This is a genomic window from Ruegeria sp. ABM4_193, from assembly GCF_056158705.1.
On record NZ_JBSWTT010000003.1, the window covers coordinates 346,028 to 403,192 of the forward strand.

Here is a 57,165-nt window from a genome sequence, read left to right on the forward strand (position 1 = left end):
CTTACGACGGGGTCATGCGATCTTACGAGGCCAGCCGCGACAGGATTGGCGTGGCCAACTCTGACATTCTTCTGGTCCATGATGTCTGTGTCTTCAGTCAAGGCAGTCAGGAAGTGTCTGATGCCAAGGTGCGCGAGCTTTTTGATGGCGGCGGTTATAAGGCTTTGACCGAGTTGCGCGATGCAGGTGAAATCGCTGCAATTGGGGCGGGCGTAAACGAATGGCAGGTTTGCGAAAAACTGCTTGGACTCGGGGATTTCGACGGCTTCCTGCTGGCCGGGCGCTACACACTGCTGGAACAGGAAGCCCTCGACAGTTTCCTGCCACTTTGTGAGCAGCGCGATGTCGGCATTATCCTTGGGGGACCTTACAATTCGGGCATTCTCGCGACCGGAGCTGTACCAGGTGCCAAATACAACTACGCCGACGCGCCCGAGGATATACTCGAGCGGGTACGCAAGATCGAGGCCGTTTGCGCGGCGCACGATACTCCGCTGATCGCCGCGGCGTTGCAATTTGTTCTGGGTCATCCTTGCGTCAAAACCGTGGTGCCGGGGGCCGTCAACGCATCCGAAGTCCAATCCAACGTCGCATTGATGGAGCGCGACATTCCCCCCGGACTGTGGTCGGATCTGCGGTCCGAGGGCCTGATCCGTTCGGACGCGCCCCTGCCAAGCGAGGGTGCAAATGCTGCGTAACATCGACCCGATCCTTTCACCTGAACTTCTGTATACCCTCAGGGCCATGGGCCACGGGGACGAGATCGTTATTGCAGATGCGAATTTCCCCGGCTCCAGCAGCGGGCCGGACTGCATCCGGGCCGATGGGTCTTCGGCCAGTGAAGTGCTGCAAGCTGTTTTGTCCGTGATGCCGTTGGATACTTTCGTACCTGATCCGGCGTTGAGCATGCAGGTTGTGGGCGACCCAAAGGCAATTCCTGACGCAGTCGCAGACTTTCAGCGCATCATAGACGCAACCGCCGACAACCCAACCAAATTACAGGGGCTGGAACGGTTTGCTTTCTACGCGCGGGCGGCAAACGCTTTTGCCATTGTTCAGACAGGCGAACGCAGGCTTTACGGCAACATCATCCTGAAAAAGGGTGTGATCGGATGAGGATCGATGCGCATCAGCATTTCTGGGCTTTGGCGCGTGGCGACTATGGCTGGTTGACGCCTGATCTGGGCGCGATCCACCGGGATTTTACGCCGGACGACCTAATGCCGCTGCTAAAAGCTGCCGAGATTGATGGCACGGTCCTTGTCCAGGCGGCAGCCACAGTGGCCGAGACCGAATATATGCTCGCTCTGGCCGACCAGCATGCGTTCATCAAAGGTGTTGTGGGCTGGGTCGATTTTGAAGCCGCTGATGTTGACGCGCAGATTGCTGCCCTGGCCACTCACCCGGCTCTGGTTGGTCTTCGTCCGATGATACAAGACATTGCTGACCCTTTGTGGATGCTCGGTGACGCGTTAATGCCCGCTTTTGAAGCAGTTCAGCAGCACGACCTGACATTCGATGCACTGACCTTACCTCAACATCTGGGCCCACTCAGGCAACTTCTGGAACGTCAGCCCGATTTGCGTGTGGTCATCGACCATGGATCGAAACCGCTGATCAAAGACGCGATCTTGGACGGCTGGTCCGACAACATGGCGGTCTTGGCCCGCGATACAAATGCATGGTGCAAGCTGTCCGGCCTCGTGACTGAGGCTTCTGCAGACTGGACTAATGAAGATCTGCGTCCCTACGTGGATCACCTGCTGGACACTTTCGGCCCGTCGCGTCTGATTTGGGGCAGCGACTGGCCGGTTTGCACATTGGCCAGCAGTTACGAGCGCTGGTGTGAGACAACCGACACGTTGCTGAACCAGCTAAACAGCACAGAACGCCAGGCGATCATGGGTGGCAATGCCGCCCGCGCCTATAACCTCAGGGATTGAAATGACCATATCCACATTGGATTCCAACGGGCTGTGGCTCGGCCGTATTGAGCGTGCCGGGGTCGGCCCCAGCGTGGTAACACTGCGCAATGGTCGGGTTGTCGATATCACATCGAAAACGGCTCCAACCGTCCGGGACATTCTGGAACGCGAAGACGCAGCGGATTACGTGCGCAACGCCCAAGGTGAAGATATCGGCCCATTAGACGCCGACCACCAATGGCTTGCACCGTGTGATCTACAAGCGGTTAAAGCCTGCGGAGTTACATTTGCCGGATCCATGGTCGAACGTGTGATTGAAGAACAGGCTGCAGGCGATCCCGCCAAAGCCGACGCGATCCGGGCGCGCATCGGGGGCCGGATTGGGGACAGCCTCTCGAACATTGTTCCGGGATCGGACGCAGCCGCAGAGGTCAAAGAAGCACTGATCACCGAAGGTCTCTGGAGTCAGTACCTTGAAGTCGGGATCGGCCCCGATGCCGAGGTTTTTTCCAAGGCGCAGGTCCTTTCATCAGTCGGGTTCGGTGCGGAAATCGGGCTTCACCCGATCTCGACATGGAACAACCCCGAACCCGAAATTGTTCTGGCCGTTACCTCACGGGGCGAGATCAAAGGCGCAACACTGGGCAACGATGTGAACCTGCGCGACGTCGAAGGGCGTTCGGCTCTGTTGCTGAGCAAAGCTAAGGACAACAATGCCTCTTGCGTGATCGGGCCGATGATCCGATTGTTCGATGATGGGTTCACACTGGACGATGTACGGCAAGCCGAACTGACGCTGACCGTCACCGGACCGGATGGGTTTGTCCTGAACGGCAGCTCATCCATGTCCCAGATCAGCCGCGATCCTGCCGATCTTGTGGAGCAGACAATCGGACGTCACCACCAATATCCTGATGGGTTGATGCTGTTTCTCGGCACGCTCTTTGCTCCGACCCAGGACAGGGATACTCCGGGCGGTGGATTCACACACAAACTTGGCGACGTCGTAACCATCGCCAATGCACAACTTGGGGCGCTGACAAACACTGTGCGCCTGTCGACCGAATGCCCCAAATGGACCTTTGGGGCATCTCACCTGATGCGAAACCTCGCCCATCGCGGCCTGCTGTAAGTGAGAACGAACATGTTGACTGGAAAACACCTGATCGCCGGGGAATGGATCGGCGCAGACACGACTTTTGCATCCGAACCCGCGCATGGACCAAGCCACGACTTTTCTGTCGGGACAGCGGCATTGGTCGATAGCGCAGTAGAAGCGGCCGAGGCGGCGTTTGCCACGTTCGGGTGGTCCTCGCGTACCGAGCGCGCCGCGCTGCTGCGCAAGATCGCAGATGAAGTCGACGCGCGCGGGGATGCGATCACCGAGATTGGCACTCTGGAAACTGGCCTGCCCGAGGCGCGCCTACAAGGGGAACGTGGCCGTACCGTCGGCCAGCTGCGTCTCTTTGCCGATCACATCGAAGCGGGTGACTATCTGGACATACGCCACGACCCGGCCATGCCGGATCGCGCGCCCCTGCCCCGCCCCGACCTGCGCATGATCCAGCGCCCGCTGGGTCCTGTTGCGGTGTTCGGCGCGTCGAATTTCCCGTTGGCTTTCTCGGTTGCCGGGGGCGATACCGCCGCGGCAATAGCCGCCGGATGCCCCGTTGTCGTCAAAGGCCATTCGGCCCATCCCGGCACGGGCGAGATCGTGGCTCAGGCCATTGACGCCGCCATCAAAGCGATAGGGGTTCATCCCGGAGTGTTTTCCCTTGTTCAAGGCGGCAAACGCGATGTGGGCACGCGTCTGGTGCAGCATCCTCTGATCCGGGCAGTAGGTTTCACTGGCAGCCTTGGAGGTGGACGCGCGTTGTTCGATTTGTGCGCGCAGCGGGAGGAACCCATTCCATTCTTTGGCGAACTGGGTTCGGTCAATCCAATGTTCATCTTGCCACAAGCCGCAGCTGCGCGTGGGGCTGAAATTGGCACGGGCTGGGCAGCTTCGCTGACGATGGGTGCCGGTCAGTTCTGCACCAATCCCGGTATCGCCGTGATCATTGAAGGCCCGGATGCCGACGCGTTTCAGTCGGCAGCCCAGACCGGGCTGTCTTCGGTCGCTGACCAGACAATGCTGACCGATGGTATTGCCTCAGCCTATCGGGACGGCGTTTCGCGTGTTGCCGCCGGAACAGGTGTTTCAAAAGTTATGGGCACCAGTTGCGCGACACGCGATGCGGCCCCTTACCTGTTTACTGTTGCCGGCGATAACTGGCTGGCCGACAAAAAACTGCAGGAAGAGGTTTTTGGCCCATTGGGCATCATCGTGCGCGTAAAAGACGTCTCGCAAATGCATCAGATCGCGCGGGCCATCGAAGGGCAACTGACCTGCACACTGCATCTGGACGCGGGTGACAAACCCGAGGCTCAGGCGCTGCTTCCGCTGCTGGAACGCAAGGCGGGGCGTCTGCTGGCCAACAGCTTCCCGACCGGCGTCGAAGTGTGCGACAGCATGGTTCACGGCGGCCCCTACCCTGCTTCAACCAACTTTGGCGCGACGTCTGTAGGAACTCTGTCGATCCGCCGTTTCCTTCGGCCGGTTTGTTATCAGGACATCCCAGCTGACCTGCTGCCCGAAAAACTGTGAGGCACCAATGACAACTTTCAACCCATCCAACCGACTTGCAGGTAAGACCGCCCTGATTACAGCTGCAGGACAAGGCATCGGCCGTGCAACTGCCGAACTGTTCGCAATGGAAGGCGCACATGTGATTGCCAGCGACATCAACGATATTTCGCTTGCCGAACTGGGCAGTATTGCGGGTATCGAGCCGCTGAAGCTGGACGTCACTGACAATGAAGCGGTGACAGCCGCCGTCGCCGACCTGCCGCACCTCGACGTTCTGTTTAACTGCGCGGGCTACGTCGCAGCAGGGTCAATTCTTGAGTGCCCAGAGAAGGATTGGGATTTCAGTTTCGACCTCAACGTCAAGGCCATGTTCAGACTGATCAGACTAACCCTGCCAGGGATGTTGGAAAATGGTGGCGGATCGATCATCAATATGTCCTCGGTCGCATCGTCCATCAAAGGCGTTCCAAACCGGTTTGCCTATTGCGCGTCAAAAGCTGCGGTCATTGGCCTGACAAAATCCGTGGCAGCCGATTACGTCACGCAAGGCATTCGGTGCAACGCGATTTGCCCCGGCACCGTCGACAGCCCCAGCCTGCAAGACAGGCTGCGCGCAACCGGAGATTATGAACAGGCAATGACCGATTTCATCGCCCGTCAACCGATGGGCCGAATTGGCACAGCGGACGAGATCGCAGAACTGGCACTGTACCTGGCCAGTGACGCCAGTAAATACACCTCGGGTCAGCCCTTTGCCATTGATGGCGGCTGGACGATCTAAACGGAAGGACCTTGCAATGAGACTGCTACGCTACGGCCCAACGGGGGCCGAGAAACCCGGTATTTTAGCGTCGGACGGCTCTGTTCGCGATCTATCCGGTGTGGTCGATGACATTTCGGGCGACGCTCTTGGCGATGCCGTTCTTGACAAATTGCGTGCACTCGATGTGGACAGCCTGCCAGCGGTGAATGGCGATACGCGCGTCGGTCCCTGCGTGGGCAATGTCGGCAAATTTGTTTGCATAGGTCTGAACTATGCGGATCACGCGGCAGAAAGCGGCATGGAATTACCAGCTGAGCCGGTGATTTTCTTCAAGGCCACCTCTGCCATCATTGGACCCAACGACACGGTCGAAATCCCGCGCGGGTCGGTCAAAACCGACTGGGAGGTGGAACTGGGCGTCGTCATCGGCAAAGAGGCCAAATACGTCTCCGAGGCCGAAGCCATGAGCCACGTCGCCGGATACTGCGTGGTCAACGATTTGTCCGAGCGGGACTTTCAGCTTCATCGCTCGGGCCAGTGGGTCAAAGGAAAATCCGCAGACACGTTCGGCCCGATTGGCCCTTGGCTTGTGACACGTGACGAAGTGCCTGATCCTCAAAACCTGGCGATGTATCTTGAGGTGAACGGGCACCGCTATCAGGACGGGTCGACCAAAACGATGCATTTTGGCGTTGCAACGGTGGTCTCACACCTGTCGCAGTTCATGTCGCTGCAGCCCGGGGACGTGATCTCAACAGGAACGCCTCCGGGTGTTGGTATGGGCCAGAACCCTCAGACCTATTTGAAACCCGGTGACAAGATGGAACTTGGCATCGAAGGTTTGGGCGTACAGCGACAGGACGTTGTGGCCGGGTAATCCAAAAGCGTCCAGCGGCACCCAAAACATTCGTTCAAGTAAACCCCGGACCACGCGTTCGGGGTTTTGTCTTTTCATAATCAAATTCGATTGCTTGCCTCGGCGAACTGGGCGGGCCCGGCATATCCCGACTGAAGCGAGACAGACCTTAATGCTTAATTTTTAGACTACATGCTGCGGGTGCGTTCAAAAATTGAGCTTCCCGGACGAGCTTTGATCAAAAAACAGCCCATGCGGATAGAGTTTCGACACCCAAGCGGTGAAAAACGCCTGATGTTCACGACGTGAAAGCCGCAGCCATCAATCAGTTCGCCCCCATACCGCCTGCGTCACATGCGACGCCGCCGCGCGCCGAAGGGCGGGTTACACTGTCCGCCAAGCTGTTTCGGGGGCGCAGCGTAATCGATCGTCTGCGGCAGGCGGGTTCGTTCAAATGCCTGTTTCCACGGGGACACGACCCCCTTCTGAATGCGGTGCTTTTGAACACGGCCGGAGGAGTAACCGGCGGCGACGCGTTCCACTTTTCGGGCCACGCCGGTGAGGGCACGGGCCTGACACTAACAACTCAGGCCTGTGAACGGGCGTATAAAGCAAAACCCGGTCAGACGGCGCGGATCGTCAACACCCTGAGCGTCGGGCCGCAGGCGCGACTGAACTGGCTGCCGCAAGAGACGATCCTGTATAATGGCAGCGCGTTGACACGGCGCTTGCAGATTGACCTGGCCAAGGACGCCTCGGCGCTAATAGTCGAGCCTTTGATCTTTGGCCGCGCAGCGATGGGCGAGACACTGACCGACATCCGCCTGAGCGATCGGATCGAGATTAGGCGCGACGGGGTCATGGAGTTTCTGGACGCCACCCGTTTCACCGGCGACCTGGCCGCCCATCTGGCCAGACCCCATATCGCCAATGGCGCGGGTGCCATGGCACTGGTCGCGCTTGCCTCCCCCACCGCCGAGAGCCAACTGGTCCCGATCCGCAAGATGTTGCCCGAAACAGCCGGGGCCACCCTGGTCCGGCCCGACCTGCTGGTGATCCGGCTGCTGGCCGAAAACGGTTTCACCCTCCGCAATAGCTTGTTGCCCCTGCTGCGGCGACTGAACACCGACAAATTACCCCGATGCTGGATGCTCTGACATGAACCTGACACCGCGTGAGAAAGACAAACTGCTGGTCGCCATGGCCGCCGAGGTCGCCCGCAAACGGCTGGCTCGCGGCGTCAAACTGAACCACCCCGAGGCCATCGCCCTGATCACCGACGCCGTGGTCGAAGGCGCGCGCGATGGCCGGTCTGTCGCTGACATGATGCAAGCCGGGGCCGAAGTAATCACCCGAGACCAATGCATGGAGGGCGTGCCCGAAATGATCCACGAGGTGCAGGTCGAGGCCACTTTCCCCGATGGCACCAAACTTGTGACCGTCCACAATCCCATTCGCTAAGAAAGGACCACAGATATGACACGTATGCTTTTCCCCGCCCTGATCCTTGCTGGCCCCGCTGCGGCTCATACGGACACACATATCCACGCCCATGCCACAGACTACGCCGCGTTGGGCGTTGGCCTTGCTGTTATCGCGCTGGCCGCACTGGTCGTGGTCACGAAGCTTCCGAAATGATTCCTGGCGAGATCATACCTGCCAAAGGTTCACTGACGCTCAACGCAGGGCGCAGCAGTCGTCTTGTTGTTGTCGCCAATACGGGTGATCGACCGGTGCAGGTCGGCAGCCACTACCATTTTGCCGAAGCGAACTCTGCCTTGGATTTTGATCGTTATGTGGCCTTGGGGATGCGATTGGACATCCCGGCAGGCACTGCTGTGCGATTTGAACCGGGTCAAACGCGCGAAGTTATGCTGGTACCCTACGACGGGCGCCGCCACATCTATGGTTTCAATGCACATATTATGGGGGCTCTGAAAGATGCCGGGCAAGATCAGCCGGAGTGACTATGCCTCCATGTTCGGCCCAACGGTCGGCGACAAAGTTCGATTGGCAGATACCGATCTGATTATCGAGGTCGAGAAAGACCTGATCGTCGAGCGCGCAACAGCTGCGCGTTTCAGCGAAACCGGCCACCGCGAAGACGTCTATGGCGAAGAGGTCAAATTCGGTGGAGGCAAGGTCATTCGAGACGGGATGGGGCAGTCTCAGGTCACACGCGCCGAAGGGGCGGTGGATACGGTGATCACCAACGCGCTGATCGTCGATCATTCCGGCATCTACAAAGCGGATGTTGGGCTGAAAGACGGGCGCATCGCCAAGATCGGCAAAGCCGGAAATCCCGATACGCAACCCGGCGTCGACATCATCATCGGCCCCGGCACCGAGATCATCGCGGGCGAGGGTCGCATTCTGACCGCAGGCGGGTTCGACAGTCACATCCATTTTATCTGCCCACAACAGATCGAAGACGCGCTGCATTCCGGCCTGACCACGATGCTGGGCGGCGGCACCGGACCGGCGCATGGGACACTGGCGACCACCTGCACACCCGGCCCCTGGCATATCGGGCGGATGTTGCAGGCAGCGGATGCGTTTCCGATGAATCTGGCCTTCGCGGGCAAAGGCAACGCCTCCTTGCCCGCGGCACTTGAAGAACAGGTCAAATCCGGTGCTTGTGCCCTGAAACTGCACGAAGACTGGGGTACGACCCCCGCCGCCATCGATTGCTGTCTGTCGGTCGCTGATGCAATGGACGTGCAAGTGATGATCCACACCGATACGCTCAATGAATCGGGCTTTGTTGAGAACACTGTGGCCGCCATGAATGGCCGCACAATCCATGCGTTCCACACCGAAGGCGCAGGCGGCGGCCACGCCCCGGACATCATCAAGATCTGCGGTGAAAATCACGTTCTGCCGTCCTCGACCAATCCCACGCGGCCCTTCACCGTGAACACGGTCGAGGAGCATCTGGATATGCTGATGGTCTGTCACCATCTCGACAAATCCATCCCCGAGGACGTGGCCTTTGCCGAAAGCCGCATCCGGCGCGAGACTATAGCGGCCGAGGATATCCTGCACGACATGGGGGCTTTCTCGATCATCGCGTCTGACAGTCAGGCCATGGGCCGCGTGGGAGAGGTCTTGATCCGCACGTGGCAAACTGCGGACAAGATGAAGAAACAGCGTGGGCGTCTACCCGAGGAAACCGGTGAGAACGACAACTTTCGCGTCCGTCGTTACATCGCGAAATACACCATCAACCCAGCCATTGCCCATGGCCTGAGCCACGAAATCGGAAGCATCGAGGAAGGTAAACGCGCTGATCTTGTTCTTTGGAATCCTGCTTTCTTCGGGGTGAAACCAGAGATGGTTTTGCTGGGTGGCACAATTGCCTGCGCGCAGATGGGGGATCCGAACGCATCGATCCCTACGCCGCAGCCAGTTTACAGTCGCCCTATGTTCGGCGCGTACGGGCGATCGGTAGAAAACTCGGCGATCACTTTTGTCTCGCAAGCAGCCTATTCAGAGGGGCTTGGTGATACACTGGGATTGGCAAAAAAGACCGTCGCCGTCCAAAACACGCGAGAGATTGGCAAACAGGATCTTTTGCTGAACGACACGACGCCTCATGTCGAAGTCGACCCTGAAACCTACGAGGTCCGGGCAGATGGCGAATTGCTGACCTGCCAACCCGCCGAAACGCTGCCAATGGCGCAACGATACTTTTTATTCTGACCAAAAATTGTGCTGCGTTGCGGCACGCGCAAGGCGGAAATGACCAAACACTATCTACTGAGTGAGGCCGATATGACAAATATTAAACCCCATGGGAGGACCAACGTTTACGAGGGTCCAAATGGCACATTCAACAACACATACGACCGCGCGCTTTTCGCTGCCCGGTTTGATCGCATCCGTCGGGTCGTCGATTTTCTCGGCTCTGACCAGGCTAGCCGAAGCCCAATCACGCGTCCGGCAAGTCGAATTCCTGCAATCGCTCAGCGACGAGGAATTGAAAAAACGCGGTCTGACACGCGAACGGATCGTGCACCGGGTCTTTGCGGATTCAATCTGGCTCTGACCAACACTTCTACAGAGGAGGTACTGGTATGACCGCCCTGCTCTGTACTGCACATCGTTATTCGGATCACACACATGGCGATCCGGCAGATTGCTTGTCTTTGACTTACGATGACCGGTTTTTGCGCCGCAAGGTTCTGACCTGTGAAAGCGGTGAACAGATCCTCATCGATCTGGCACAAACGACGTCGTTGAACCACGGCGGCGCATTGGTTCTGGATGACGGTCGCGAAGTGGAGATACAGGCCGCACCCGAAGCGTTGCTTGAAGTAAATGCCCCGGATCTGACGCGTATCGCATGGCATATCGGCAATCGCCACACGCCCTGCCAGATCGAAAAGGATCGACTTTTGATTCAGGTCGATCACGTTATCCGGGACATGCTGTTGAAAATTGGCGCATCGGTAAAAGAAGTGCATGAACCGTTCACCCCCGAAGGCGGAGCTTATGGCCACGGCAGGACCCATGGCCACACCCACTGACGCGGACATTCTGACGCTGACCCAATGGTTGTCTCCTGCCTATCCTGTCGGGGGATTCGCCTATTCGCACGGGCTGGAGGCGGCGATTGACGCGGGAACTGTCGCGAATTCCCGGGATACCGAAGCCTGGATTTCAGATGTGCTTGAACATGGCTCTGGGTGGAATGACGCGTTGTTTCTGGTGGCTGCGTACAATGCGCAGGACCAAGATGAGCTCATCAATACCGATAGCATCGCGCGGGCTTTTTGCGCGACATCCGAAAGGCTTATGGAAACCGATCTACTGGGTCAGGCATTCGGAAATGTCACGAAGGGCGTTTGGGAACTGGACCTTGGACAGTTCACATATCCGGTCTCTGTCGGTCAGGCTGCAAGACTACAAAACCTTCCTGTTGAGCTAACAACCAAGATGTTTCTGCAAGCATTCGCAAGTAACCTTGTCGCCTGTGCAACTCGTCTCGTGCCGCTGGGGCAGACTGATGCTCAAAGCGTGATCCGCCAGTTGACGCCGCTGTGCGCTCAGGTTGCTGCAAGGGCACAAAAGGCGAGTCTTGACGAATTGGGCTCTACCGCGTTCCTGGCAGATCTGGCGTCTATGAAACACGAAACACAGTATTCGAGGATCTTTCGCACATGACCAGTATGAACGGCCCACTTCGCGTCGGTATCGGAGGCCCGGTCGGAGCCGGAAAAACCACTTTGACCGCTGCTTTGTCCGAAGCGCTGCGCGATGTTTGTTCTGTGGGTGTTATCACCAATGATATTTACACGCAGGAAGACGCCGAGGCGCTGATGCGCATGCAGGTTCTGCCGCGGGACAGGATCATCGGCGTTGAAACCGGCGGTTGCCCTCATACTGCAATTCGTGAAGATGCCTCGATCAATTTGGCGGCCGTTGCTGAAATGCAGACACGGCACCCCGATCTCGACGTGGTGTTGATTGAAAGCGGTGGCGACAATCTGTCGGCCACATTCAGCCCGGAACTGGCGGATTTAACCATCTACGTCATCGATGTCGCGGCGGGCGAGGAAATCCCCAGAAAAGGCGGACCGGCAATCACGAAATCGGACATCCTGATCATCAACAAAACCGATCTGGCGCCGCATGTTGGCGCTTCGCTGGAGGTTATGGAACGTGATGCCAAGAAAATGCGCAAAGGACGACCTTTCGTGTTCTCGTCGCTTCGCCAAAGAAATGGGGTCGACACAATCGTGGATCTGCTGGCGAAAGGAGGGGGGCTGGGGATTTCGAGGCGAACTGATCCCGATGACAAACTGTCCACACACAATTCCGGTTAGAAAGACCTAAGGAAAAATCACAGTGGCATTTTTTCGGATTTCAAATACGCGTCTGAAATCTATGCAGGCACGGGACACCTTAGAGGTTCTACAATGCGCCTCAATTTCAAGTGGGCTTGAAGGCTGTGTCGCAAACTTTGAACTGAGATTGACGAGCACTCAGGTTTCGCAGTCTGTTCCCGTCGAATAGTTTTCGAACAGGTTTTAAGTATGATCTCTCTGAAAGGCTGCCACTTTCCCAAGGATGCAGTTCTTTACGCTGTGTATTTCTATTTGCGGTACACAGTGTCGTATCGTGATTTGGAAGAGATCATGGCCGAACGCGGCGTGCAGGTGGACCACGCCACTCTCAACAGGTGGGTCGTTAAGTATTCGTCGATGATCGCCGCGAGCGCGCAATCGAAGAAGCGACCAACGCTGAGTTCCTGGCGCATGGACGAAACCTATCTCCGTGTGCGCGGCAAGTGGATGTATCTTTATCGAGCAGTCGACAAAGCGGGAAACACCCTAGATTTCATGCTGTCTGAGCGACGAAATCGTCCAGCAGCAACCAGGTTCTTTGCCAAAGCACTGTCGTCAAACGGGATCCCAAACAAAATCGTCATCGACAAAAGTGGAGCAAATGCAGCTGGCATTCGAGAAGTGAACAGGATCCTGAAGCGGTTCGGCTGCCCAGCCAAAGTACAGACGATCAGGTCCAAATTTTTGAATAACATGATCGAACAAGATCATCGGTTCATAAAGCGGCGTGTTCGGCACATGTGTGGGTTTAAGTCGTTCGAATCCGCTTCCGCCACTTTGGACGGCATCGAGGTCGCCAACATGATCCGGAAGCGGCAATTCTCTAGTGATACGACTTCCGGCTTTCGGATGTTTGCTGAGATCGCAGGATAACTGCGTCCAGCATATCGCTGGCTTTGGTCGTCCCAAAAGTTTGCGACACTACCGCGTAGACGGATATCATCCCGACAAGAACCCCGCAGGCTGACAGGGCCAGAACCGGCGAGAAGTAAAACAGCAAAATTACTGATACGACAAATTGCACGACCCCTGCGATTGCCGACGGTAGAATTTCCTCCAGAAAGTCGGCCAGTTCACGCCCCATTCCGATCCGGGCGTTCAGAGACGAAATCGGCAGGTTCGAAAACCGCGCGGCAAGTGCCTTGCCCAGTTCGACGCGGATCGTTCCGTAAACACGCGTATCGTAAACCCGCCGGATCACGCCGATCAGTGTGAGGGCGATCATAAGAGCGCCCAAATGCACAAAGGACTGAAACTCTCCGCTCAGCAAACCATCTATGGCGAAACCGATGAACAACGGGATCAACACAGTTAAGGCCGTCTCGGACAGGATCAGTAACCACGTGAGGATGACGCGCCAGCGAAATACACTCAGAAGTGTTCCGATTTTCAGGTTTTGATCCCTCAACATAGGGCGCTACTGATCATAGTGGATACGAACGCGAACATCGCCCGGCCAGACCGAGGCAGCCTTGAAATCAGGCTCATCTTCTGGGTTTGGGGCACCTGTTGAACCCACCCCCTCCAACAGTTTCGTTGCAGTCATGTTCAGATCTTCATCTTTGTTTTCATCATGAAACAACAGCACCGCGTAGGGGCCTGCGTTCAGGTTAGAAAATTCATGGCTGACACTACCTTTGCGTGATGGAACCTGGGCGTAGTCAACGGCGCCCCAGACATCCAAACTGTCAAAGGCGCGGGCATTATCAAACACTAGGATCACGACGTTTCCCTTGGCGTTACGGATGCCATCCACGGTCACATTCAATCCATCAGCGGCAGCTGGTGTTGCCAACGTCATAATAGCGAATGCGAGTGCTAAAAGAGAACGTGTCATGGCTTTGTCCTTTCTTCAGACGGCCGCAGAAGGTGTGGGTTGACAACCGCAAGGACATCCTCGGCGATGGCGATCAACACCGGCACCAGCAGCAGCATCAGCGCGGTGCCGAACAGTTCCCCAAAGGCCAGAGAGATTGCCGCCGGGATCAGATACTGCGCCTGCTCAGAGGTTTCGGTCAGCAAAGGCAGTAGGCCAATCACCGTCGTTGCGGTGGTGAGAAAGATCGCCTTGAAACGTCCGGTGCCTGCGCTTTTTAGTGCCAGAGTCACAGGCTGACTTTCTTCGCGCGCCTGATTGTAACGGGTGATCATGACCAGACTGTCATTCACGATCACACCAGTCAGCGCCAGCATGCCGAAGAACGAAAACAGCGACAGCGAGACATCCATGATCAGGTGCCCGACGGCGGCTGCGATAAAGCCAAAGGGCACGATGGCCAGGATAACAAAAGGCTGCCAATAGCTTTTTAGCGGAACGGCCATCAGCACATAGATCAGCACAGCCGCCAGCAACAGCGCGCGTTTCAGACCATCGCTGATATCAGCCATCTCTTCCAGTTCACCGGCAGGCAGGACAGTGACACTGGGATACTTGGTGCGGAGTTTCGGGACCAGCTGCTCAAACACCGCCTGACCCACCTCTTCGGGGGCAACTCGATCGCGGTCGATGGACGCGGCCACGATGTTCATGCGTTTGCCGTCGCGGCGATCAACGATGCCAGAGGTATATGCGCCTTCGATTTCGGCAACCGTCTCAAGCGGCACCCAAGCACCGGAGGCGCTGCGCAACTGGGTCTGCATCAGATCGGCGAGCGTATCGCGGTTTTCCTTCGCATTCTGTACGACCACGCGGACTTCGGATCCGTCTCGCCTGACCTTGGTTACCTCGGCCCCGCCGAAGCCATAGCCAATCTGTCTTGCCAAGGCCTCGGCGTTGAACCCAAGATGCCGCGCGTCCGGACGCAGGCGAAGTTTCAGTTCGGGTTGGCCGCCCGCCAACCCATCCCGCACATTCGCCACGCCTTCGATATTCGACAAAAAATCTTTCATCTCAGCGCTGGCTTGTCGCAGCAAGTCTTCATCCTTTGATGCCAACCGGATGCGGAAACCTCCGGCGAGCGTTTCCGTTCCGGTGAATTCCAGCTCGGTTGCGCCTTCAACGGTACCAACCCGGTCACGCCATTCGCGGACCACGGAAAGGATCGGAACGTCCGAGCGTTCGGCTGCCGGGATCATCTCGGCGTAAATTTGCGCGCTGCCAGCGCTGTTGATGATGCTGAACACCGTCTGCACAGGCGGCGTGCCCACGCCCACCTTTTCGGCAAGTTCAGCGTTCAGGCCGTTCAACTCGGCTTCGATCCGATCCACATTCGCGCGGGTCAGCGCAAAGGGCGCGCGGGCGTCCATTTCCAGATTCATCGTGATGATCTGGCCGGGCACCTCAGGGAAGAACACCGTCTTGACTTTGCCCTTGTACATCAGGCCCAGCCCCAGCGTTGCGGCGGCAATGAACAGGATCAACACGGCGTAACGCTGACGCACCGCCGCAACGAGCAGCGGCTGATAGATGCGGTCCCGCACCCAGTTCAGGCCACCCTGCGCAGTATCCTGTACCCGGCCCCAGAGGCGGGTTAGCAGGTACCGGCGTTCTTGGCCCATCGAAACTTGCGCCAAATGGGCGGGTAGGATGAACTTGCTTTCGATGAGTGAGAAGATCAGTGTCAGGATCACCATCCCCGCGAACCCCGCCAGCACTTTGCCTAGCGGATTGTCGATTAACAGCATCGGGAAAAAGGCCGCGATTGTGGTCAGCACGCCAAATACAGTGGCAACGGCCACGCGGCGTACGCCGCGTTCAGTGTCTTTGATCGGGTCTCTGCCCTTGCGGCGCTCTTCGAAAACGCTTTCACCGACCACAACGGCGTCATCGACCAGTATCCCCAAGGCAATAATCAGGCCAAACGTCGTGACATCATTCAGCGAATAATCCACCCATTTCGAACCCGAGACCGCGATCGCCCCCATGACCGAAACGGGAATGCCCATTGCAACCCAAAAAGCCAAACGAACGTTCAGGAAAATCGACAGCATCAAAGTCACAAGGATCAATCCCTGCACTCCGTTCGACTGCAACAGCGCCAGACGGTCCGAGATATAGTCAGCGCTATCGCCCCAGACCTCGACCTGAACCTGCGATGGCAGCTGGTGGCTGAACGCATCGACCGTGCGGCGCACGACGTTGCTGATCTCCAACAGGTTCTCTTTTTGCCCGACCAGAACCTCCATCCCCACGGTTGCTTTGCCGTTCAGCCGGAACAGGTACTCACCATCATGAAACGTGTCTTCGATTTTGGCGATATCGCCCAAAGGCACAAAGGACCCGTCGCCGCGTTCGATGATCGGCAGGGCCGCGTATTCCGGCGCATATCTGGCCCGTTCATCAGCGCGCAAATAGATCGTGCCGCCCTCGGTCCGCAAGCGACCTGCCTGAAAGGCCAGCGAATTTCCCTCGATAGCGCGCGTCACATCCGAGACGGTCAGCCCATAATGGCGCAACAGTGCCGGGTCGATTTCGATGCGCAATTCCCGTGGTATTAGGCCCCAGATCTGTAGCCGGGAGAGTTCCGGTTGTGCTAGCAACTCTTCTTTCAAGCGCTGCGCAAGGCTCTGCAATGTGGCCGGGTCTGTTTCGCCAAAGAGGTTCAGATACAGTGCAGGGAAATCGAAACCCGACGCTTCGATCACAGGGCGGCGCGCAGTACCGGGCAGATCGGTCAACCCGTCAATCCGAATACGGACCCGGTCCAGTACAGCTTGCAGTTTCTGGCCACCTGCACGGCGGACGGTGACGACGCTGAGGTCATTTTGAGATTGCGAAGTTACACTACGCACGCCCTCCAACCCTTCGAGCGCCTGCTCGACTTTCTGGGTCACCAATTCATCGACCTGTTCGGCCGTGGCGTCAGGAAACTCGATTGAGATTGTGACGCTTTCTGGCGGAATACGCGGGAAGCCTTCGATCCGGATGTTCAGCAGCGTCTGTACCCCGAGGAAGAGGATCAGTGCCATCATAAGGTTGGCAGCGACCGGATTGCGGATAAACCAGGATGTCAGCGCGTGCATGGTTCAGCCCCCGTCCGATTGCGGTGTCACCTGCTGGCCCGGCAAAAACGAGGCCAGTGGCGTTTTGGCCACGCGCCACGGGCCGATTCCATCGGGGGCTAATATTGTGACTGTACCTTCGCTGCGGAACAAAATGTTCGGGCTGAGCCTTTGCAAATGCTCCTCATCGTCCACCAGCCAAATGTACCCCGCACGGGTCAGGGCGCTTTCGGGCAGGGTCACGGTGTCTGCAATCCGACGGCCGAAAATATCGACTTGCAAGAAATCTCCGGCAAGTATGCCTTCATCCGGATTTGTGACGTCCAAAAAGACACGCACCTGCCGTGTGTTTTGATCCAGAAACCCGCCTCCACGCCGGACTTTAGCTTTCCCTAGAGCTACACCTGAGCGCTGTGTCAGGTCAGCCATTGCGCCAGAGATCGGGTGATCCAACAGCGCCCAATCCGCCTGACTGAACTCGGCAACCAGTTCAAATTGTCGGTCGTCCGAAAGGTGTATCAGGGCGTCGCCCGGATTGACCGTCTGGCCAAGGCTGGCAAAGCGATGGGTGACAAAGCCCGAAAACGGGGCAACGACTTCTGCGTCCTTCAGCTCATTGCGCGCTGCATTCAGGCGCGCCTGCGCCGCCGCAACGGTTTTTTCGGCGATACGTAACTGCGGCAGGTTCACAGCCAATTCGTTTGGCGGTTCTGTCTCATCCCGATCAAACTGTCGCTGCGCAACGGTGACGTTGTTTTGAGCACGCAGCAACTCCAGCTCCGCCTGCTCAAGCTCCATCTCAGCCGCAGCAACGGCACTTTGATACGGTGCCTTTTCGATTGAAAACAAAGGATCACCCAGCTCCACCTTGGCACCGGCCAAAGCGGCGGCATGCACTGCGTTGATGCGCCCGGACACGGCAGATCGCAGCTCCGCATCCCATCGAGGGCGCACTTCCGCAAAAGCCGAAACCCGAGCCTGCACGGTTTTCGAGGCAACGCTGACGACTGAGACGGTCGGCGGCGGCGGTGATGTGTTGGTTGCCTGAACATCAATTGTATCTTCGGTGTCAAACAACAGCGTGATGATCGCGACAAACAGCGCCAGCGATAGTCCAATCCAGAGCCATCGACGGGCTGGCCTTTGCCGAGTTTTCAAGGTTTTGTCCGTCATTGTCCTATTTTTCCCGTTCCGCCGAATCCATTGCGCCTTGTGGTATGCGATAAAATCTCATATATTATGAACGATCGTTCGTTCAATATGAAATGCGCAAAATGACCAAAGACACCGAAAAGCCAGGTTCAATCCGGGAAAAGACGACAGCCAGACGACGGAACCAGATTTTGGAGGCCGCCGTAATGTGTTTTCTTGAACGTGGCTATCATCAGACCGGTGTCCGTGACATCGCTGCGCGGGCGGGTGTTAGCCTTGGAAATCTCTACAATCATTTTCGGGGCAAACATGATGTGCTTGTGGAAATCGCAATGCTTGAACGCCGCGAGATGGAACCGTTTCTGAAAATCCTGAACTCAACCACCTCCGCACCCAAAGTGTTGAAGAAGTTCATCAGGGCCTACGCCAAATATCTGGCTGCGCCGGAAAATGTTATTCTCACGTTGGAGATTTCGAGTGAAGCCGTTCGCCAGCCGGACATCGCACAGCTGTTTGTCGAGAACCGCTCCAGCATGTCTGATGCTCTGGAAACGGTTGTCAGACGTGGGATTACAGACGGTGATTTGCGCGCTGTTCCTGATCCGCATCAGGCGTCACAGCTCATAATAGAGGTTCTGGAAGGCAGCGCATATCGCAGTGTGTTGTCTGAAATACCAATGACTAGGGTCATTGGCTGTACCGAAGATTTTATTCTGAGTTCCCTGATGATGCGTCAGTGAAACGAGTTTTGTGAGTTTACTTAAAAGTCATGAAATTTTGCCAAGCAGAAGCCACACTGCAGCATTCGTGCGGACAACCAAGTTGCGCTTGGGACCGTACAAGAAAGGAATGTGTCGCAAACACTTGAAACGCCTAAAGTCAGCGACTTGTTGGATACACCTATCCCACTATCTTGGCGCATAGCCGAAAGCCGGAAGTCGTATCGCTGGGGAATTGCCGCTTGCGGATCCCATTGGCGAGCTCAATGCCGTCCAAAGTAGCTGATGCGGATCTGAAGGATTTGAACCTACACATGTGCCGTACGGGATGCTTGATAAACCGATAATCCTGTTCGATCAGGTTATTCAGATACTTGGCCTTGACCGTTGGATTTGGCTGGGCAGCCGAACTGAGTAGGGATTTTGTTCACCTTTCGAATACCCGCCGCGTTGGTGCGGCTTTTGTCGATGACGATATTGCTCGGGCACCATTTGAAGACAGCGCTTTGCCAAAACCTTGCTGCTGCTGCGCGGTTCCTGCGCTCAGACAACTTGAAATCAAGAGTGTCCCCAGCTTTGTCGACGGCCGATAGAAGTGCATCCATTTGCCGCGAATACAAATATAGGTTTCGTCCATGCACCTTGAGCTCGACGTTGGACGCTACTTTGATTGCGCACAAGCTGCGACAATCGGCGCGTATTTCACACCCCACTTGTTCAAAGTGGCGTGGTCAACTCGCGCGCCGCATTCGGCCATGATCTTTTCTAGGTTACTGTGTACCGAAGATAGACATGAACAGCTTACGAAACTGCATCCTTTGGGACATGACAGCCCTTTAACGAGATCATGCTCAAATAACCTGTTCGAAAATTTTTCGACCGGTACAAACCTCAGATCACGCATGCTCGTAAACTAGCCCCCAGAGTTTGCGACACATCCGACGTTATCTTTAGATTATCCGAACCCCAGGTCGCAGCTTTGTATAACTGACATTCTTGAGTTCACATGGAAATTGTCCCGGCGCGGCACATACCAGAACCTTCTGCGCAATGGGCTCAAAATCGGCGCGAAAATGCGCTGTGCTTTTGACACATAGTATCTGCGCGTCTTCCGGCTCCAGATTGAACAAACATATTTGCGCCAGATCCAGACATTGATTGCGAATGCTGGTGACAAGGACATGGACTTGCGTTCCGCTTAGCTGCAATGCGACCGACGGACCGAGCGTTGCAACACCGCCGCCATACATTTCGCCTGTATAACGGCATTGGCCGTCGCTCAGGTGGTGCACCTTCACTTGTGCAGAAAAGGGGGTGTCGCCGGGACCTTTGCCGCCAATCTCGGCTTCGAATTCCGCCTCTTCGCCCAGTTTGTGGGCCTTGGCGGCCAGCTGCGGGTCATGCAGCATCCCGAGAATGGCCGAGGGCGCGTTCTGATGCACGAGCTCACGTAGCAATCCTGTCGTGTCGGCGGACGCTCCGGCCCCGGGGTTATCCTGCACATCCGCAATGACAACAGGTCCTTTGCCGTTTGCGTGGCGTGCAGTGGCAACAGCATCTTTGGGGCTTAGTAGGGTGGTATCGAACCGTGCTTCAGCCGTCTGTAACTGTTCGAACATCTGCGATGACAATGCGTTAGAATCGGACTGAGACGCGCTGTAGGCCACGACGGATGGTCCGCAATCGGCTGTATCGGCTGCGGTGAATCCCATGGCGAGTTCTAAAAGGCGCCCACGCGACCCGTCCAAGGCATCCAGCGCGGCGTACAGCGTTTTTGCCGGGGCCACTTCCGTGTATTGGCTGTGCAGGGGGATCAGGTACTCACCCTGCCGCCACGCTTTAGCAGGTGGACCCTTTGAACAGATGTCGCGCATCATTCGAAAGGCCCGCGCGCCTGTGTCTGCCATGTCGAGATGTGGGTAGGTGCGGAAAATGGTCATCGCGTCCGATAAATCCACCATTTGCCCCGAGATATTGGCGTGCATATCAAGGCTTGCAACAAGCGGTAAGTCCTTCCCGATCACCTGCCTGATCCTCGACAACAGTTCTCCTTCACCATCATCGCAGGACTCGGTGACCATGGCGCCGTGCAGGTCCAGATAGACCCCATCCAGCGGCGTCATGTCCGCCAACGCGTCAGCGATGCGTCCGGCAATAGTGTCAAAGGCGTGATCCGTGACCTTGCCGCCCGGTTCGGCGGCGCACCACAGGACAGGCAACACATCGACCCCATCCAACAGCGCGGCTTTTGCGAAACCAGCGATGGGCAGGTTCATACCGCGGGTCACATCCAGTACGTCTTGACCACTCAGCAATTCCGGCCAGCTGTCGGCTTGTTCAAAATCGCTCAGCCGCGTTGGAGTGTCGACGAAAGTGTTGGTTTCGTGCTGAAATCCTGCGATTGCAATTCTCATATGATCCTTCAGCCGTTTATTGCTGCACCAATTCGGCGGTCAAAATCTCACGCAGTTTTGCCGCCACGATTTCCGGTTTGTGCCGAGTCATCGAAACATGGCCCAGACCGGGAATTTCGTGGAACACGCCGTTGGGCGCAAGATCAGAAACAACTTTGCACATGACCGGAGCGGTTTGAACATCCTCGGAAAAGGCGATGACGTGCATCGGGACCGGGCAGGTTTTTAGCCCTTCGCGGCAATCGAATTCCAGACAGGCCTCCCACTGATCAATCGTTGCCTGTGGGTCGCGATCCCGAAAACGTTCGGTGTAGGATGCCTTGAGCTGTTCCCAAAGCTCGGGTTCGTGCAGTGCTTTGGCCGGAAAGGCGTAAACCGCATAATGCGGCGCCAGAAAATAGTCTGGCAGGGTGATGCCATCCTTGCGCAGATCGATTTCGGCCTGCATCCAGTCACGGGTGAACCCGTCGATATAGGCTGAGGTGCCCATGGGAATGGCCAGCCGCACCTTGCCCGGGAAGTTTATCGCGGTTTGCTGCGTAACCAGACCGCCCAGTGACAGACCGCAGACGGTCGCTTGCCCACCGGCAAAGGCGTCAATCACGGCGGCGCAATCCGCGGCATAGTCATGCATCGTCCACGGTGGAGGGGGTGACTGCGTATCACCGGCCCCCCGTGGATCATAGGTGATGCACTTAAAACTGTCAGACAGGCGCGAGAATTGCTCGGAATAGGCCTCAGCCGTCTGATCGCCTCCGGGAACAAACACGACTGGCGGCCCGTCCCCTTCGACGACGACCCGCATGGTGACGCCGCCTATGGTCAATTGGTGCGTTTCGGCTTTTGGCCCAAATTCAGGGAAAGCTGACATTGGAAGGCTCCTGTGGCCGCAAGGACGCGCTACATTCCGTTGCGGGGAATGATGTGCGTCTCTTCTTCTTCGAAAATGAGTTCATCACCTGACCAGGCCTTGAGGCGTGAGGTCAGGTGAAACTCGGTCGCCGTTGCCCGTTGTTCGGAATAGGTCCAGATTTTCGCGGACCAGTCGTCGCGGTCAAAACCGGCCGTTTGCTCCATGGTGGAGACGGCGGATAGTGGATCGCTAGGGTGGATCGTGTAGCGGCGGTCTGAAACGTCGCTAAGCACTGTTCCGATGTCATCGAGGCGGAAATCGCCGACCGGACCAAACACTCCGCCGTCCAGGAAGAACCGGTGTGTCATCTCGTCGGTCGTCAGATCAGTATGGATCGAACGTTCCATCGAGCCACTGCGAACATGGGTTTTTCGCGGGACTGCGGTGGGGGGCGCTGGTTCGGGCAGCGGACGCGGTTCGGTGCTGCCGCCAGGCTGGGTTCTGACCGGCAGGATCAGCCGGGATGTACCGGGCCAGATCGTAAGCGTCACCGGCTGCGGCGCGGGCCACAGAACTGGCCAATATGTTGAGGCGATTTGCAGAATGACCCGATGGCCTATCGGCACCCGGTAGCCTGTTCCGTACATGGGAACCGTAACGGTCATGTCTTTGCCGGGCGTGATCGGCGTAGGCTGGGTGTCACTTTCGCGATGGTTGAGGTTGCAAAACCCTCGCGCGATCAAGGTTTGTGCGCCGTCCGGGGCCTCATCCACCAGCAAGGCGGCGACAAACCCCTGTGGCTTATCAGCGGATACCGTCAGGTCAATGCTGGGCTGGCCCAACAAGTCCAGCGGTTCGGTCAGGGGCGCCCCCTTGAACTGCAAAGCACCCCCGGCATCGATCCTGCAATCCGCAGCCATATCGCCGGGGATCGCGAACGAGCACATGTCGCCAGCGGCTGCCCCGAACGTCTGCGGCGAGCAGATCGACATCGCCGTCCCGGCCTGAGCTGTATCGTCCAGCGTCTGATCATTTAGCCAGAGCGTCTGCGCGGACACATTCGGCGACGGCCAAGAGGGTTCTTCGACCCAACGCCCCGCGCGATGCAGATGCGTGCCTGAAGGGGCCACGCTGTCATGCAGGAAAAACCGCAGCGGGGGCTCATCCATCAGACCGGTATCTTTGCCTTTCAGCCAATGGTCCCAAAAGCGGATTACTTCGCCGACAAAATCGGCCTTTGGCCCGGGGACACCTTCATGCGGGTAAAGATGCGCCCAAGGTCCCATCAGGATTTTCACGGGGCCTTTGAGATGCTCGGCAATGCGGAAGGGCGTGTCCCGGAACAGGTCCATCCAGCCGCCGAAGAAATACACGGGAACCTCTACTTCCGCATAGTTTTCGCAGATCGAGCCGCGCCGCCACATCTCATCATGGGTTTGGTGCTCCAGCCACATGGCAGGCCAGAATTTCGCGCCGGTCATCCGGTCACGCCACATGTCGATCCAGCGATCCGCACCGACAATCTCGGGGTCGGGAGGCATCGCATTGTAGAGCTGCATGATCGAACCCCACCAGAAATTATCGTTGGCCAGACAGCCACCATAAAAGTGAATATCCTCGCGCCACCGATCATCCGTTCCCATCACCGGAGCGATGGCTTTCAGTGCCGGGGGCCGGGTCGCTGCGACCTGAAACGCGTTATACGCCCCCCAGCTTTTGCCGAACATGCCGACATTTCCGTCGCACCAATCCTGAGCAGCAATCCATTGAACGACGTCATGGCCGTCCTTGATTTCTTGGTGAGAGTATTCGTCCTCGGCCACGCCTTCGCTGTCGCCATACCCCCGGATATCCACCCGGATCGAAGCGTATCCGGCGGCCGCGAAGTGTGGATGCATGCTCTCGTCGCGCATGCGCGTGCCATCCCGACGTCGGTAGGGGATGTATTCCAGAATACAGGGCAGCGGTGAGGTTCTGGCAGACGCAGGCAGCCAGAGCCGCGCGGCAAGGTTTGTGCCGTCGGGCATCGGAATCCAGACAGTTTCGATGACCTCGATGTCACTCATGATGCGGCCTGTTTTTCCATTTCCGGCGGGCGGGCACCGGGTTCAAGGGGGAAATGACAGGCAACTGCGCGTCCGTCTGTAACCTGCCGCTCTGGTGCATCCACACTGCATCGTGATTGCGCCCATGGGCAGCGGGTGTGGAACTCGCATCCAGCCGGTCGCGCCAGCAGCGAGGGAACTTCGGCAGGTAGGGTGATTCGGTCGTGGGTTTTGTCCGGGTCTGGCTCGGGGTTGGCCGACAAAAGTGCCGCCGTATAGGGGTGTTGCGGTGCGCTGAACACCTCTTCAGTGTCACCTGCCTCAACAAAGCGCCCCAGATACATCACCGCTGTTCGATCAGCCACATGGTGCACCACATGCAGGTTGTGCGTGATGATGACCATTGCCAGTCCGAGCCGCTCGCGCAGATCGTTCAGCAGGTTGAGAACCTCGCCCTGCACTGACACGTCCAGACCAGCGGTGGGTTCGTCCGCGATAATCAGCGCCGGGTCCAGTGCAATGGCCCGCGCCACGCCAACGCGCCGGGCTTGCCCGCCCGACAACTGATGTGGAAAGCGAGAGGCGAAACTTGTTGGCAACCCCACCAAGGTCAGCAGCCGCGCGGCCTCGTCCCGCAGGTTGCGGCCTTCGATCCCGTGGATGCGGAACGGCTCGGTCACTAGATCGCCGACGGTCATGCGCGGGGACAGGGAGCCCACGGGGTCCTGAAACATCATCGACATACGTTTGCGAACTGGCTTCATCGCCTTGCGATCCAACGTGTCGATGCGCTGGTTCTCGAACGTAATGGATCCTGCGCTGATTTCTTGCAAACCGTTCACGGCCCGCGCGAGCGTCGTTTTGCCCGAACCGCTTTCTCCGACAAGCGCAAAGGTTTCACCTCGGTTGACTTCAAAGTTCACGCCAGCCACGCCAAGGATCGAACTTCTACGCCCAATGCCACCAACCGGGAACGAGACTTGAACGGCTTCAACCTTGAGAATGGGATCGCTGCTCATGCCGTTACTCCGGTTGCTTCGGGGCTGTCTGCAACAACACAGCGGGCGATATGGCCGTCTCCGATATCCTTGTCAGGCGGCGGGGCCGAGCACGCGTCGCTTACAAGGTCGCACCGATTGGCAAAGATACAGCCTGCAGGCCGTGCGCGCAGATCGGGGATTTCTCCGGGGATTGTCGGCAGGTGCCGGGTGCGTTCGCTTTGCCGTGCCGGATCGCATTCCAGCAGCCGCGCCGTGTAGGGGTGGCGCGGGTCCTGGAATATCTGCCGGACGGTTCCGCGCTCCACCACTTCACCCGCATACATGACCACAACGTCATCACACAGCTCGGCGATGACGCCCAGATGGTGCGAAATGAACATGACCGAACAGCCAATTTTCTGCTGCAGGTCTTTGAGCAGCTCGATCGTTGTCACCTCAAGCGTCGCATCCAAAGCCGTTGTGGGTTCGTCCGCGATCAACAGGGCAGGCTCCATCATCAAGGCCATGGCGATGGCGATCCGTTGTTTCATCCCGCCCGAGAACTGGTGCGGATAACGCTCCAAGGCGGCACGCGCATCGGGAATACGGACCAGTTCCAGCATCTCGACCGCGCGATTCAGCTTTTCCTCTTTCGACAGGGACGAGCGATACTGGATATTCAACATCTGCTTGCCGACTGAGATCACGGGGTTCAGCGCGCCCATCGGGTCCTGAAAAACAGTGGCTATGCGCGGGCCGCGCAGGTCGCGCATCCGCGACGGGGGCAAGGTCGTCAGCTCATCCTGCCCGTCGAACAGGATCGAGCCACCATCGATGCTACCATTGTCAGCCAACAGCCCCAGAATGGCGTTGATCAGAGTGGACTTGCCGCAGCCGGATTCGCCCACAATGCCGACGATCCGGTTTTCGGGCACATCGAAGCTTACGTTTTTCAAGGCGCGCAGCGGCCCGGCCTCGGTCGAGAAGCTGACGTTCAGGTTATCTATGCGCAACGTGGTCATCAGCGTCCTTTCAGCCTAGGATCGAACACGTCCCGCAGCGTCTCACCCAGGAAGGTAAAGCCCAGCGTGGTGATGATGATTGGCACACCACCCGCTATCGCGATCCAGGCGGTGTCGCGGATATTGGTGAACCCGTCATTCAGGATCGACCCCCAGCTCGGGGTCGGGGGGCGCACACCGAGACCCAGGAAACTCATACCTGCTTCGATGCCGATGACGACAGGGATGTCCATCGATGCGAGAATAACCAACGGGCCGATCACGTTTGGCAGAATGTGCACCCGCAGGATACGCGCCGTAGACGCGCCCATGCTTTGCGCCGCGGTGACATATTCCGAGGTTTTCAACGCTATGGTCTGGGTTCGGATAATTCGCGCGTAACCGGGTACAGTAACCAGAACGACAACAACCATCACGGCGGTCAGGGATGGTCCCATGAGCGTCACCAGCGCAAGGGCCAGCATGACGGTGGGAAAGCTCTTCATCGCGTCGAACAGCAAGATCATCAGGTTGTCCAGCCAACGCGGCCCGTAGCCTGCAATCAGGCCCAGAACGATGCCGATCACCAGCGACACGGCGGTCGAGACCAGAGCGACAAACAACGCGATCCGTCCGCCATGCAGCACCCGGGCAAACAGGTCCCGGCCCAGTTGATCTGTGCCCATCAGATGCTGTGTGCTAGGGCCCTGGAACCGGTCACGCGGGTTGATTTTCGTCGGGTCCCAGCTGGTGAGCAGATCGGCAAACACAGCGCCGAAGATAACAAACAGCACAAGGAACAATCCCAACGCGCCTAAAGGTTCGCGCAGGATTTTGCGGATCGGGCGCCACAGCTCGGCCATGCGCCCGGGGGCGGGATTAGAAACTGCTTCTGACACGGGGATCCAAAGCTCCGATAATAAGGTCTGCCAACAGGTTGAGCAGAACGAACAGAACGGTGGTGATCAGAACGGTGCCTGTCACAATGGGGAAGTTGCGGGTCAGGATGGCGTCATAGACCAGCTTACCAACGCCGGGGCGGGCAAAGACGATCTCGGCAAAGACAGCCGACGAGAGCATCTGGCCGATGCCCACACCCAGCAAGGTGACCGTGGGCAGGATCGCAATCGACAGAGCATAACGGTAGGTGATCGTTCGATCGGGCAAGCCAAACGCACGTGCGGTGCGGATATGGCTGGCCTCAAGCACTTCGAGCATCGAGGCGCGCACCATGCGGGCGATGTAACCGACCCAACCCAGACCAACGGCCAGAGACGGCAGGATCAGATGGGTAAGTTGATCGCCGAGATTGCCCGGCTCACCAGCGCCAATGGCAGGTAGCCAACGCAGTTCGACGGCAAAGATCAGTAGCGCATAAATCGCAATAACAAAGGACGGCACCGCGATCACGGCAACGGACAGGATGCCAACAATCCGGTCGGCCCAGCTGCCGCGGCTGACCGCCGCCCAGCAGCCCAGCGGAATGCCAAGAGCAACCGACCACGTGATGCCGCCGACGATCAGGGCCAGCGTATAGGGCAGTTGTTCGAACACGACCGTGGTGACGGGACGGCCTGACAGAACCTCTTCGCCTAAATCACCTGTCCATGCCCCGATGTAGAAATTCCAGAACTGAACCAGAACCGGCTGGTTCAACCCCATTTTCTCGCGCAGGGCGGCGCGCATTTCCTCGGTCGCCCGAGGCCCCAGTGCGACCGAAGCCGGGTCGCCGGGGATCAGATAGATCATGCAAAACAGCAGGAACATGGCGACCGACACGATTGCAGCAGCCAGCCCAAGCCGTTTGATAAAATAGCTCAGCATACGCGCCCCCTATAGGCGTGCAGGCGGCGATAACGCGCCGCCCGTTTGCGTGGATCAGGCGGGTTTGAACAGCGGCAGCAGTGGCTCGCCATTCGGCTTGAGGCCCGGATTGACCGTATCCTTGTGGATCAGGCCAACAACCTCGTGCGTCAGGAAGACATAGCAGCCGCTTTCGTCCATGAGACCCTGCATCTTCTTGTAGATCTCATCGCGCTTGGCCGGATCGCTTTCAACCAGGCCCTCTTCGTGCAGCGCCTTGTATTCCTCGTTGTTGAAACGTTCCCAGTTCCAGACGCCGACCTGTTCGGGCGTGAACCAGACAGTCGCCCAGCTTGGGTCGGGGTTCATCGAGAACCGGCTGAGCACCAGCTGAAGATTCATGAAATAGTCGCCGTCCTTGGAACCCAGCGTCCAGAACGTCCCACTGTCATTTTGCTTGATCTCGCAAGTGATACCGACATCGGCCAGATTGGCCTGAATGACCTGAGCCGCCGTCAGACGTTCGGATTGGTTCAGGATGTCGAGCGTCACGGTCATGCCTTCGGCACCGGCTTCGGCCAGCAATTCGCGGGCCTTGTCGGGGTCATAGTCATAAGTCACACTGTCCCGGCTGCCGGGCAAACCGGGCGCGATGATGCCATTGCCGACAGCGGCGGCCCCGAAATAGGCCGCGTCAACTACGGTCTGCCGGTCAATCGCGTGCTGAATGGCACGGCGGATGCGCACGTCTTTCAGCGCTTCGTTGTCCTGGTTCATGCCCAGCCAGACATAAGCCAGCGAGGGTTTTTCCTCGACAACCGATCCCGCAGGCGGGTTTTCCTTGAGACGCGGCAGCGAGGATACCGACGTCCAAGTATAGTCCAGATCGCCCGCTTCAAATCCCAGTTCAGCGGTCGAAGGGTCTTCGATTGGTAGGATGTGGATTTCTTCGTACCCGCCCGGCTCATACGCCCAATCCGGGTTGCGTTTCAGAACAGTTTTCTGTTTGGGCACCCACTCGGTCAGGATGTACTGACCGGATTGCGCAACCGGCTCGGATCCGATCTTGCCGCCGATTTCCTCGACCGCTTTGCGCGATACGATGCAGGAGGCAGGCGTCGGCAGTGTGGTTGTCCAAAGCGGCACGAACTTGTTTTTCAGGTGGATCAGGCCCGAGAGGTTGTCCTTGATCTCAACCTCTTTCAAAGCGCTCCAATCGCCGGCATAGGGGCTTTCATTGGCCGGATCGGCGATACGCTCAATCGAGAACTTAACGTCATCGGCGGTCATCTGACCGAAGCCGTCCGTGAAACCGATATTGTCACGCAGTTTGAAGGCTATGGTCAGGTCGTCCAGCTGTTCGATGCTTTCGACAGCAACCGGCCGCCAATTCCATTCGTCGCCCTGTTGGTTCGACACCAGTGGGGCATAGATCGACCGCATGATGTCGGCCTCGGGCAGGGCCAGCCAGAAGGCCGGGTCCAGCACCTGCAAATCGCTATAGGACCGGATGGTCAGGACCGAACCATCGGCGCTGACGGCCATATGCGGAAAGGCCAAACTGGCCGCGCCCAATGCACCGGCACCGGCCAGAACGGAGCGTCGGGAAACGTCTCCCTTGAAAATCGAACTCATTTGCTTACTCCCTGTTTGTCTTCGTGTCCGGGCATCTGTCCGGTTTGGTTGCTTGCGAGCAGACGTGCCCGCGACTTCAGGTGCCAGCAGGCGTTATCCGTTCTTTTTCTTATTTGACTGTGGCAGTTGCTCATCAGCGCCAAGCGCTGAGAATCTTGGGATGATGACGGGTGAGTTCACCCAGATCATGCGCGCGGGTTGATCGGTTACATTGCGCAGAACGTGCAGAATTTCTCCGGGAAAGCTGAAACTGTCCCCAGTGCGCAAGGTGACGGTTTCGTCCTCGAGAACCAGTTCTAGTTCACCATCCAGAATGACCCCATGCATCTCGCCATCGCGCGAGAAATACTGGTCTACGACCTGTTCGGAATAGGGGCGGTAATCTGAGACGCCCAAACAGAACCCTCCGCCAATTGAACTGGAGAGCAACTGATCCGCATAGCCAGATTGCTCGATAGGTTCGTCATACAGCAAATTCAAATTTCGACGGTTGGATTGACGCACGACGTATGCACGCTCCAGCGGGCCCGAGCCGGGGCGGTGGTTGAAAAACCATTCCTCGGGGACACCCAAAGCGTCGGCAATGCGAGAGATTTTATTGAGCGAGGCACTGACAGTTCCGCGTTCGATTGCGCTGAGATGGCTGATCGAAACACCGCTGCTGGACGCAAGCTCGGCCAGGGTCATCTGGCGGGCCTTGCGCAGCTGACGCACCTCAGCCCCGAAGGCTGCAAGCCCCTCTTCGCTGGCAGTGCGGGTGTATTTTTTTGATCTGGCCTGGCTCACGATTCCTCCCTTCGTGCGCTCGGTATTTCGGAATTGTTACGATATAGTTTCTTTTTCGCAAGAAAAATAGTTCATTTTTCTCGTATTTGCGATATCTCCCTGCGCTTGCTACCACCGGATACCAATGCGCAGAGCGTCGTAGATTGCAGCGTGAATGTTGCGTGCCGACACGGCATCGCCAATACGATACAGATCAAATCCGGCGCTGGGATTGGGTTGCGAAAACAGGTCGCCCTTGCCAGAGACAAGCGCACTGTGATCCACCGCCCCGCGATTGCGCGACAGAGGCTTGAGGTCAAAGTAAAGATCGTCCAGTGGCAGTGTGCCTTGATTGACAACCACCTGATCATATTCTCTTTTCTCAATCAGATCCGAATAGTCGGTTCCAATATAGGCTTGTAGCTGATTGCCTGATTTTTCGATCGTTTGCAGGGTTCGGGTGACCGTGAACACGGCCCCGGTTTTCTGCAACGAGCGCATATAGGGCACCAGATTCATCGCCATGACTTCGGGCGCAAAACTGCGGTCACGGGTCATGACCTCGACCCGTGCACCGGAGGCTGCGATGACCTCGGCGGCCATCAGGGCCGGATGATCCCCCGCATCGTCATAAATCAGCACGTTTTCGCCCGGCTGTACGTCGCCGGACAGGATATCCCAAGCGGACACGGCCAGTTCATTTCCCGAATCGAGGATCGTTGTCTCGGGCAGACCTCCGGTCGCGATCACCACCACATCCGGCGACAGCGCGGTCACGTCACTGGCCTCGGCATACGTGTTGAACTGAAACTGGACGTCCCGCGCAGCGCATTGCGCCATACGCCAGTCGATGATCCCGATCATCTCTGCCCGGCGCTTGGATTGCGCGGTCAGGCGCACTTGCCCGCCGGGTTCGGGGGCCGCCTCCAGAACGGTGACATCATGACCACGCTCAGCGGCGACACGCGCGGCTTCCAACCCAGCGGGACCTGCGCCAACAATCAACGCACAGCGGCGTGTTTCGGCAGCGGGGATGACATGTGGCATCGACAATTCACGCCCCGTTGCGGCGTTGTGAATGCACAGTGCTTCGCCTGCTTGATAGATGCGGTCGAGGCAGTAGGTGGCCCCGACACAAGGCCGGATGTCATCTTCCTGTCCGGCTTGGATTTTGGACACGATCATCGGGTCGGCCATATGCGCGCGGGTCATCCCCACCATATCCAAAAGACCCGAGGAAACCGCATGTCTCGCCGTCGCCACGTCAGGGATGCGCGAAGCATGGAAGGTCGGCATGCCCGTTTCAGCCCGCACCCGCCCGGCGAAATCCAGATGCGGCGCGCTTTTCATGCCCTGCACAGGGATCACATCCGTCATGGCAGGGTCGGTGTGAATGCGCCCGCGAATGACATTCAGAAAATCCACCTGACCGCTATCCCGAAGCCTGCGCGCGATTTCCAGCCCTTCTTCTTCGGTGATGCCGCCTTTTTCGACTTCATCGGCGGTATAGCGGACGCCGACGATGAAGTCGGGGCCGACGCGGTCGCGGATCGCATCCAAAACCATAAAGCCAAAGCGAAGTCGGTTGTCGAGATCACCTCCAAACGGTGCGTCCATCGTGTTGGTCAGCGGCGACCAGAATTGGTCCAGCAAGTGCCCGTAAGCCTGCAACTCGATCCCGTCCAATCCGGCGGACTGCATGCGTTCAGCCGCATCGGCGTAGTCGGTCACGATCCGCTCGATATCAAAGTCTTCCAACTTCTTCGGAAAGGCCCGATGTGCCGGTTCGCGGAAATGCGAGGGGGAAACTGACGGCAACCAATCGCCCTTGTTCCATCCTGTGCGCCGCCCCAGATGGGTCAGCTGGATCATCACAGCGCAGCCATGGGCGTGGCAGGCATCGGTCAGTTCGCCCATCCAGCGCACGACCTCATCCTTGTAGGCGAGGATGTTGTTGAACACCGGTGGGCTGTCGCGGCTGACGGTGGCAGACCCTGCGGTCATTGTCATTGCAACACCCGCTTTTGCCCGCATTTCGTGATAGGCGCGATAGCGTTCTTTGGGCATTCCGTCTTCTGGATAGGCGGGTTCATGACTGGTAGTCATGATCCTGTTCTTCAGGGTCAGGTGCTTTAATTGATAGGGTTGCAACAGGACGTCACGGCTCATGGCGAGGTTTCCCGGTCAGACGCCTGCGATGCGACGACATCCTTTGGAATGACGACCGGTGAGACCGCCCAGATCAACCGGCATACCTGATCAGTGCGGTTGCGGGCATGGTGCGGGATACGTGCGTCAAAGCTGTAGCTGTCCCCGGCGCGCAGTGAGATGAACTCATCGCCGATCTGCATCTCCAACTCACCTTCCAGCACCAAGCCGTGCTCTTCACCCTCGTGCTTTTGCAAAGGGTCTTCGGGGCGTTCCGAGTGAGGTGCATACACCGCCAAACCCATATAAAACTGCCCGCCGATCGAACTGGACAGCAGGTGATCAGTATAGCCCAACTCAGCCGCATCCTGACCGTAGAGCGTATTCAGCGCCCGACGGTTCTGGGCGCGAACAACATAGGCCTGTTCCATTGGCCCGGCACCAGCGCGGCGGGCAAAAAACCAGTCTGGCGTAACGCTGAGCGCGCTGGCGATTGCCTGCAACACGTCAACCGAAGGTTTGGAGACCCCGCGCTCAATCGCCGACACATGGCTAAGCGAAATACCCGCCTCTTCGCTCAATTGTTTGAGCGTCAGTTGGCGGGCTTTGCGCAATTGCCGAACCTCACTGCCTAGTGAGGAAATTGCGGATGGCAAAGCGACGACATTGTCAGATGGCATTTGGCTCTCCGAAATTGGGCTGAGCGTTGAGTTCTGTCAAAATTGAAATCAGACTAGAATTTTAAAGTCAAATTCTATTTTGCATCGAAAAGCACGGAGCTATTGCAAGTTCGCTCCAGATTTGCAGAAGTGGAATAAACACCAAACGCACGCGGCGGATCACTATGAGAGACCAGACCGACTGTCCTTTCGACGTGTCAGAAACAGATCATCTATGGATCGAAATGCCCGATGGTGTGCGGCTGGCCGCGCGGCTGTGGCGTCCGGTGCTTCAAGACCCAGTCCCCGCCATTTTAGAGTACATCCCCTATCGCAAGACCGACATGGTTCGCGCGCGGGATGAGCGGAACCATCCCTACTTTGCCGCCCATGGCTATGCGTGTATCCGCGTGGATATGCGAGGATCAGGGGATAGCGAAGGGCACATGCCGGATATGTACGCACCGGCAGAACTGGACGATGCGCGGCAAGTGATCGAATGGCTGGCTGCACAACCCTGGTGCAATGGCCGTGTGGGCATGTTCGGCACATCCTGGGGTGGGACCGCATCTCTTCAGGCAAGCGTCGATGCGCCCGCACCGTTGAAGGCGGCAATAGCTGTCTGTGCCACACATGACCGGTTCGAGGACGACATCCACTATATGGGCGGTTGCGTTCTGTCGGACACGTTCGAATGGGGTGCAACGCTTCCTTCTATCCTGGCATCTCCACCGTCGCTGAATGTTGGGCCGGAATGGAAATCGCGTTGGAAAGAACGGATCGATAGTCTGACATTCCCCCTGCAGAACTGGCTGCGTGAGGATGGGCGCGGTGACTTTTGGCGCCACGGCTCGGTTATTCATACCGCTGCAGCCCTTTCGGTTCCGATACTGTCAGTCGGCGGGTGGAGTGATCGCTATTCCAATTCTGTTATGTCTTTGGTTGATGCCCGCCCCGATCTGGTCTGGGGGGTCGTCGGTCCTTGGGGGCATCATTATCCCGACCACGGGAACCCGGGTCCCTCCATCGGTTTTCAAAAGCTGGCGCTCGAGTGGTGGGATCATTGGTTGAAATCGGATCAACCCGACACCCCGGACTGGCCGCGCCTGCGGGTCTGGATGCGCGAATTCGACAGGCCGGGCGACAGTTTGGCCCAAAGAAATGGGAGATGGACGCAAAGCGGGCCAACCTCAAAGGAAAGCGAGATACAGGACTGGGACTTGTCCACGCTTAAATCCAGCGACGGCCCTGCACCATGGAGGGTTCCCGCAGACCCGACCGTCGGGCAAACCGCCGGGGACACGGGGTATTTTGGCCGCCTCGGCGGGCTGTCACTTGATCAAACCGCAGACGATGCCCGGTCATTGGTTTTCGAAACGGCTCCTTTGAAGCAAGACGTCATTATCTACGGTTCGGTAACACTGACTCTGCGTGGCGAGACCGGCGACAAACCGGGGCAGATCATCGCCAGGCTCAGTGATGTGAGCCCGGAAGGGGTGGCTGCACGAATAAGCTACGGCGTTCGAAATCTGTCGCTTGACGAGAATTTGGATTGCAAACCATCAGCGACGAGGTCAGGCAAATTCAATGCGGACTTTCGGCTTCATTCAACGGCGTATCGTGTCCGTAAGGGACATAGTCTCCGGCTTGCTTTGTCCTCATCTTACTGGCCCCTCATTCACGCAAAATCACCGGATTTAGATATACAGATAGATCACGCAACGCTGCGTTTGCCTGTTTTACCCGATGCGCCCGCTGACCTGTCCAGGCCACTGCCCGAAGCCCAAGACCTGCCCGTGCAGAAACGGTATACCACCCATGCGCCTGACGCTTTGACACGCTGGACGCAGACCAAGGGGAGCTGCATCGAGATGGGCTGGCATCAGCCGATGATGAAAACGACGTATGCTCAGACAGAGACCGTTTTCGGCTATGAGACCAGCATGACGCACAATCTGGACACTTCAAATGACGTAGAGCAACAGACAACCGTACGTCACAAGATGGTTTTCGAACGGCCTGACGGAACGGCTGAGGTTTCTGTCAATTTGACCGCCCGTACCACACGCGACCGCACCACGGCAGATGTCGAATTGAATGCGACATGGAACAATCAGCCCTTCGGAACCCGGCGATGGAGGAGGGCTCTGTAACGCAGTATCTGGCTGAACGAAGAATTGACACAGAACCCGCAGCTTATGCCACCAGTTCTTCAAATTGGCGAAGCAGACCGGACGTCACAGGGGCGCGCCTAGTCGACCAACTCGCCATCCGCGATGACACCGCTGATCAGGTTTACTCGCATCACACGTTGTTCCAGCGTTCCCTTGGCCTCAGAAATAGCCGCGAGGTAGTCATAGCTGTGCAGCGCGGTTTCGCGGGTGATCTGCACCGCCACTTTTGGAGAGATTGGTACAAACCGCACGTGATCTCAGGCGCGCTTCTGACTCAGCCGGTCGACATCCACTGAAACAACGGTGGTGATCTTGGGGTATCCGCCGGTGGTCTGATGATCTGACAAAAGCACCGTTGGCACCCTATCCCCGGCGACTTGAACCGAGCCGCCGGTGATGGCTTCGGATGGGATGGACAATGCCCGGTCCAGCGACAATTCCGGCCGTGAAAGACGCACGCTCATTCTGTCGAACGAACGGGTGAGGGCGAATCTCCTTTATTGGAATGCAGCACGCGCATTGTCTGAGAAGTGGCGATCCTGTGGGTTAAGGTCAATGCGGACCTCGTCGCCCTCCGGCAAGAAATCGGGATATTCAATGGTTCCGTGACGCTCTTCAAGAACGCGCGCATTCGATATCTCGATTTCCTGGCCAGAGGTAAGCTAGGCACCGCCAAATCCTGAGATCGAATGCGTAAAGGCGCTTCCCAACCAGGAGTTGGCCTCAACGGTTCCTGTAAAGGCCAGATAGGTCCAGCTTCCATATTTCCCGGCGCGAATGACAAGCTTGTCACCCTGCTTAAGGGAAAATACGCTACAGCGACAGATAGTTTGCCTGACACGCATTCAAGCGCTTGCGCCCCCGCCCAAGCACAGGATTTCGGGAAGGCGACACAGTGAGCGAAGCATTTTTTAACAGGCTGAAAGTCATGTTGCGACGCGGCTTTGCAAAAGTCCCAAACAGCGCGTCAGTCTGGTGCGCTGTTCAGTTTGACATCAGCAGTCGATGCGAAGGTTCTCTGGCAAATTCTGGTAGCAAACCGGGCGTAGAAAACGGCGGATTGAAAGCGTTCCTACGCTGGTCGCTCCAAAATTTGTCGATGCCGGATAGGGGCCGCCATGCACCATGCTGTCTGCAACTTCGACCCCGGTGGGAAAACCATTGAACAAAACGCGCCCGGCCTTACGCTCGAGTATAGGCAGCAAGATCGACGCATGTGGGACGTCTGCGGAATCCATGTGCACGGTCGCGGTCAACTGACCCTCCAACGTCCGTGCGATAGTAGTGAAGGCGTCGGCATCCCTGGCGACGACGACAAGTCCCAGCGGCCCGAAAACCTCGTGCGATAAGTCCGGGTTGGCCTCAAAGGCTTCAGCCGAGACCTGATAGAGAAAGGCACTCGCGTCCCGGTTTTCGGCTGTTCCGGACACCAATGTCGTGACTTCGGGCGCTGACGCGATGCGATCACGACCATCGCGGAACGCTTGGGCAATACCGTCTGTCAGCATGGTCTGAGAGGCGGCAGCCTGTATCGCCTCGGCGGCCTCGGTGATAAAGGTTTGGGCGTCTGGGCCATCTGGCACTATGGCCAAGCCCGGATTGGTACAGAACTGGCCTGCGCCCATCGTCAGCGAGGCCGCCCAGCCTTGGGCAATTTCTGCCCCACGGGATTTTAGGGCAGCAGGCAGTAGAAACATAGGATTGACCGAGCCCAGCTCGCCGAAGAACGGGATTGGTTCTTCGCGGGCGGCGCAGAGGTCGAACAAAGCGCGTCCTCCGCGCAAGGACCCGGTGAAGCCGACAGCTTTGATGAAAGGGTTCTGTACCAGCGCGCCACCGACAGCAACGCCGCCATCTTGAACAAAACTGAACACTCCCGGATGTAAGCTAAGAGCCTCTCTGGCCGCGTCAATGGCTTCAGCCACGATCTCGCCCGTGCCGGGATGCGCCGGGTGACCTTTGACCACCACGGGGCATCCTGCCGCCAGCGCGGCTGCGGTGTCCCCGCCCGCAGTCGAAAAGGCCAACGGAAAATTTGACGCGCCGAAAACCGCCACCGGACCAATAGGGCGCTGCACCATTTTCAGATCCGGGCGCGGCAATGGCTGGCGATCGGGCAAGGCCGCGTCGTGGCGATAATCCAGATACGCACCATCGCGGATATGGCTTGCAAACAGGCGCAACTGCCCAGTGGTTCGCCCCCGCTCACCCTCCATCCGAGGCGCTGGCAGACCGGTTTCCGCGCAGCCGATTTCGGTAATATCTGCTCCACGCTTTTCGATCTCGTCAGCGACCCGCTCCAGAAAAACAGCACGGTCTTCACGGGTTGAATACCCGTAGGACCAGAAGGCATCTTCGGCTGCAGCGCAGGCCCGCGCAACCAGTTCCGGCGTACCGGCTGAATAGGTCCTGGGCGTTCCGGTTGCGGGGGCAGACTGAAAGCTGCTGTTGCCTGCCATCCATTCTCCGGCAATCAGGCTGTGTCCGTTCATCTCAAATTCCTCAGATCAGGTTGCGTGCGGCAAGGTTTTTCATCAGCGCGCTGGTGCCAAAGGTCCAGGGCGGGCATTCAGTGGACAGGCGCACCGTGTTGACCAACCTTCCGAGCGCCGGGTTCGATATTTCAACCAGATCACCCATCTTGTGGGTAAAGCCCCCGCCGGGCGTATCGCGGTCTTGTGTCGGTGCAAACAATGTACCCAACATAAGAAAGAAACCATCCGGGTATTGATGATGCGCGCCACGCGCCTGACCAACCAGATTTTCCGGGTCACGGCTGATTTCGGCCATCGAGCTGGTTCCGTGCATTTCGAACCCTTCTTCGCCGGTTACTTTCAGCGTCAGTTCGGCCTGTCGGACGTCATCCATCCCGAAGCTGTCGTCAAACAGCCGCAACATCGGACCTATGGCACAAGACGCGTTGTTGTCCTTGGCCTTTCCCAACAACAGCGCCGAGCGCCCCTCGACATCCCGCAGATTCACATCGTTGCCAAGTGTCGCGCCCTTGATACGAGCAGCACTATCGACGGCAAGAACGACCTCGGGTTCGGGGTTGTTCCATGTCGAGATCGGGTGCAACCCGACGCTCGCGCCGAAGCCTACCGCTGACATGGCTTGCGATTTGGTAAATACCTCAGCATCCGGGCCGATACCAACTTCAAGGTATTGCGACCAAACATCCTCGGCGATCAGAGCCTCTTTCAACGCCATTGCCTTGTCCGAGCCCGGCACCACATCCCGCAGGCTGTCGCCCAGAATCTCGGTACAGCGGGCGCGAATGGCGTCCGCCTTGGCCGGGTCACCCTTGGCTTTTTCCTCGATCACACGTTCCAACATCGATGATACGAAAGTCACGCCGCAGGCCTTGATCGGTTGCAGGTCGGATGGTGCAAGGAAATATGGTCTGGATGGATCGGGCGCTTCTGTTGAGTTGGCCGAGACTTCGTTGATACCGCCGATGTCCGTACCGTCCACTGCATTGGCCGCAGCAGCGGGATCGTCCAGTTCCAGAAGCGCCTGCATCGTTGGGGTCTGTGACGAGGTGATGTCGACCAGACGATCACCCCGCCGCGCCACCACTGCGGGGCCTCGAGCCTGCGGCAGCCAGATACGGCCGACGAACGTTCCGGTGTCAGGTAAGTTCAGTGTCATTTGGTGTTTCCCAAAGAATAAAGTTTGGACAAAAGCTGATCGGCCTGATCGCAGGCGGCCCAGGTCAGAGACATGTGGTCTGCGTCGGTGATCATGTGCCAATCAGCGTTTTCGGATTGCGACATCAGCGCGCCGCCCCGCAGATATTCGGAGGTTTCGGCGCTGCCATTGATGTAGAGGACAGGTGGTCGGTTTGCATGCGCGGACAGCGTGAATTCTGCCACCTCTTCCACAGTCAGCCCAAGTTCCGATTGCAGAAAAGACAGGCGCACGGGGGCCAGATCATAAACCCCGCTGAGCGATAGAACACCCAGCGTTCGCGCGGCCAGAGCATCGTCGGTCGTGGCCGATAGCGCCAGATGCGCACCGGCGGAATGGCCAATCAGGACGAACCGCACCCCAGGAAACACCTCGGCCAGTTTGTGCAAGGCTGTTTTGGTATCTGCCACGACATCGGCCAACCGAACCTCGGGCATCAGGCGGTATTCGATATTGGCCACACTGGCCCCCGCTGACAGAAACGCGGGAACCATGAAACGATGCGCCTCGGCCTCTAGCGCCCGCCAATAGCCACCGTGAATGATGACAGGCAAAACAGAGTTTGGACCTGTGCCTTCGGTCCATTCAACCCATTGGCGCGGATGGTCTCCGTAAGCCGTGCGTGTAAACAAGCACTGTTGAGCTACAGCGTCGCTGTCCCGCGCCATACGGTCCAACGCTTCGGCGAAACCGGGAATGACCTCAGAGAATTTGAGCTGGCTGTCCCAGAAGGCCTGCATGGCTAAACCTCTTTCTTCGCGATTTGTCCGTAAGCCTGGCGTAACGCACGGTTTTGCAAATCGGTAGCACCGCGTGTGGAATTCAGAACCAAGCCGACAACGGCAATGCTGCTGGCCGTGCTTTCGACTGGGATCAGTGCGACATTGGTGCGACGTGCGACGCGACCTTCGAACCAGCGCAAACTAGTTTCCGTGACCTGACCGATCGTGAATTCCGGAATGGTCTCGAACCCGTAAGAACGCTGCAAGGGCGTCGCGCGTGTCTCACGCCCGACCGAATGCGGACCCATATGCAGTTCCAGATCCTGTGCCATGGCCAGAAATGATGTCACTTGAGAACTTTGGCGCAATTGCAGCAGGATAGGCTGAACCAACGGTGCCAGACGACCGACGCCGAACCCTTGCAGACCAATCCGTATGGCAGACATGCCGGGCAGATAACAACCCTGTGCGTCCCGACGCAGCATCCCTTCTGCTTCAAGCGTCGCGGTGTGCCGGTAACCACTGCTGGCAGGCAACCCTGCCGCCCGGATCAACCCCGCCGGAGAGCCATGCGCCTCATATGCGGGTGCGTTCAGTAGGGCCTGGAAGACGTCAATTGCGCGTTCATAGGCGGATTGGGTCATGCTGTCGCGCTCCCTTTGATGGACCGTTTTTCCAGGCGCAAGGCTGGACCTTGCGAGAGGATGGCGTCATCCGGCAAATCCCAGACGACATGCAGTTCGGCCCAGCTATCGGCCTTGACCGAGGGTGTTTCCAGTCCCCGCGGCAACACGATCTGAACCGGCTCTTCTACACGCTGCGGAACGGTATTCCCGGCAAGAATGTCCAGCGCCAGCCCCAGCGCCCTTGCACCCATACTGGCCGGGTAGTCCAGTGCAGCCATCGGCGCCTTGTGATGCAGACATAGTTTGTACATCTCGTTCAGGTCGCCGCCGGTATGGGCCGGGATATCAAAGCCGCCATCCAGGAAACGTTTGACTGAACCCACCCCTTGCAGACCACTGTCACACCAGACCCCGTCCGGTGGTCGGCGTGCCTCGGCCAGCACCTTGTCGATGGCATCATACCCACCTGCTTCGGTCCAGTCGGTATAACTGACGTTTTCAACCCTGATGCCCGGAAATTCCGAGAACACTGCAAGTGCGGCCTGTTGTCGTCTCAGCGCCGGGCTGGCCCCGTCCAGCCCGCTCAGCATCCACACCCGACCCTGACCAGACAGAGTTTCGGCCATCCACAGGGCGCTTATACGTCCGATCCTGCTGTCCGATGCCGTGACAAATGAAACAAGCGAAGACCTGTCATTTGGGCGGCGGTCAATCGCAACAATCGGCAGGCCCTCAGCGGCAAGCTCTCCGAGACGATCGCTGAGCGCCTTGTCGTTGACCGAAGTGATGGATATCAGCAGCAGGTCAATCCCCTGCCCTACCAGCTCGTCAATCTGGGCAAGCTGCAAAGCGGGATCATCCTCCGCATCCAAAACGATCAGCGCTTCGATCTGCGATTGCGCAATCCGTTCCGCGTAAAACAAACTTTGCAGCATGGCGCGGCGCCAGGCGTTGCTTGTGGAGGCGTTGGAAAAACCGATGCGGTATGGTGCTGCGCGCTGATATTGGCTGGCATCGACAGTCCGCACCAGCGTCGGGTCCCACTCCAGATCAGGAATACTACCCTGCGCTCCGAATCCCTGACCACCCGGTCGCGCCGACAGCTTTTTCACTTCCGAGGGTTCAGGCACCTCCAGCGCGGCAAAAAGCATCTGCCGGGACTTTGGTCCCAACCTGAGAAACCCATGGTCGAAACGTTCCAGCCACCCTGTCGCCACCATCGCCCGTAGAAGACCAAAACCTGTGGAACGGGTGACGCCCAAGTCTTCGAGGATATCATGCGTGCGACGCGGGGTGTTTCGTGCGTCGAACCCTTTCAGGATCGCCGCGATGCGCTGCACGTTTGATTTGTCATCCTGAGACATGAGCGCCTTCCCGATCAGCCCTGCGACCGTTTCATGTAAACGGCTGCGGCGAGGATAATCAGAGTACCCTTGATCACCAACTGCAACTCGATCGACAGGCCGAGGATGACGACGATGTTGAACAAAGATACCAGGATCAGCGCTGCCAGTAACACGCCAGGCACCGAGCCTTTTCCACCAGACAGTGCCGCGCCGCCAATCACAGCTGCTGCGATACTGTCCAGCTCATACCCGCGCCCAGTCCAGTTATCGACGATGCCGACATAGCCAACAAGGAACAACCCCGCGATAGCAGCCAGCACGCCCGAGATGACAAAGGCCATAACAACCAACAGGCGGGTCGGCGCGCCGGTCATGTACGCGGCTTCCGGGCTGTCTCCATAGAGTTTCAAGCGACGGCCAAAGACGGTTCTTTCCAGCAGCCAGTGCATCCCGAAACCCACGATAGCCAAGGCAATCAGCGCAACAGGGACGCCGAAAATGTCGCCCGTTGCGAGCCAACGGAAAGTGTCCGGCAATGTCCCGCCCGGCGCGCCTTTGGTGTAGGCAAAGCGAACACCTTGAAGCACGATCATGGTGGCAAGGGTCGCGAGGAACGGGGTCACCTTTCGAAAGGCCACAAGGTAACCGTTAATAGCACCTATGAACGCTCCCAACAGCAATGCCACGGTAAAGATCACCGGCGTCGAATCGATTAATGAGGTCGATAGAACTGCAACCGTGGCCATAATCGAAGCGACCGACAGATCGAGCCCGCGGACGATAATGACGATCATCTGACCGATGACCACAAAGCCCAGCGGCGCGGCCTGGATCAGAATGTCTTTCAGGTTCGCCGGTGTCAGGAACCGAGGAGACAAAGCTGTTGTCACTGCCCAGATCACGGCGAGGAAACCCAGCAGGATCAACAGCTCTCGCCGTTGGGTCGCGCGCACCGTATTGCGGTTGGGTTTGGCTTTTTCAGGGTTGGTGGCGGTCGCGGTCATGACTTGCCCTTTCCTGCAAAGAATGAAACGGCGGCGATGATGATCAGACCTTCGGCAATCCACTGGTAGTAGCTGGAAATATTCATGAAATTCAGAACATTCGCCAGGAACGCAAGCAGGATCACCGCCAGCGCAGTTCCCAGAACGCCGCCCTTGCCTCCGGCCAGCAACGTCCCGCCAACAATCACCGGCGTGATCGAGCGCAGATCGAACCCGACGCCTGCGCGCGGGTCTCCGACGCCAAAACGCCCTGTCATATACATCGCGGCTACGGCGCAAAGCAGACCGGACAGAGCGTAGATCGCAACTTTGGTCTGTTTCACCGGCAGGCCAGATACAGCGGCAGCGGCCTCGTTATCGCCGATGGCAAATATGCGGGTGCCAAAGGTCGTGCGCCACAACATGAAACCGATCAGCAGATACAGCGCGATGACGAACATCATGCCATAGGGCACCACGCCAAGGCGGCCATAGGTAAAATCCTCAAAGAAAAGCGGAACGGAGCCCGAAGGCTGTCGGGTGATCAACAGCGCAGCGCCTGCCAGAATCGTCGAGGAACCTAGCGTGGTGATCAGAGGGTGCACCCCGACATAGGCTGTGATGCCTCCGTTGATCATGCCAATGAGGATGCCGAGTGCGACGACCGCGGCCATCGCCAGCACTAGGGTCCCCGTCGTATCTCCGGCAATGGCGGCAAACACCACGCAAAGGAAACTCAGTGCTCCGGCATAGCTGAGGTCGATGCCGCCGGATAGGATCACAATAGTTTGTGCCAAAGCGACAATCGCAAGGGCTACCATCTGGTCCTGTACATTAGCCATGTTAAGCGGGGTTGCGAAACGGTCCGAGGCCGAGATGCCAATCACGAAGACAATGGCAATCAGGGCAACTACTACCAAATGAACGGGCTGGGCGCGTGTAGCGCGGGCGATCGTGCTCATGCAGCTACTCCGTGATGGGTTGAGGTTTCGGCAGCGGCCACGGTGATGATCGCCTCTTCAGTGATCTCGTCTCCGACCAGTTCTTTCGCCAGCTCTCCGTCGCGCATGACATGAACGCGGTCACACAGCCCCACGATCTCAATCAGTTCCGATGAGATCACCAACAGGGCCATGCCTTCATCCGCCAATTCACGCAGGGTCTTGTAGATCTCGGATTTTGCGCCAACATCGACGCCCCGGGTTGGCTCGTCGAGGATCAACAGCTTCGGTCGGTTCTCGAGCAAGCGCGCGATCAGGACCTTTTGTTGATTGCCGCCCGACAGCGCCGAGATCGGCAGGCCCACGTGGTCAACCACCACGCCGCGGCGGTCTTTCAGAACGGCTGCGCGACGCTCTTCATGCCCCGGTGGAATGGCGTTGTGATGCACGCCAAAACCGGGCGTTGTCGCCGCAAAGTTCCGTGCGACCGAGGAATTCAGGAACAACCCGTCGTCCTTGCGGGATTCCGTCAGCATCAGAATACCCGCCTCGATACACCCCGCTGGGTCACGATGGGGCATCGGCTCGCCCATCAGGGTAACATCACCGGTCGAGGGGGCCGCACCGAACAAAGCCAGCGCCAGTTCAGTCCGACCCGAGCCGACCAGACCCGCGAGCCCGACGATCTCACCGGCGTGGACGTCCAGATTGGCGGGCGGAAGGTGCGGAGCCACAACTAGGTTGTCCACTTCCAGCACCTTCTCACCCGCCGCTGGGTTCACGGCCTTGTGCGGGAAGAGGTCACCAAGCTCGCGCCCCACCATGGCAGCAATCACACTGTCATGGGTGTAATCCGTGGTCGGCCCTTTCGAGGTCACGACCCCGTCCTTGATCACCGTGATATCGGTGCAAATCTCAAAAATTTCGTCCAGGCGGTGCGAAACATAAACCAATCCCATACCTCGTTCCCGCAAGTCATTGATAATGCGGAACAGGTGCTTGGTTTCATTCTGGCTCAGCACGGCCGTGGGTTCATCCAGGATCAGAACCTTGGCCTCGACCCTTAGCGCCTTTGCAATCTCGACCATCTGCTTGTCAGCAACCGACAGAGTTTCGACCAGATCGTCGGGGTTCAGAGAAATCCCCAGATCGTCCAGCAGAGCCTGCGCGTTGCGCTTCAATGCCTTGCGGTCGATTAGGCCAAATTTGGTGCGTGGCTCAGCCCCCAGATAAATGTTCTCGGCAATCGACAGCGCACCCAGAACCGAAAATTCCTGATGCACAACCGCGATCCCGGCATTAAGGCTCTGGCGCGGATCAGACCAACCCGCTTCACTGCCCTCGAATTCCACATGCCCGCCAGTCGGCGTATAAAGCCCGGTCAGCAGTTTGATCAGGGTCGATTTCCCGGCTCCATTCTCACCACATAGGGCGACTGAATGGTTGCCATGGACTTCGAACTCGATCCCTTTTAGCACTTCGTTGGGGCCAAATGACTTGCTGAGGCCGCGCGCGGCCAGATATGGCTGTGCCATTCTTCTCTCCTCCCGTGGTGGCGGGGCGATTCAGTGCCGCCCCTGCCTGTGATGATCCCGGTTACTTGGGATAAACCGCCGAGAAGGTGGCCGGATCATAGTCGGCCCCAACGCCCGAGGACATGATGACCGAGCCCGGCTTGTCCATCAGCGCATAGTCCGCAACAAACACGTCCGCCTGCACCGATGGCGTTTCATGACCTTCTGACACAACAACCTGCTGGTTCACTTCGATCCGTTTAGGGATGCCCTTGCCGTCAAGTACGTCGAACAGAACCTCGAAGGCCCGCGCACCCATGGCTGGCGGATAGTCGATGCCGATCATCGGCACGTCGTTGTTCACCGACAGCTGATACATCGCGTTGAAATCACCACCGGTATGCGGCGGGATGGATCCGGCCTCGTACCCGGCGGCCAAGAAGGCTTCGATCGAGCCCGATCCTTGCAGACCCGAGTCGGCCCAGACGCCCGAAATCTCATCTCCGTATTTCTGGATCAAGGCGGACATGATGGTCTTGCCGTTGGCCGGCGACCAACTGGTGTATTGGGTCTCCAGTACCTCAAGCTCGGGGAACTGGTTGAACACTTCCATGGCCGCCTGAATTCGAGCCTCGGCAGGTGACGCGCCGGCCAGCCCGCCAAGCATCACGACTTTACCTTTGCCGCCTAGCTTTTCAGCCAACCACTGCGCAGAGATGCGGCCAAGTGCTTGATCCGATGCAGTTACGAAGCTGATGAAGTTTTCATCCGATGGTACCGAGCGGTCGACCAGAACCACCGGGATGCCCTGACGTTTGGCACGACGGATAACCGGGTCCATCGCCTCGGCCGTAGCAGGTGAGATCAACAGGATGTCAACGCCTTGCGCAATCAAGTCCTGTACGTCGGCAGCCTGCTTGCTGGGATCGTCATTGGCGTCGGTAATGATGAAACGGCTCAGCTTGTCGGCGTTCCGCTCGGCTGCCGCTTCGATACCATGCAGCATCGCCACGCGCCACGGGTTCGAGATCGAGGCGTTCGAGAACCCAATCGTGTAGGGTCCCTCTTTCTTGTACTCGGCGGCGTCATAGATTTCTGACGCACCCGGGTTCCACAGAAAGGTGCGCGGCACACCCTGATAACCATCCGCCATTGCCGATCCGGCAAACAGCCCCAGAGTCGCGGCAGCTGCCGCGGTTTTCAAAATACGCATGCGTTTCCTCCCTAACGTATTGATTTTATTCGGCAGCGCGGATCAAGCCGCCTGCATTGATGCCGATCCGGGGGTCTTTGAACATCACCCCATCCTTCATGATCATCGCCAGATTGTCCTGATGTTGGACCAGGCTCACATCCTGGGTGACGTCGCCTTTGACCAGCAGCAGATCGGCCAAAAAGCCCTCTTTGACCTGACCGATCTGGTCCTCCATCTGCATCAGCTGCGCGCCAACATGTGTGGCGCAACGCAACGCCTCGACCGGCGAATATCCGAAATAGCGCACGAAATGTTCGATATCGCGAGCGTTTTGGCCCATCGGAGTAACTGCGAAACCGTAGTCTCCACCGACCGCCACGCGCAGACCGCGCTTTCGTATCTCATGATAGGTGGCGCAGGTTGCGTCGAACTTACGAAATAGGTTCAGATCTTCAGCGACTTCTTTTGTGATACCCACTACTTCACCTTCGCGGGTGGCGTTGTGAACAAGACCAAAGGCAGGACCAAGAATGACGCGATCCTTAGCTTCTTCCAGCATATCCAACGCTTCCTCATCGGCGAAATCGCAGTGATAGATGCAATCCACCCCGTGACGCACCGCCATTTTGACGGACTCTGAAGACCGAGCGTGTGCCGCAACCGTCTTCCCGTATTTCCGGGCTACGGCCATGAACGCGGCGAGTTCATCATCTTCCAGAGGCGTGATTTCAGCCCGTGCGAAAGAAACGAACTCATCACCCGAAATGTTGATCTTCATGTTGTCGACATTGTCGCGCACGCATTCCCGCGCAACTCGGCGCATCTCCAGGGGGCCGTCCGCAACCAACCCGAAGCTTTCCTGGTAGATGTGGCGCTTACGCTCGTCTCCCAAGCCGGCAGTCGTCGTGATCTCGGGGCTCGAGGCACGCATACGCGGACCGTCCAACATCCCCTCGTTGATCGCATCACGTGCTGTAACCCCGAGCATCGGTTTGGCTGAGGCCGCTTCGAAGATCGACGTAAACCCGTGGCTCAAAAGCAACCTTAAGTTCTGGGCCGTCAACAACATATGCTGTTCGGGGCACAGCTGACCAAGTTCCCATGGCTCGCCTACGCCGGTAAAGCTGGGGTGACAGTGACCTTCGACCATGCCCGGCATTAGCGTATGCCCAGTACCGTCAATCACCTCGCCTTGTACTTCTCCAGAGACGTCTTCGCCTTTGGTGACAGAAGTAATCTTGTTTCCGTCAATCGTGACAGTTCCAGGATAGCGCGTCTCGGATACGCCATCCCAAATCTGAGCACCTGTAATCGTGATTTGTGACATGTTTTCCTCCCTGCCCGCTCGAAATCAATCTTCGCGGTCGGGGAAAAACCTGCATCAAATCCTTATCATTTATCAGGTCCCAATTGCTTATCTTATCCCATATATTGGCCTATTCCGATATACAGGTTGACCTGGCTTGGTTTAGCAAAGAGCTGCAAACCAGTTCTTTGATACCTTGCCGGGACGTGTCGCACTCTCTGCACTGAGACAATCCAGCACTCAGGTGTCGAAGTTTGCTCCCGTCAAATAGCTAGCTGACAGATTGACCACGCGGCTTATGACTCGATGTCTTGCCAGGTTTGTTGCGTAATCCAGTCGCAAAAATTGGCGACCCCGCTCACGCGCCTGTGGGCGCGCGGCAAAACGAGATAGAAGCCGGGGACTTGATCGGGTGGCATATCCAGCAACAGGTCTTCACCCAACGGGGCAACGAGGTCACCGGCACGCACGTCGCGTTTCGCGTCCGCGCGAGAAATCAGCCCAACCCCCATACCAGACAACGTCGCGCGTCGCATCGTCGCTGCATCATGGAAAGCCAATTCCGATGACGCCTCGGGAAGGTCCACACCCAGAAAGCGCATTGCGTCTGACCAAAGGGTATTTTGCAAGACAGGATGCAACAGCTGTTGGTGTGCTAAATCTTGCGGGGATCGTATCTGATCTGCCAACTCAGGCGTGCAGCAAATGGTCTTGTGGTCCTTGATCAACAAAACGGCATCCAGAGCTTTCCAGTCGCCATACCCCCACTGGACCGCGACGTCGATATCGTCGCGCTTAAAATCCGGTGTCTCAACCATCGTCGTCAGCCGCAGATCTGATTGCGGTACAGACTCGCGAAAGATTTCCAGCCGGGGCAACAGATAGCGTGTCGCAAAATAGGGCGAAACGTTCAGAGTGATCCTGTTTTGATACTTTTTGGTGGTCACCCGGCGCACGCCTTCGGCCAATTCTTCGAAACCGGCTTCGACATAGCGGGCCAGCAAGACCGCAGCGTCAGTTGGTTCGATGGTCCGCCCGCGCCGTTCAAACAGTGTGACCTGCAAAGTATCCTCAAGCAGTTTGATCTGCTGGCTCACGGCCTGTGGCGTTACTAAAAGCTCATCTGCAGCACCCCGGATCGAGCCATGGCGCGCAGCCGCGTGAAATGCTTTCAGAGCATTCAATGGGGGAAGTCTGAAACGATTGGAGGTCATACGGTGCCCCAGGTCAGATCACCGCTTTCTCCAAAAACGGCTCATTCCGCACGACCCTATCATAGCCGATCTCGCTCAGGTCAAGGCTCCGAAACGCACCATAAGTGATCCATTCCGACACACCACGCCCGATGGCAGCTGATTGCTGCAACCCGTGGCCCGAGAACCCGTTTGCGAAGATAAAGTTCCTCACTTCGGTGTGGGGGCCTGCAATCGCATTGTGATCCAACGTGTTGAACGCATAGTGCCCGGCCCAGAAGTTTATCAGCTTGATCGCCTCAAACGCCTCGGACCGTTCGGCCAGATCCATCCAAAGTCGCTCAAACTCTTCATGACGCGGTTCGAAATCATCCCAGTCGACAGCAGGATCTTCCGAAGGCACAGTACCCGCCAGAAAATACTTGCCTTCCGGGCGGCAGAAAGAACCCGTCGGGTCGATCATCAGCGGCAGGCGGCCCTGATTCACATTGGCCGTACCTTCGGGTGATTTGGCGCAATCAAATACAAACAGCGAGCGTTTGCGCGGTTCGACCGGAATGGTCAGATGAGCCATGGCAGCGGTTTGCGCCGCGCGTGGACCCGAGGCGTTTACCAGCGTGCCGCAGCCGATGGTCTTGCCGCTTTTCAGAACAACGCCTGTGATCCGATCACCTTCACGGTTGATGTCCACGACCTCGTCAATCAGATAGTCCGCACCTTGCGCCCGCGCCTTTTTGCGAAAGCCGTTCATCAGACCGGTGTTTGAAAACCACCCTTCGCCCGACTGGCCATAGCTGGCCAGTTGCAGATCATCCACGCGGATATGCGGAAAGGCCTGTTTAATCTGGTCGGGATTCCAAAGAACAACGTCCGCGCCCAAAGATTTCTGGACTTCGTGGTTTTCACGCAGAATCTGCGCCTGTTCGTCGGTCGACGCAAGGAACAGATACCCGCCCTCGTGGAAACCCAGATCCGGTTTCTCACCATCCAATTCCATTGTATCGGCAAATTCACGAATGAATTTGGTGCCAAACTGACCGATTTGCACGTTGACCGGGTTCGAGAACTGGTTGCGGATCGCCGACGAGCTCAGCGAGGTCGAGGCCTGCGCAAAGGTCGGGTCCCGCTCGATCATCAGGACCGAGCCGTTGAAATCCGAATTTGCCGTCAGGAAATAGGCGATGGCAGAACCGATAACGGCCCCGCCGACGATGACGACATCATAGCTGTCTTTCATCACTTCTCCTCGTCATCGGGGTGACCCAATTCGCAGAACCAACCGCCCAGAAATTGAACGGATGGCGCATTGTGGTCGGCAACTTCAGTACGGGCCTCGACAGCCGCGCGATAGGGTTCCGAGCTGTCCTGCGGGACATACCCCAGATGGTTGGCGCCCGAATTGTCCACCACTTTGACCTTGTTGTCGGACAGACCGAAACTCAGCGTGTGACCGATGCGCGGAGCAGTCAGCGCGGCGGTCGTCAGGCGCACACAGTCGTCAAAGGACAGGTAAGACCACAGCATCCGGCGATCTGCCGGTTCCGGGAAAGACGAGAAAATCCGCAGACAGGCAGATTCAATACCAAACTTGTCCCAATAGAGACGGCTGAGGCTTTCGACGAAGTTCTTCGACACCCCATACAGGCTGTCCGGGCGTACAGGAGCATCGACCCCGATGTGATCTTCGATTTTGTGATAGCCGATCGCGTGAACGGACGACGCATAGATCACCCGCTTGGCGCCGTGTTTCCGTGCACCTTCATAGATGTGGTACGAGCCGCGGATATTGCTGTCGAGAATGGTCTGCCAAGGGCTTTCCAGCGGCGCACCGCCATAATGCACGATGGCGTCACAGCCTTCGGTCGCCGCAACCGTGGCCTCCATATCCGAGAGGTCGAAAATCACCTGTTCCTCGGTCTCCGCAAGATCGTCAAACGGATTGCGCGCCGCCAAACGGATCGTATCTGCCAACGGAGCCAGACCTTTGCGCAGTTCGGTGCCAAGGCGACCAGCTGCACCGGTGAGCAGAATTTTCTTGTAAGGTTTGGTCATAATAGTCCTCAGCGTTTCAGTTTGCCGACGGCATCCGCAATACGGCTTATAGTTTTGTTCAGTTTTTCATCCGATGTCGCATGTGTAGCAATCCCGGTCGCGGCCATTTCCTTGGCGGCCTGGCTGAGCGCCCATGAGACCGAAGGTTTCGAGCCGGACAGGTGTGAGTCGATTCCGCTCATGCATCATCTCCGGTTACATAACCCTTGATCCGGTCATCTACCCGTGCCTCTGGATCCCTATGCTCTGCCGGGCCGAACCCGCCACCACCGGGCGCTTTCAGGATCAGGCGCTTGCCTGCTGGCACGTGTTGCCAGCCCTTTGGGCGCAGTTTGGTACCATCGCACAGCTCGACAACGCCGGGCGCGCCATCTTCGCCGCCATCGCGTCCGCGGGCCGGGTGATTGACCCGGTCAAACATAGCGGAAAAGTCGAACTCATGCCCCTCGGCCGGAGCGATCTCGATGATCTGACCCAAACCGCCGCGCAACTTTCCCGCGCCGCCGCTGTCTGGACGCAATTCCTTGCGCCAGACAACGATAGGTCCGGTGTGTTCAGTCGCCTCAATTGGCATCGTATGGACGCCCGAAGGAAAGGCGGTTGCCGCCAACCCATCCAAACCGGGCCGCGCACCGGTACCGCCAGAGTTGAACATCAGCACTTCGGAACGTCGACCTTGCCCACCCGCCTCGGGGCGTGCCGAGATGTGAATGTTCCACAGGGCCGCCGCACCTTCGGCCATAATCTGACCGGGCAAAGCTTTGGCCAGCGCCCCAAGAACCAGATCAGGGACCATATGGCCCATGACATGGCGGAGAGATACGGGCGCTGGCCGCTCTGCGTTCAGGATATTGGGAGGAGAAGAAACCGTAAACGGCTCCAGAGACGCAGAGTTATTCGGAATATCGGGGGCCACTACGCATTTCACAGCGTAGCAGGCATAGGCTTTGGAATAGATCATCGGGCAGTTGATGCCCCATTTGCTCATCTGATCGGTGCCTGTGAAATCAACATTCACTTCACCATCTTTGACCGACAGTGTGATCGCCAGCTTAACCGGAACGTCATACCCATCCACGGTCATCTCGTTGCCCCAGCTGCCTTTGGGCAGGGCCGCGATCCGTTCCAGCGTGGCGGCGCGCGACCGGTTGAAGATGAATTCGCCCAGATCGTCCAGGCAGTCCATTCCGGTTTCGCACATCATTTCGATCAGACGACGGTGACCCACTTCGTTGCAGGCCGCCAGCGAAAAAAAATCGCCGACAACCTGATTGGGCTCGCGCACATTATTGCGCAGGATGTTGATCAGGTCGCGGTTCACTTTGCCCTTTTCGGCAAACTTCATGATCGGGATCAGGATGCCCTCTTCGTAGACCGATTTACCATCGGCACCAAAGCCGCGCCCACCGACGTCAACAACATGGGCAGTACAGGCAAAGAAAGCTACGAGCTTTCCATCCTTGAAGGACGGCGCGACCATGGTGATGTCGTGCAGGTGCCCGGTGCCCTTCCACGGGTCGTTGGTCACATAGCAGTCGCCTTCGAACATCTCGTCGCGGGGAATTTCCGCCAGAAAATGCAGCACGGCCTCGGCCATTGTATTGACGTGCCCCGGTGTGCCAGTCACGGCCTGTGCCAGCATCAGACCCTCGGGGGTGAAGACACCGGCAGACAGGTCGCCGGCCTCGCGAACCGAGGTCGAAAACGCAGTGCGCAACAGGGTCAGCGCCTGTTCCTCAACGACCGAGATCAGACGGTTCCACATCACCTGCATACGGATTTCTGAAAGTCCGGCCATGGATCAGCCCTCCTTACGGATCAAGAGGATGGTACCGTCGCCCTGCAACACCGCGTCAAAGGGCGAGGTCACAACGGTCGAGGTTTCACGTTCGACAATCACCGCAGGGCCGATCACGCGGTCGCCCTCCGACAACTTATCGCGTTCGACGATGCGACTGTCTTGCAGACCGTCGCTGCTGGGGTCGAACACCGGACGGGTGTTCGGCACGTCCGAGGCCGCCCCTTTGGTCACAAGCGCGACCCGCGCCGGAGCCGGACGGATATCGCTGGCCTTCACCGACCAAGTGACGATCTCGATCTCCAACCCGTCCAGCCCGTCGATGGCGCGGCCAAAGAAGCGGGCATAATTCTCACGGAACCGATCGCGGATCAGGTCGACGTCACCGGCAATCAATGTACGATCCGGGATCGCAACAGGGATTTCCCAGCCCTGCCCCTGATAGCGCATGAACCCTACAACTTCACGCTTGATCTCACCATCTGTTCCCGCACGGACAAACCCTTCAGCCGTCTCGCGCAAATCGGTCAGCATGGCGTTCACGGCATCCACGTCAAACTCGGACAGGCGCACCAGACGCGAAGCCAGTGCTTCGTACCCAAACGGGGCTTTCAGGAAGCCGATAGCCGAGCCGACGCCGGCTCCCGGTGGGATCAGACACTGGTTAACACCCAGCTTTTCGCACAGACGAGCGGCGTGCAAAGGGGCCGCGCCGCCAAAGGCAATCATCACGTTGTCGCTGATGTTCTTGCCGTTCTCGACCGCATGAACGCGGGCCGCATTGGCCATGTTCTCGTCAACCACTTCGACGATACCGAACGCGGCCTCAAGCGGATCCAGAGACAGCTTGTCACCAACATCCTTGGCGATGGCAGCGCTTGATGCCTCTTTGGACAAGCGGATTGCACCCCCGGCAAAGTTATCCGGGTCTATCTTGCCCAGCATCAGGTCAGCATCTGTGATCGCCGGACGGTCGCCACCGCGCTGGTAACAGGCTGGGCCGGGTTCCGAAGCCGCACTTTCCGGGCCGGTCTGAATACGACCCATCGCATCCACCCACGCGATCGAGCCACCCCCTGCCCCGATCTCGATCATCTCGATCACCGGGATCGAGATCGGCATGCCCGAGCCTTTGCAGAAGCGATAGGTGCGTGCGACCTCGAAGGTGCGGGCTGTCTGCGGTTCGAAATTTTCGATAAGACAGATCTTGGCGGTGGTGCCGCCCATGTCATAGCTGACGACTTTCTCGATACCGAATTTGGCGGCCACATCGGCGGCAAAGATCGCACCACCCGCAGGGCCAGATTCAACCAAACGCACGGGGAATTGGGTCGCGGTTTCGATCGAGATCAGACCCCCGCCCGAGTGGATCATGAACACCGGACAGTCCGCACCCTGCGCTTGCAGACGCGATTGCAGACGGGTCAGGTAATCCTCCATCTGCGGACGCACATAAGCATTGGCGCATACGGTATTGAACCGCTCGAACTCGCGCATCTGAGGGCTAACCTCAGCCGAGATAGAAATCGGTATTCCCGGCAGCTTCGCGGCAAGAATTTCGCGCGCCCGTTCTTCATGCGCCGGGTTCTGATACGAGTGGATGAAACCGATAGCCACCGCACCAAAGCCGCCGTCGCGAATTTCGTCGGCCAACGCCTCAAGGCGGGCTTCGTCCAGCGGTTGCAGTTCGTTGCCCTGCGCATCGATCCGGCCCGCGACCGGGAAACGGTCCTGACGCGGGATCAGCGGAGCAGGCAGTTTCAGGTTCAGGTCATATTGCTCGAACCGGTTTTCGGTCCGCATTTCAATGACATCGCGGAACCCTTCGGTCGTCACAAGCGCGGTCTTTGCTCCGCGACGTTCTATCAGGGCGTTGGTGGCCAGCGTAGTGCCGTGGATAATGATATCCAGATCGCTGAACCCGATCCCCGCGTGTTCGGTCACGATGGCGATCCCGTCCAGGATCGCCTGTTCCGGCGCAGTGTAGTTGGTCAGAACCTTGGTCGAGTGAATCTCGCCCCGAACATCAAGCGCAACATCCGTAAACGTGCCACCGATATCCGCGCCAAGACGTATATCTTGCGTCGTCATGTCCGGACTCCTTTGGCGGCATCCCGCATCTGGCTCAGGGTTTGGCGCGGGGTCAGTGCCTCGGGCGAAATGTTGAGGTCCAAAACCGCGCCCGTATCCGAAGCCATCGCACGTTCAAAGGCGGCCTCGAAATCCTCGGTCTTTTCAACACGCTCGGCGTGATAGCCATAAGCTTTGGCAAGCGTAACGAAATCGGGGTTCTCCAGAGTCGTGCCGGATACCCGTTCGGGATAGGTTTTCTCCTGATGCATTCGGATCGTACCGTAGATGCCGTTGTTCAGGATCAAAACGATGGGCTGAGCGCCTGCTTGCATGGCTGTGCCAAGCTCCTGACAGTTCATCTGGAAATCACCGTCGCCGGCAAAACACACAACCGTGCGTTCCGGACTAGCGACCTTGGCGGCGACGGCAGCGGGCAAGCCATAGCCCATAGCACCCGACTGGGGTGCAAGAAGACGCTGGCCGGGGCCGAATTTGAAGAACTTATTGGGCCAAACGGTAAAGTTGCCCGCCCCGTTGGTCAGCACGGCATCTTCGGGCAAGCGGTCGCGCAGATAGGCGGTGACCTTGCCCATATCGACCGGGCTAGGCAGATCGGGGAGGTCAAAAGTCGCCTCATATCCGGCACGCGCCTCGGCACGCCAATTGGCCCAGCCGCCACTGACCGTATGCTCTGCCAGCGCAACAGCAAAGGCGTTCGACCCGGATTGAATGCCAAGATCAGGAATATAGACCTTGCCCAACTCACGATCCGAGATATGCACATGGATCAGCTTTTGCACCGGCTTCGGTACGGTCAGCAGGGTGTAGCCATCTGTGGTCATCTCGCCAAACCGCACACCAACGGCGAGGATCAAATCTGCATCCTGGATCAGTTTTTTGGTGGCCGGTGTCATCCCCACCCCGGCATCCCCGACGTAACTATGTGAGTGATTGTCGTAGAGATCCTGAAATCGGAACGCTGCCAGAACCGGCAGGTCCGATCTTTCGGCAAATTTCTGCAGCGCCGCGCTGCCTTCGACTGTCCAGCTGCCACCGCCCATCAGGATCAGCGGGCGTTTGGCCTCGGACAGGGCTGAAAGGACCGCCCCCAAGGCGGAGGGCGAGGGGGCGGCCTCTTCAACAGACATCGGGCCGGTGAGAGCGGGAGTGGCCGTCATGTCAGTCAGCATGTCTTCGGGCAGGGCCACAACAACCGGACCAGGTCGGCCCGTTGTCGCCGTGGCCCAGGCCCGCGCAATGATTTCGGGGATGCGGTCGACATCGTCGATCTCGGTCGCCCATTTAGCGACTGTTCCGAAATAGGCCCGATAGTCGATCTCCTGAAACGCCTCTCGGCCTTTCATGTCGGTGCCGACCTGCCCCACAAACAGCAACATCGGCGCGCTGTCCTGCATCGCGGTATGCACCCCGATCGAGGCATTGGTCGCACCCGGTCCACGCGTTACGAAACAGATGCCCGGCTGTCCGGTCAGCTTGCCGTAAGCAGCCGCCATAAAGGCCGCGCCACCTTCGTTCCGGCACAGCGTAAAGTCCAGGGCGCTGTTTGTGTCTTGCCGCGCACTGCTGGTGTCATGCAATGCATCCAACACTGCCAGAAAACTTTCGCCCGGCACGCCAAAGCTGTGCCGCGCCCCGAGCGCCTGCAAGCATTCGACCAGGAGTGTTCCGCCATTTCGTTCAGTCATTTCGGACCTGTCGCTTTAGGATATCCCGACGGCATCCTACCGCCATCAAAGCAAGTTCGTCGGTGCAGAAATTCTTGTAACCGGAAAGAAATTCTGTAGCCGACACATCGAAGATTCAGGAGCATTCCTAATCCGGATTAACGATCCAGACGGTCTTACCGACCAAGTTTTTGAAGTTTCAGGCGAGATTTGTAGATCATCACCCGGCCCTTTACGCATAGATGTAACCGCCCGAGACGATGATGTTCTCGCCGGTCATGTATGTGTTTTTCGGACCTCCAGCCATCAGCACCCATTCAGCCATCTCGCGCGGTTCGCCACCCCGACCCAGCGGGCTTGCAGCGGCCAATTCTCCCAGGAAACCGGCCTCGCGCGCCTTTTCAGTCGCCATGCCTGCGGGCGCGACCGAATTCACCAGAATATTGTCCGGTGCCACCTCATGTGCAAAGCTCTTGGTCAAGCTGACAACGGCGGCTTTGGTCGCGGCGTAATGGGCGTTTTGCGGATGTGCCTTGAAGGCGTCAACGGACGTAATGTTGACGATCCGGCCCTTGACCACTCCGTCCGTCTCTTGCGCGCGGAACTGCCTGATCGCGGCCACGCACATATGAAACGTACCCTTGATATTCACCGCGTTTGATGCATCCCAATCCGCATCGGTGATCTCAAGCATCGGTTTGCGCGGGTAGATCGCTGCCGAGTTGATCAC

The 57,165-nt window shown here is 57.9% G+C and carries 56 protein-coding genes and 1 pseudogene (2 of these 57 only partly in view); 19 read left to right on the top strand and 38 right to left on the bottom strand.

All coding sequences use genetic code 11. The features are described 5' to 3' along the window. From ACXADZ_RS19845 to ACXADZ_RS19925, 17 genes are all read left to right on the top strand, one after another. Window positions 1–698, top strand: the 3' portion of a protein-coding gene (locus ACXADZ_RS19845) for an aldo/keto reductase (RefSeq protein ID WP_475199188.1). 355 nt of this gene lie to the left of the window's left edge; the window shows 698 of its 1,053 coding nt (coding positions 356–1,053); its start codon lies beyond the left edge, outside the window; its stop codon occupies window positions 696–698. Continuing rightward, window positions 688–1,116, top strand: a complete 429-nt coding sequence (locus tag ACXADZ_RS19850; RefSeq protein WP_475199190.1) for an RbsD/FucU family protein — start codon at window positions 688–690, stop codon at window positions 1,114–1,116. The genes ACXADZ_RS19845 and ACXADZ_RS19850 overlap by 11 nt, the downstream gene beginning before the upstream one ends. Then, window positions 1,113–1,943 carry an amidohydrolase family protein gene (locus ACXADZ_RS19855; protein ID WP_475199192.1) on the top strand — a complete coding sequence of 277 codons (831 nt, stop codon included), beginning with the start codon at window positions 1,113–1,115 and terminating at the stop codon, window positions 1,941–1,943. The genes ACXADZ_RS19850 and ACXADZ_RS19855 overlap by 4 nt, the downstream gene beginning before the upstream one ends. Window position 1,944: 1 nt before the next feature. Further along, window positions 1,945–3,057, top strand: a complete 1,113-nt coding sequence (locus tag ACXADZ_RS19860; RefSeq protein WP_475199193.1) for a fumarylacetoacetate hydrolase family protein — start codon at window positions 1,945–1,947, stop codon at window positions 3,055–3,057. A gap of 12 nt (window positions 3,058–3,069) precedes the next feature. After that, complete coding sequence (locus tag ACXADZ_RS19865) at window positions 3,070–4,572, top strand: aldehyde dehydrogenase (NADP(+)) (protein ID WP_475199194.1); 1,503 nt, start codon at window positions 3,070–3,072, stop codon at window positions 4,570–4,572. A gap of 7 nt (window positions 4,573–4,579) precedes the next feature. Beyond that, window positions 4,580–5,335: an SDR family oxidoreductase gene (locus tag ACXADZ_RS19870; RefSeq protein WP_475199196.1), complete on the top strand. Its 756-nt coding sequence runs from the start codon at window positions 4,580–4,582 to the stop codon at window positions 5,333–5,335. Between the two features lie 16 nt (window positions 5,336–5,351). Then, the gene (locus ACXADZ_RS19875; RefSeq protein ID WP_171670967.1) at window positions 5,352–6,194 is read left to right on the top strand and encodes a fumarylacetoacetate hydrolase family protein; all 843 of its coding nucleotides are present in this window, start codon (window positions 5,352–5,354) and stop codon (window positions 6,192–6,194) included. A gap of 284 nt (window positions 6,195–6,478) precedes the next feature. Next, window positions 6,479–7,330 carry an urease accessory protein UreD gene (locus ACXADZ_RS19880; protein WP_475199198.1) on the top strand — a complete coding sequence of 284 codons (852 nt, stop codon included), beginning with the start codon at window positions 6,479–6,481 and terminating at the stop codon, window positions 7,328–7,330. Between the two features lies 1 nt (window position 7,331). Continuing rightward, complete coding sequence (locus tag ACXADZ_RS19885) at window positions 7,332–7,634, top strand: urease subunit gamma (protein ID WP_171095445.1); 303 nt, start codon at window positions 7,332–7,334, stop codon at window positions 7,632–7,634. 15 nt (window positions 7,635–7,649) lie between these two features. Beyond that, window positions 7,650–7,811, top strand: coding sequence for a hypothetical protein (locus tag ACXADZ_RS19890; RefSeq protein WP_475199199.1), 162 nt, complete (start codon window positions 7,650–7,652; stop codon window positions 7,809–7,811). Further along, window positions 7,808–8,140, top strand: a complete 333-nt coding sequence (locus ACXADZ_RS19895; protein ID WP_171187293.1) for an urease subunit beta — start codon at window positions 7,808–7,810, stop codon at window positions 8,138–8,140. The genes ACXADZ_RS19890 and ACXADZ_RS19895 overlap by 4 nt, the downstream gene beginning before the upstream one ends. Further along, window positions 8,115–9,875, top strand: coding sequence for an urease subunit alpha (gene ureC / locus ACXADZ_RS19900; RefSeq protein WP_475199201.1), 1,761 nt, complete (start codon window positions 8,115–8,117; stop codon window positions 9,873–9,875). The genes ACXADZ_RS19895 and ureC overlap by 26 nt, the downstream gene beginning before the upstream one ends. 121 nt (window positions 9,876–9,996) lie before the next feature. Then, window positions 9,997–10,221, top strand: coding sequence for a hypothetical protein (locus ACXADZ_RS19905; RefSeq protein WP_475199203.1), 225 nt, complete (start codon window positions 9,997–9,999; stop codon window positions 10,219–10,221). Window positions 10,222–10,249: 28 nt separating this feature from the next. Next, on the top strand, window positions 10,250–10,702 hold the full coding sequence (ureE, locus tag ACXADZ_RS19910; RefSeq protein WP_171095435.1) for an urease accessory protein UreE: 453 nt from the start codon (window positions 10,250–10,252) through the stop codon (window positions 10,700–10,702). Next, entirely contained in the window at window positions 10,686–11,339 is a 654-nt protein-coding gene (locus ACXADZ_RS19915) for an urease accessory protein UreF (RefSeq protein WP_475199206.1), read from the top strand. Before ureE ends, ACXADZ_RS19915 begins: the two co-directional genes overlap by 17 nt. Continuing rightward, window positions 11,336–12,001: an urease accessory protein UreG gene (gene ureG, locus ACXADZ_RS19920; RefSeq protein WP_475199208.1), complete on the top strand. Its 666-nt coding sequence runs from the start codon at window positions 11,336–11,338 to the stop codon at window positions 11,999–12,001. Before ACXADZ_RS19915 ends, ureG begins: the two co-directional genes overlap by 4 nt. Before the next feature lie 210 nt (window positions 12,002–12,211). Then, complete coding sequence (locus ACXADZ_RS19925) at window positions 12,212–12,895, top strand: IS6 family transposase (RefSeq protein WP_475199213.1); 684 nt, start codon at window positions 12,212–12,214, stop codon at window positions 12,893–12,895. Here the strand turns inward: ACXADZ_RS19925 and ACXADZ_RS19930 are convergent. Genes ACXADZ_RS19930 through ACXADZ_RS19945 form a run of 4 tightly spaced genes read right to left on the bottom strand, consistent with a single transcriptional unit; the run spans window position 12,846 to window position 18,136 of the window. Further along, the gene (locus ACXADZ_RS19930) at window positions 12,846–13,433 is read right to left on the bottom strand and encodes an ABC transporter six-transmembrane domain-containing protein (RefSeq protein ID WP_475199215.1); all 588 of its coding nucleotides are present in this window, start codon (window positions 13,431–13,433) and stop codon (window positions 12,846–12,848) included. The two genes, ACXADZ_RS19925 and ACXADZ_RS19930, sit on opposite strands and share 50 nt — an antisense overlap. 6 nt (window positions 13,434–13,439) lie before the next feature. Beyond that, window positions 13,440–13,859: a DUF2141 domain-containing protein gene (locus tag ACXADZ_RS19935; protein ID WP_475199216.1), complete on the bottom strand. Its 420-nt coding sequence runs from the start codon at window positions 13,857–13,859 to the stop codon at window positions 13,440–13,442. Continuing rightward, a complete protein-coding gene (locus tag ACXADZ_RS19940; protein WP_475199217.1) occupies window positions 13,856–16,984 on the bottom strand; it encodes an efflux RND transporter permease subunit in 3,129 nt (1,042 codons plus the stop codon). Before ACXADZ_RS19940 ends, ACXADZ_RS19935 begins: the two co-directional genes overlap by 4 nt. Before the next feature lie 3 nt (window positions 16,985–16,987). Beyond that, window positions 16,988–18,136 (bottom strand): efflux RND transporter periplasmic adaptor subunit, encoded by a 1,149-nt coding sequence (locus tag ACXADZ_RS19945; RefSeq protein ID WP_475199220.1) that lies wholly within the window; start codon window positions 18,134–18,136, stop codon window positions 16,988–16,990. A 101-nt stretch (window positions 18,137–18,237) separates the two neighbouring features. Between ACXADZ_RS19945 and ACXADZ_RS19950 the strand changes: the two genes are divergently transcribed. Beyond that, a complete protein-coding gene (locus ACXADZ_RS19950) occupies window positions 18,238–18,855 on the top strand; it encodes a TetR/AcrR family transcriptional regulator (RefSeq protein WP_475199223.1) in 618 nt (205 codons plus the stop codon). A gap of 160 nt (window positions 18,856–19,015) precedes the next feature. On the opposite strand, the gene ACXADZ_RS19955 is transcribed toward ACXADZ_RS19950, so the two are convergent. From ACXADZ_RS19955 to ACXADZ_RS20015, 13 genes are all read right to left on the bottom strand, one after another. Further along, complete coding sequence (locus tag ACXADZ_RS19955; protein ID WP_475200133.1) at window positions 19,016–19,204, bottom strand: hypothetical protein; 189 nt, start codon at window positions 19,202–19,204, stop codon at window positions 19,016–19,018. Continuing rightward, the gene (locus ACXADZ_RS19960; protein ID WP_475200135.1) at window positions 19,197–19,439 is read right to left on the bottom strand and encodes a DDE-type integrase/transposase/recombinase; all 243 of its coding nucleotides are present in this window, start codon (window positions 19,437–19,439) and stop codon (window positions 19,197–19,199) included. Before ACXADZ_RS19960 ends, ACXADZ_RS19955 begins: the two co-directional genes overlap by 8 nt. Before the next feature lie 345 nt (window positions 19,440–19,784). Then, on the bottom strand, window positions 19,785–21,248 hold the full coding sequence (locus ACXADZ_RS19965) for a M81 family metallopeptidase (protein ID WP_475199226.1): 1,464 nt from the start codon (window positions 21,246–21,248) through the stop codon (window positions 19,785–19,787). 16 nt (window positions 21,249–21,264) lie between these two features. Further along, window positions 21,265–22,119, bottom strand: coding sequence for an alpha/beta fold hydrolase (locus ACXADZ_RS19970; protein WP_475199228.1), 855 nt, complete (start codon window positions 22,117–22,119; stop codon window positions 21,265–21,267). A 29-nt stretch (window positions 22,120–22,148) separates the two neighbouring features. Then, window positions 22,149–24,167: a CocE/NonD family hydrolase gene (locus ACXADZ_RS19975; RefSeq protein ID WP_475199231.1), complete on the bottom strand. Its 2,019-nt coding sequence runs from the start codon at window positions 24,165–24,167 to the stop codon at window positions 22,149–22,151. Then, on the bottom strand, window positions 24,164–25,165 hold the full coding sequence (locus tag ACXADZ_RS19980; RefSeq protein WP_475199233.1) for an ABC transporter ATP-binding protein: 1,002 nt from the start codon (window positions 25,163–25,165) through the stop codon (window positions 24,164–24,166). The genes ACXADZ_RS19975 and ACXADZ_RS19980 overlap by 4 nt, the downstream gene beginning before the upstream one ends. Further along, window positions 25,162–26,148 (bottom strand): ABC transporter ATP-binding protein, encoded by a 987-nt coding sequence (locus ACXADZ_RS19985; protein ID WP_475199236.1) that lies wholly within the window; start codon window positions 26,146–26,148, stop codon window positions 25,162–25,164. Before ACXADZ_RS19985 ends, ACXADZ_RS19980 begins: the two co-directional genes overlap by 4 nt. Continuing rightward, entirely contained in the window at window positions 26,148–27,026 is an 879-nt protein-coding gene (locus ACXADZ_RS19990; RefSeq protein WP_475199237.1) for an ABC transporter permease, read from the bottom strand. The genes ACXADZ_RS19985 and ACXADZ_RS19990 overlap by 1 nt, the downstream gene beginning before the upstream one ends. Continuing rightward, window positions 27,007–27,951, bottom strand: a complete 945-nt coding sequence (locus ACXADZ_RS19995; protein ID WP_171183674.1) for an ABC transporter permease — start codon at window positions 27,949–27,951, stop codon at window positions 27,007–27,009. The genes ACXADZ_RS19990 and ACXADZ_RS19995 overlap by 20 nt, the downstream gene beginning before the upstream one ends. Window positions 27,952–28,005: 54 nt before the next feature. After that, the gene (locus tag ACXADZ_RS20000; protein WP_475199239.1) at window positions 28,006–29,565 is read right to left on the bottom strand and encodes an ABC transporter substrate-binding protein; all 1,560 of its coding nucleotides are present in this window, start codon (window positions 29,563–29,565) and stop codon (window positions 28,006–28,008) included. 93 nt (window positions 29,566–29,658) lie between these two features. Next, window positions 29,659–30,351 carry a helix-turn-helix domain-containing protein gene (locus ACXADZ_RS20005; RefSeq protein WP_171183670.1) on the bottom strand — a complete coding sequence of 231 codons (693 nt, stop codon included), beginning with the start codon at window positions 30,349–30,351 and terminating at the stop codon, window positions 29,659–29,661. Window positions 30,352–30,459: 108 nt separating this feature from the next. Next, complete coding sequence (locus ACXADZ_RS20010) at window positions 30,460–32,499, bottom strand: oxidoreductase (protein WP_475199243.1); 2,040 nt, start codon at window positions 32,497–32,499, stop codon at window positions 30,460–30,462. Continuing rightward, complete coding sequence (locus tag ACXADZ_RS20015; RefSeq protein WP_475199246.1) at window positions 32,496–33,158, bottom strand: helix-turn-helix domain-containing protein; 663 nt, start codon at window positions 33,156–33,158, stop codon at window positions 32,496–32,498. Before ACXADZ_RS20015 ends, ACXADZ_RS20010 begins: the two co-directional genes overlap by 4 nt. A 164-nt stretch (window positions 33,159–33,322) precedes the next feature. On the opposite strand from ACXADZ_RS20015, the gene ACXADZ_RS20020 reads away from it, so the two are divergent. After that, window positions 33,323–35,290 (top strand): CocE/NonD family hydrolase, encoded by a 1,968-nt coding sequence (locus ACXADZ_RS20020; protein ID WP_475199248.1) that lies wholly within the window; start codon window positions 33,323–33,325, stop codon window positions 35,288–35,290. A 98-nt stretch (window positions 35,291–35,388) separates the two neighbouring features. Here the strand turns inward: ACXADZ_RS20020 and ACXADZ_RS20025 are convergent, their stop codons facing one another. From ACXADZ_RS20025 to ACXADZ_RS20125, 21 genes and pseudogenes are all read right to left on the bottom strand, one after another. Continuing rightward, window positions 35,389–35,562, bottom strand: coding sequence for a hypothetical protein (locus ACXADZ_RS20025; RefSeq protein WP_475199251.1), 174 nt, complete (start codon window positions 35,560–35,562; stop codon window positions 35,389–35,391). A gap of 6 nt (window positions 35,563–35,568) precedes the next feature. Continuing rightward, window positions 35,569–35,793, bottom strand: a pseudogene (locus tag ACXADZ_RS20030) (allophanate hydrolase); the annotation flags it as partial. A 180-nt stretch (window positions 35,794–35,973) separates the two neighbouring features. After that, the gene (locus ACXADZ_RS20035) at window positions 35,974–36,156 is read right to left on the bottom strand and encodes a hypothetical protein (RefSeq protein ID WP_475199253.1); all 183 of its coding nucleotides are present in this window, start codon (window positions 36,154–36,156) and stop codon (window positions 35,974–35,976) included. Window positions 36,157–36,306: 150 nt separating this feature from the next. Next, window positions 36,307–37,803 carry an aldehyde dehydrogenase (NADP(+)) gene (locus ACXADZ_RS20040; protein WP_475199255.1) on the bottom strand — a complete coding sequence of 499 codons (1,497 nt, stop codon included), beginning with the start codon at window positions 37,801–37,803 and terminating at the stop codon, window positions 36,307–36,309. A gap of 10 nt (window positions 37,804–37,813) precedes the next feature. Continuing rightward, window positions 37,814–38,962 carry a fumarylacetoacetate hydrolase family protein gene (locus ACXADZ_RS20045; protein WP_475199259.1) on the bottom strand — a complete coding sequence of 383 codons (1,149 nt, stop codon included), beginning with the start codon at window positions 38,960–38,962 and terminating at the stop codon, window positions 37,814–37,816. Next, window positions 38,959–39,741, bottom strand: coding sequence for an alpha/beta hydrolase (locus ACXADZ_RS20050; protein WP_171668821.1), 783 nt, complete (start codon window positions 39,739–39,741; stop codon window positions 38,959–38,961). Before ACXADZ_RS20050 ends, ACXADZ_RS20045 begins: the two co-directional genes overlap by 4 nt. A gap of 2 nt (window positions 39,742–39,743) precedes the next feature. Next, window positions 39,744–40,367, bottom strand: coding sequence for a helix-turn-helix domain-containing protein (locus ACXADZ_RS20055; RefSeq protein WP_475199265.1), 624 nt, complete (start codon window positions 40,365–40,367; stop codon window positions 39,744–39,746). Then, a complete protein-coding gene (locus tag ACXADZ_RS20060; RefSeq protein WP_475199269.1) occupies window positions 40,364–41,713 on the bottom strand; it encodes a substrate-binding domain-containing protein in 1,350 nt (449 codons plus the stop codon). Before ACXADZ_RS20060 ends, ACXADZ_RS20055 begins: the two co-directional genes overlap by 4 nt. A gap of 14 nt (window positions 41,714–41,727) precedes the next feature. Then, window positions 41,728–42,699 carry an ABC transporter permease gene (locus ACXADZ_RS20065; RefSeq protein ID WP_475199274.1) on the bottom strand — a complete coding sequence of 324 codons (972 nt, stop codon included), beginning with the start codon at window positions 42,697–42,699 and terminating at the stop codon, window positions 41,728–41,730. Then, window positions 42,696–43,640, bottom strand: a complete 945-nt coding sequence (locus ACXADZ_RS20070) for an ABC transporter permease (protein WP_475199276.1) — start codon at window positions 43,638–43,640, stop codon at window positions 42,696–42,698. Before ACXADZ_RS20070 ends, ACXADZ_RS20065 begins: the two co-directional genes overlap by 4 nt. Next, window positions 43,637–45,154 carry a sugar ABC transporter ATP-binding protein gene (locus tag ACXADZ_RS20075; RefSeq protein WP_475199278.1) on the bottom strand — a complete coding sequence of 506 codons (1,518 nt, stop codon included), beginning with the start codon at window positions 45,152–45,154 and terminating at the stop codon, window positions 43,637–43,639. The genes ACXADZ_RS20070 and ACXADZ_RS20075 overlap by 4 nt, the downstream gene beginning before the upstream one ends. 61 nt (window positions 45,155–45,215) lie before the next feature. After that, window positions 45,216–46,346: a substrate-binding domain-containing protein gene (locus ACXADZ_RS20080; RefSeq protein ID WP_475199280.1), complete on the bottom strand. Its 1,131-nt coding sequence runs from the start codon at window positions 46,344–46,346 to the stop codon at window positions 45,216–45,218. Between the two features lie 25 nt (window positions 46,347–46,371). Next, entirely contained in the window at window positions 46,372–47,655 is a 1,284-nt protein-coding gene (locus ACXADZ_RS20085) for a metal-dependent hydrolase family protein (protein ID WP_475199281.1), read from the bottom strand. Between the two features lie 275 nt (window positions 47,656–47,930). Then, entirely contained in the window at window positions 47,931–48,848 is a 918-nt protein-coding gene (locus ACXADZ_RS20090; RefSeq protein ID WP_475199284.1) for a LysR substrate-binding domain-containing protein, read from the bottom strand. A gap of 13 nt (window positions 48,849–48,861) precedes the next feature. After that, window positions 48,862–50,064, bottom strand: coding sequence for an NAD(P)/FAD-dependent oxidoreductase (locus ACXADZ_RS20095; RefSeq protein ID WP_475199285.1), 1,203 nt, complete (start codon window positions 50,062–50,064; stop codon window positions 48,862–48,864). Next, window positions 50,064–50,879 (bottom strand): NAD-dependent epimerase/dehydratase family protein, encoded by an 816-nt coding sequence (locus ACXADZ_RS20100; protein WP_475199286.1) that lies wholly within the window; start codon window positions 50,877–50,879, stop codon window positions 50,064–50,066. The genes ACXADZ_RS20095 and ACXADZ_RS20100 overlap by 1 nt, the downstream gene beginning before the upstream one ends. An 8-nt stretch (window positions 50,880–50,887) precedes the next feature. Beyond that, window positions 50,888–51,061 carry a hypothetical protein gene (locus ACXADZ_RS20105; RefSeq protein ID WP_475199291.1) on the bottom strand — a complete coding sequence of 58 codons (174 nt, stop codon included), beginning with the start codon at window positions 51,059–51,061 and terminating at the stop codon, window positions 50,888–50,890. Beyond that, the gene (locus ACXADZ_RS20110) at window positions 51,058–52,677 is read right to left on the bottom strand and encodes a hydantoinase B/oxoprolinase family protein (RefSeq protein WP_475199295.1); all 1,620 of its coding nucleotides are present in this window, start codon (window positions 52,675–52,677) and stop codon (window positions 51,058–51,060) included. Before ACXADZ_RS20110 ends, ACXADZ_RS20105 begins: the two co-directional genes overlap by 4 nt. A 3-nt stretch (window positions 52,678–52,680) precedes the next feature. Continuing rightward, complete coding sequence (locus ACXADZ_RS20115; protein WP_475199297.1) at window positions 52,681–54,768, bottom strand: hydantoinase/oxoprolinase family protein; 2,088 nt, start codon at window positions 54,766–54,768, stop codon at window positions 52,681–52,683. After that, the gene (locus ACXADZ_RS20120; RefSeq protein WP_475199300.1) at window positions 54,765–56,456 is read right to left on the bottom strand and encodes a thiamine pyrophosphate-binding protein; all 1,692 of its coding nucleotides are present in this window, start codon (window positions 56,454–56,456) and stop codon (window positions 54,765–54,767) included. Before ACXADZ_RS20120 ends, ACXADZ_RS20115 begins: the two co-directional genes overlap by 4 nt. A gap of 211 nt (window positions 56,457–56,667) precedes the next feature. Further along, window positions 56,668–57,165, bottom strand: the 3' portion of a protein-coding gene (locus tag ACXADZ_RS20125; RefSeq protein ID WP_475199302.1) for an SDR family NAD(P)-dependent oxidoreductase. The gene runs 252 nt beyond the window's last position; only the last 498 of its 750 coding nucleotides appear in the window; the start codon falls outside the window, past its right edge; the stop codon is at window positions 56,668–56,670.

Excerpts from the sequence above, each read along its gene's own strand:
- ACXADZ_RS19850 (WP_475199190.1), top strand. The coding sequence starts at position 688 with ATGCTGCGTAACATCGACCCGATCCTTTCACCTGAACTTCTGTATACC.
- ACXADZ_RS19855 (WP_475199192.1), top strand. The coding sequence starts at position 1,113 with ATGAGGATCGATGCGCATCAGCATTTCTGGGCTTTGGCGCGTGGCGAC.
- ACXADZ_RS19860 (WP_475199193.1), top strand. The coding sequence starts at position 1,945 with ATGACCATATCCACATTGGATTCCAACGGGCTGTGGCTCGGCCGTATT.
- ACXADZ_RS19865 (WP_475199194.1), top strand. The coding sequence starts at position 3,070 with ATGTTGACTGGAAAACACCTGATCGCCGGGGAATGGATCGGCGCAGAC.
- ACXADZ_RS19870 (WP_475199196.1), top strand. The coding sequence starts at position 4,580 with ATGACAACTTTCAACCCATCCAACCGACTTGCAGGTAAGACCGCCCTG.
- ACXADZ_RS19875 (WP_171670967.1), top strand. The coding sequence starts at position 5,352 with ATGAGACTGCTACGCTACGGCCCAACGGGGGCCGAGAAACCCGGTATT.
- ACXADZ_RS19885 (WP_171095445.1), top strand. The coding sequence starts at position 7,332 with ATGAACCTGACACCGCGTGAGAAAGACAAACTGCTGGTCGCCATGGCC.
- ACXADZ_RS19890 (WP_475199199.1), top strand. The coding sequence starts at position 7,650 with ATGACACGTATGCTTTTCCCCGCCCTGATCCTTGCTGGCCCCGCTGCG.
- ACXADZ_RS19895 (WP_171187293.1), top strand. The coding sequence starts at position 7,808 with ATGATTCCTGGCGAGATCATACCTGCCAAAGGTTCACTGACGCTCAAC.
- ureC (WP_475199201.1), top strand. The coding sequence starts at position 8,115 with ATGCCGGGCAAGATCAGCCGGAGTGACTATGCCTCCATGTTCGGCCCA.
- ACXADZ_RS19905 (WP_475199203.1), top strand. The coding sequence starts at position 9,997 with ATGGCACATTCAACAACACATACGACCGCGCGCTTTTCGCTGCCCGGT.
- ureE (WP_171095435.1), top strand. The coding sequence starts at position 10,250 with ATGACCGCCCTGCTCTGTACTGCACATCGTTATTCGGATCACACACAT.
- ACXADZ_RS19915 (WP_475199206.1), top strand. The coding sequence starts at position 10,686 with ATGGCCACACCCACTGACGCGGACATTCTGACGCTGACCCAATGGTTG.
- ureG (WP_475199208.1), top strand. The coding sequence starts at position 11,336 with ATGACCAGTATGAACGGCCCACTTCGCGTCGGTATCGGAGGCCCGGTC.
- ACXADZ_RS19925 (WP_475199213.1), top strand. The coding sequence starts at position 12,212 with ATGATCTCTCTGAAAGGCTGCCACTTTCCCAAGGATGCAGTTCTTTAC.
- ACXADZ_RS19930 (WP_475199215.1), bottom strand. The coding sequence starts at position 13,433 with ATGTTGAGGGATCAAAACCTGAAAATCGGAACACTTCTGAGTGTATTT.
- ACXADZ_RS19935 (WP_475199216.1), bottom strand. The coding sequence starts at position 13,859 with ATGACACGTTCTCTTTTAGCACTCGCATTCGCTATTATGACGTTGGCA.
- ACXADZ_RS19940 (WP_475199217.1), bottom strand. The coding sequence starts at position 16,984 with ATGCACGCGCTGACATCCTGGTTTATCCGCAATCCGGTCGCTGCCAAC.
- ACXADZ_RS19945 (WP_475199220.1), bottom strand. The coding sequence starts at position 18,136 with ATGACGGACAAAACCTTGAAAACTCGGCAAAGGCCAGCCCGTCGATGG.
- ACXADZ_RS19950 (WP_475199223.1), top strand. The coding sequence starts at position 18,238 with ATGACCAAAGACACCGAAAAGCCAGGTTCAATCCGGGAAAAGACGACA.
- ACXADZ_RS19960 (WP_475200135.1), bottom strand. The coding sequence starts at position 19,439 with ATGGATGCACTTCTATCGGCCGTCGACAAAGCTGGGGACACTCTTGAT.
- ACXADZ_RS19965 (WP_475199226.1), bottom strand. The coding sequence starts at position 21,248 with ATGAGAATTGCAATCGCAGGATTTCAGCACGAAACCAACACTTTCGTC.
- ACXADZ_RS19970 (WP_475199228.1), bottom strand. The coding sequence starts at position 22,119 with ATGTCAGCTTTCCCTGAATTTGGGCCAAAAGCCGAAACGCACCAATTG.
- ACXADZ_RS19975 (WP_475199231.1), bottom strand. The coding sequence starts at position 24,167 with ATGAGTGACATCGAGGTCATCGAAACTGTCTGGATTCCGATGCCCGAC.
- ACXADZ_RS19980 (WP_475199233.1), bottom strand. The coding sequence starts at position 25,165 with ATGAGCAGCGATCCCATTCTCAAGGTTGAAGCCGTTCAAGTCTCGTTC.
- ACXADZ_RS19985 (WP_475199236.1), bottom strand. The coding sequence starts at position 26,148 with ATGACCACGTTGCGCATAGATAACCTGAACGTCAGCTTCTCGACCGAG.
- ACXADZ_RS19995 (WP_171183674.1), bottom strand. The coding sequence starts at position 27,951 with ATGCTGAGCTATTTTATCAAACGGCTTGGGCTGGCTGCTGCAATCGTG.
- ACXADZ_RS20000 (WP_475199239.1), bottom strand. The coding sequence starts at position 29,565 with ATGAGTTCGATTTTCAAGGGAGACGTTTCCCGACGCTCCGTTCTGGCC.
- ACXADZ_RS20010 (WP_475199243.1), bottom strand. The coding sequence starts at position 32,499 with ATGAGCCGTGACGTCCTGTTGCAACCCTATCAATTAAAGCACCTGACC.
- ACXADZ_RS20015 (WP_475199246.1), bottom strand. The coding sequence starts at position 33,158 with ATGCCATCTGACAATGTCGTCGCTTTGCCATCCGCAATTTCCTCACTA.
- ACXADZ_RS20020 (WP_475199248.1), top strand. The coding sequence starts at position 33,323 with ATGAGAGACCAGACCGACTGTCCTTTCGACGTGTCAGAAACAGATCAT.
- ACXADZ_RS20035 (WP_475199253.1), bottom strand. The coding sequence starts at position 36,156 with ATGCGTGTCAGGCAAACTATCTGTCGCTGTAGCGTATTTTCCCTTAAG.
- ACXADZ_RS20040 (WP_475199255.1), bottom strand. The coding sequence starts at position 37,803 with ATGAACGGACACAGCCTGATTGCCGGAGAATGGATGGCAGGCAACAGC.
- ACXADZ_RS20045 (WP_475199259.1), bottom strand. The coding sequence starts at position 38,962 with ATGACACTGAACTTACCTGACACCGGAACGTTCGTCGGCCGTATCTGG.
- ACXADZ_RS20050 (WP_171668821.1), bottom strand. The coding sequence starts at position 39,741 with ATGCAGGCCTTCTGGGACAGCCAGCTCAAATTCTCTGAGGTCATTCCC.
- ACXADZ_RS20055 (WP_475199265.1), bottom strand. The coding sequence starts at position 40,367 with ATGACCCAATCCGCCTATGAACGCGCAATTGACGTCTTCCAGGCCCTA.
- ACXADZ_RS20060 (WP_475199269.1), bottom strand. The coding sequence starts at position 41,713 with ATGTCTCAGGATGACAAATCAAACGTGCAGCGCATCGCGGCGATCCTG.
- ACXADZ_RS20065 (WP_475199274.1), bottom strand. The coding sequence starts at position 42,699 with ATGACCGCGACCGCCACCAACCCTGAAAAAGCCAAACCCAACCGCAAT.
- ACXADZ_RS20070 (WP_475199276.1), bottom strand. The coding sequence starts at position 43,640 with ATGAGCACGATCGCCCGCGCTACACGCGCCCAGCCCGTTCATTTGGTA.
- ACXADZ_RS20075 (WP_475199278.1), bottom strand. The coding sequence starts at position 45,154 with ATGGCACAGCCATATCTGGCCGCGCGCGGCCTCAGCAAGTCATTTGGC.
- ACXADZ_RS20080 (WP_475199280.1), bottom strand. The coding sequence starts at position 46,346 with ATGCGTATTTTGAAAACCGCGGCAGCTGCCGCGACTCTGGGGCTGTTT.
- ACXADZ_RS20085 (WP_475199281.1), bottom strand. The coding sequence starts at position 47,655 with ATGTCACAAATCACGATTACAGGTGCTCAGATTTGGGATGGCGTATCC.
- ACXADZ_RS20090 (WP_475199284.1), bottom strand. The coding sequence starts at position 48,848 with ATGACCTCCAATCGTTTCAGACTTCCCCCATTGAATGCTCTGAAAGCA.
- ACXADZ_RS20095 (WP_475199285.1), bottom strand. The coding sequence starts at position 50,064 with ATGAAAGACAGCTATGATGTCGTCATCGTCGGCGGGGCCGTTATCGGT.
- ACXADZ_RS20100 (WP_475199286.1), bottom strand. The coding sequence starts at position 50,879 with ATGACCAAACCTTACAAGAAAATTCTGCTCACCGGTGCAGCTGGTCGC.
- ACXADZ_RS20105 (WP_475199291.1), bottom strand. The coding sequence starts at position 51,061 with ATGAGCGGAATCGACTCACACCTGTCCGGCTCGAAACCTTCGGTCTCA.
- ACXADZ_RS20110 (WP_475199295.1), bottom strand. The coding sequence starts at position 52,677 with ATGGCCGGACTTTCAGAAATCCGTATGCAGGTGATGTGGAACCGTCTG.
- ACXADZ_RS20115 (WP_475199297.1), bottom strand. The coding sequence starts at position 54,768 with ATGACGACGCAAGATATACGTCTTGGCGCGGATATCGGTGGCACGTTT.
- ACXADZ_RS20120 (WP_475199300.1), bottom strand. The coding sequence starts at position 56,456 with ATGACTGAACGAAATGGCGGAACACTCCTGGTCGAATGCTTGCAGGCG.